The sequence below is a fragment of the Micromonospora sp. DT44 genome (assembly GCF_049841635.1).
GTDB lineage: Bacteria > Actinomycetota > Actinomycetes > Mycobacteriales > Micromonosporaceae > Micromonospora.
This window is the reverse complement of record NZ_JBNCKS010000046.1, coordinates 1-56,362: the sequence shown is the minus strand read 5'-3', so window position 1 is coordinate 56,362 and position 56,362 is coordinate 1. Positions and strand designations below refer to the sequence as shown.

Annotated in this window: 53 protein-coding genes (1 of these 53 cut by a window edge); 22 read left to right on the top strand and 31 right to left on the bottom strand. The window is 70.5% G+C overall.

The window, feature by feature from the left end; all coding sequences use genetic code 11:
- From ACLQ25_RS24465 to ACLQ25_RS24455, 3 genes are all read right to left on the bottom strand, one after another.
- Positions 1-489 carry the 5' end (the start) of a hypothetical protein gene (locus ACLQ25_RS24465; protein ID WP_425733128.1) on the bottom strand. It extends 630 nt beyond the left edge of the window, so 489 of the gene's 1,119 nt are visible here — the first part of the coding sequence; its start codon is at positions 487-489; the stop codon falls past the left edge of the window.
- A 123-nt stretch (positions 490-612) separates the two neighbouring features.
- Complete coding sequence (locus ACLQ25_RS24460; RefSeq protein WP_425733127.1) at positions 613-2,751, bottom strand: DEAD/DEAH box helicase; 2,139 nt, start codon at positions 2,749-2,751, stop codon at positions 613-615.
- A 56-nt stretch (positions 2,752-2,807) separates the two neighbouring features.
- Entirely contained in the window at positions 2,808-4,604 is a 1,797-nt protein-coding gene (locus tag ACLQ25_RS24455) for a BTAD domain-containing putative transcriptional regulator (RefSeq protein ID WP_425733126.1), read from the bottom strand.
- Positions 4,605-4,746: 142 nt separating this feature from the next.
- On the opposite strand from ACLQ25_RS24455, the gene ACLQ25_RS24450 reads away from it, so the two are divergent.
- On the top strand, positions 4,747-5,565 hold the full coding sequence (locus ACLQ25_RS24450) for a hypothetical protein (RefSeq protein WP_425733125.1): 819 nt from the start codon (positions 4,747-4,749) through the stop codon (positions 5,563-5,565).
- A 185-nt stretch (positions 5,566-5,750) separates the two neighbouring features.
- On the opposite strand, the gene ACLQ25_RS24445 is transcribed toward ACLQ25_RS24450, so the two are convergent.
- The 7 genes from ACLQ25_RS24445 to ACLQ25_RS24415 all read right to left on the bottom strand — a co-directional run bounded on the left by ACLQ25_RS24445 (position 5,751) and on the right by ACLQ25_RS24415 (position 11,861).
- Positions 5,751-6,497 (bottom strand): SDR family NAD(P)-dependent oxidoreductase, encoded by a 747-nt coding sequence (locus tag ACLQ25_RS24445; RefSeq protein WP_425733124.1) that lies wholly within the window; start codon positions 6,495-6,497, stop codon positions 5,751-5,753.
- 158 nt (positions 6,498-6,655) lie between these two features.
- Positions 6,656-7,759 (bottom strand): branched-chain amino acid ABC transporter permease, encoded by a 1,104-nt coding sequence (locus tag ACLQ25_RS24440; protein WP_425733123.1) that lies wholly within the window; start codon positions 7,757-7,759, stop codon positions 6,656-6,658.
- Positions 7,756-8,646, bottom strand: coding sequence for a branched-chain amino acid ABC transporter permease (locus tag ACLQ25_RS24435; protein WP_357134380.1), 891 nt, complete (start codon positions 8,644-8,646; stop codon positions 7,756-7,758). Before ACLQ25_RS24435 ends, ACLQ25_RS24440 begins: the two co-directional genes overlap by 4 nt.
- Entirely contained in the window at positions 8,646-9,428 is a 783-nt protein-coding gene (locus tag ACLQ25_RS24430; protein WP_425733122.1) for an ABC transporter ATP-binding protein, read from the bottom strand. The genes ACLQ25_RS24435 and ACLQ25_RS24430 overlap by 1 nt, the downstream gene beginning before the upstream one ends.
- A gap of 55 nt (positions 9,429-9,483) precedes the next feature.
- Positions 9,484-10,227: an ABC transporter ATP-binding protein gene (locus tag ACLQ25_RS24425; protein ID WP_357134383.1), complete on the bottom strand. Its 744-nt coding sequence runs from the start codon at positions 10,225-10,227 to the stop codon at positions 9,484-9,486.
- 3 nt (positions 10,228-10,230) lie between these two features.
- Positions 10,231-11,430 carry a substrate-binding domain-containing protein gene (locus ACLQ25_RS24420; protein ID WP_425733121.1) on the bottom strand — a complete coding sequence of 400 codons (1,200 nt, stop codon included), beginning with the start codon at positions 11,428-11,430 and terminating at the stop codon, positions 10,231-10,233.
- 209 nt (positions 11,431-11,639) lie between these two features.
- Entirely contained in the window at positions 11,640-11,861 is a 222-nt protein-coding gene (locus ACLQ25_RS24415) for a hypothetical protein (protein ID WP_425733120.1), read from the bottom strand.
- Between the two features lie 306 nt (positions 11,862-12,167).
- Between ACLQ25_RS24415 and ACLQ25_RS24410 the strand changes: the two genes are divergently transcribed.
- Complete coding sequence (locus ACLQ25_RS24410) at positions 12,168-12,398, top strand: GntR family transcriptional regulator (RefSeq protein ID WP_425733119.1); 231 nt, start codon at positions 12,168-12,170, stop codon at positions 12,396-12,398.
- 244 nt (positions 12,399-12,642) lie between these two features.
- The gene (gene tcmP, locus ACLQ25_RS24405) at positions 12,643-13,818 is read left to right on the top strand and encodes a three-Cys-motif partner protein TcmP (RefSeq protein WP_425733118.1); all 1,176 of its coding nucleotides are present in this window, start codon (positions 12,643-12,645) and stop codon (positions 13,816-13,818) included.
- 22 nt (positions 13,819-13,840) lie between these two features.
- Here tcmP and ACLQ25_RS24400 read toward each other — a convergent pair whose 3' ends face one another.
- Entirely contained in the window at positions 13,841-14,596 is a 756-nt protein-coding gene (locus tag ACLQ25_RS24400) for a DUF5131 family protein (protein ID WP_425733117.1), read from the bottom strand.
- A gap of 502 nt (positions 14,597-15,098) precedes the next feature.
- On the bottom strand, positions 15,099-16,211 hold the full coding sequence (locus tag ACLQ25_RS24395) for a glycerophosphodiester phosphodiesterase (protein WP_425733116.1): 1,113 nt from the start codon (positions 16,209-16,211) through the stop codon (positions 15,099-15,101).
- A gap of 141 nt (positions 16,212-16,352) precedes the next feature.
- Here ACLQ25_RS24395 and ACLQ25_RS24390 point away from each other — a divergent pair, with 141 nt between their 5' ends.
- Positions 16,353-17,687: a TrkH family potassium uptake protein gene (locus tag ACLQ25_RS24390; protein WP_425733115.1), complete on the top strand. Its 1,335-nt coding sequence runs from the start codon at positions 16,353-16,355 to the stop codon at positions 17,685-17,687.
- A 16-nt stretch (positions 17,688-17,703) separates the two neighbouring features.
- Entirely contained in the window at positions 17,704-18,372 is a 669-nt protein-coding gene (locus ACLQ25_RS24385) for a potassium channel family protein (RefSeq protein ID WP_425733114.1), read from the top strand.
- A gap of 39 nt (positions 18,373-18,411) precedes the next feature.
- Here the strand turns inward: ACLQ25_RS24385 and ACLQ25_RS24380 are convergent, their stop codons facing one another.
- From ACLQ25_RS24380 to ACLQ25_RS24350, 7 genes are all read right to left on the bottom strand, one after another.
- A complete protein-coding gene (locus tag ACLQ25_RS24380; protein ID WP_425733113.1) occupies positions 18,412-20,055 on the bottom strand; it encodes a protein kinase domain-containing protein in 1,644 nt (547 codons plus the stop codon).
- Between the two features lie 71 nt (positions 20,056-20,126).
- Positions 20,127-21,680, bottom strand: coding sequence for a fused MFS/spermidine synthase (locus ACLQ25_RS24375; RefSeq protein ID WP_425733112.1), 1,554 nt, complete (start codon positions 21,678-21,680; stop codon positions 20,127-20,129).
- A 36-nt stretch (positions 21,681-21,716) separates the two neighbouring features.
- The gene (locus ACLQ25_RS24370; RefSeq protein WP_425733130.1) at positions 21,717-22,688 is read right to left on the bottom strand and encodes a coiled-coil domain-containing protein; all 972 of its coding nucleotides are present in this window, start codon (positions 22,686-22,688) and stop codon (positions 21,717-21,719) included.
- A gap of 246 nt (positions 22,689-22,934) precedes the next feature.
- Positions 22,935-23,744 (bottom strand): inositol monophosphatase family protein, encoded by an 810-nt coding sequence (locus tag ACLQ25_RS24365; protein WP_425733111.1) that lies wholly within the window; start codon positions 23,742-23,744, stop codon positions 22,935-22,937.
- Entirely contained in the window at positions 23,737-24,189 is a 453-nt protein-coding gene (locus ACLQ25_RS24360; protein ID WP_088950306.1) for a response regulator, read from the bottom strand. The genes ACLQ25_RS24365 and ACLQ25_RS24360 overlap by 8 nt, the downstream gene beginning before the upstream one ends.
- Positions 24,186-25,910, bottom strand: a complete 1,725-nt coding sequence (locus tag ACLQ25_RS24355) for a sensor histidine kinase (protein ID WP_425733129.1) — start codon at positions 25,908-25,910, stop codon at positions 24,186-24,188. Before ACLQ25_RS24355 ends, ACLQ25_RS24360 begins: the two co-directional genes overlap by 4 nt.
- A gap of 5 nt (positions 25,911-25,915) precedes the next feature.
- Positions 25,916-27,115 carry a PP2C family protein-serine/threonine phosphatase gene (locus ACLQ25_RS24350; protein ID WP_425733110.1) on the bottom strand — a complete coding sequence of 400 codons (1,200 nt, stop codon included), beginning with the start codon at positions 27,113-27,115 and terminating at the stop codon, positions 25,916-25,918.
- Between the two features lie 206 nt (positions 27,116-27,321).
- Between ACLQ25_RS24350 and ACLQ25_RS24345 the strand changes: the two genes are divergently transcribed.
- Complete coding sequence (locus tag ACLQ25_RS24345; protein ID WP_425733109.1) at positions 27,322-29,742, top strand: M28 family peptidase; 2,421 nt, start codon at positions 27,322-27,324, stop codon at positions 29,740-29,742.
- Between the two features lie 69 nt (positions 29,743-29,811).
- Here ACLQ25_RS24345 and ACLQ25_RS24340 read toward each other — a convergent pair whose 3' ends face one another.
- Positions 29,812-30,303, bottom strand: coding sequence for a hypothetical protein (locus ACLQ25_RS24340; RefSeq protein ID WP_425733108.1), 492 nt, complete (start codon positions 30,301-30,303; stop codon positions 29,812-29,814).
- A gap of 284 nt (positions 30,304-30,587) precedes the next feature.
- On the opposite strand from ACLQ25_RS24340, the gene ACLQ25_RS24335 reads away from it, so the two are divergent.
- Entirely contained in the window at positions 30,588-32,738 is a 2,151-nt protein-coding gene (locus ACLQ25_RS24335; RefSeq protein ID WP_425733107.1) for a tetratricopeptide repeat protein, read from the top strand.
- Positions 32,739-32,742: 4 nt separating this feature from the next.
- Here ACLQ25_RS24335 and ACLQ25_RS24330 read toward each other — a convergent pair whose 3' ends face one another.
- Together ACLQ25_RS24330 and ACLQ25_RS24325 are read right to left on the bottom strand one after the other, a co-directional pair.
- Positions 32,743-33,684, bottom strand: a complete 942-nt coding sequence (locus tag ACLQ25_RS24330; protein ID WP_425733106.1) for a threonine/serine dehydratase — start codon at positions 33,682-33,684, stop codon at positions 32,743-32,745.
- A 16-nt stretch (positions 33,685-33,700) separates the two neighbouring features.
- On the bottom strand, positions 33,701-34,468 hold the full coding sequence (locus ACLQ25_RS24325) for a hypothetical protein (RefSeq protein ID WP_425733105.1): 768 nt from the start codon (positions 34,466-34,468) through the stop codon (positions 33,701-33,703).
- A 328-nt stretch (positions 34,469-34,796) separates the two neighbouring features.
- On the opposite strand from ACLQ25_RS24325, the gene ACLQ25_RS24320 reads away from it, so the two are divergent.
- Together ACLQ25_RS24320 and ACLQ25_RS24315 are read left to right on the top strand one after the other, a co-directional pair.
- Complete coding sequence (locus ACLQ25_RS24320; RefSeq protein ID WP_355053517.1) at positions 34,797-34,973, top strand: hypothetical protein; 177 nt, start codon at positions 34,797-34,799, stop codon at positions 34,971-34,973.
- A 74-nt stretch (positions 34,974-35,047) separates the two neighbouring features.
- Positions 35,048-35,863 (top strand): hypothetical protein, encoded by an 816-nt coding sequence (locus ACLQ25_RS24315; RefSeq protein WP_425733104.1) that lies wholly within the window; start codon positions 35,048-35,050, stop codon positions 35,861-35,863.
- 439 nt (positions 35,864-36,302) lie between these two features.
- On the opposite strand, the gene ACLQ25_RS24310 is transcribed toward ACLQ25_RS24315, so the two are convergent.
- Positions 36,303-36,458, bottom strand: a complete 156-nt coding sequence (locus ACLQ25_RS24310; protein WP_425733103.1) for a hypothetical protein — start codon at positions 36,456-36,458, stop codon at positions 36,303-36,305.
- A gap of 128 nt (positions 36,459-36,586) precedes the next feature.
- On the opposite strand from ACLQ25_RS24310, the gene ACLQ25_RS24305 reads away from it, so the two are divergent.
- Entirely contained in the window at positions 36,587-37,756 is a 1,170-nt protein-coding gene (locus tag ACLQ25_RS24305; RefSeq protein ID WP_425733102.1) for a helix-turn-helix domain-containing protein, read from the top strand.
- 52 nt (positions 37,757-37,808) lie between these two features.
- Here the strand turns inward: ACLQ25_RS24305 and ACLQ25_RS24300 are convergent, their stop codons facing one another.
- The gene (locus ACLQ25_RS24300) at positions 37,809-38,285 is read right to left on the bottom strand and encodes a DUF4279 domain-containing protein (protein ID WP_425733101.1); all 477 of its coding nucleotides are present in this window, start codon (positions 38,283-38,285) and stop codon (positions 37,809-37,811) included.
- Positions 38,286-38,345: 60 nt separating this feature from the next.
- Here ACLQ25_RS24300 and ACLQ25_RS24295 point away from each other — a divergent pair, with 60 nt between their 5' ends.
- Positions 38,346-38,924, top strand: coding sequence for an AAA family ATPase (locus ACLQ25_RS24295; RefSeq protein ID WP_425733100.1), 579 nt, complete (start codon positions 38,346-38,348; stop codon positions 38,922-38,924).
- Positions 38,925-39,107: 183 nt separating this feature from the next.
- Entirely contained in the window at positions 39,108-39,557 is a 450-nt protein-coding gene (locus ACLQ25_RS24290) for a GNAT family N-acetyltransferase (RefSeq protein ID WP_425733099.1), read from the top strand.
- A gap of 33 nt (positions 39,558-39,590) precedes the next feature.
- Here ACLQ25_RS24290 and ACLQ25_RS24285 read toward each other — a convergent pair whose 3' ends face one another.
- From ACLQ25_RS24285 to ACLQ25_RS24275, 3 genes are all read right to left on the bottom strand, one after another.
- Complete coding sequence (locus ACLQ25_RS24285; RefSeq protein ID WP_007465523.1) at positions 39,591-39,845, bottom strand: Smr/MutS family protein; 255 nt, start codon at positions 39,843-39,845, stop codon at positions 39,591-39,593.
- A gap of 125 nt (positions 39,846-39,970) precedes the next feature.
- Complete coding sequence (locus tag ACLQ25_RS24280; protein WP_425733098.1) at positions 39,971-40,339, bottom strand: tetratricopeptide repeat protein; 369 nt, start codon at positions 40,337-40,339, stop codon at positions 39,971-39,973.
- 89 nt (positions 40,340-40,428) lie between these two features.
- Positions 40,429-41,199 carry an ROK family protein gene (locus ACLQ25_RS24275; protein WP_357134451.1) on the bottom strand — a complete coding sequence of 257 codons (771 nt, stop codon included), beginning with the start codon at positions 41,197-41,199 and terminating at the stop codon, positions 40,429-40,431.
- A 62-nt stretch (positions 41,200-41,261) separates the two neighbouring features.
- On the opposite strand from ACLQ25_RS24275, the gene ACLQ25_RS24270 reads away from it, so the two are divergent.
- From ACLQ25_RS24270 to ACLQ25_RS24260, 3 genes are all read left to right on the top strand, one after another.
- Entirely contained in the window at positions 41,262-42,899 is a 1,638-nt protein-coding gene (locus tag ACLQ25_RS24270) for an ABC-F family ATP-binding cassette domain-containing protein (protein ID WP_425733097.1), read from the top strand.
- Positions 42,899-43,246: a hypothetical protein gene (locus tag ACLQ25_RS24265; protein WP_396799844.1), complete on the top strand. Its 348-nt coding sequence runs from the start codon at positions 42,899-42,901 to the stop codon at positions 43,244-43,246. The genes ACLQ25_RS24270 and ACLQ25_RS24265 overlap by 1 nt, the downstream gene beginning before the upstream one ends.
- Positions 43,247-43,496: 250 nt before the next feature.
- Positions 43,497-44,222: a methyltransferase domain-containing protein gene (locus tag ACLQ25_RS24260; protein ID WP_425733096.1), complete on the top strand. Its 726-nt coding sequence runs from the start codon at positions 43,497-43,499 to the stop codon at positions 44,220-44,222.
- On the opposite strand, the gene ACLQ25_RS24255 is transcribed toward ACLQ25_RS24260, so the two are convergent.
- Positions 44,219-45,223, bottom strand: coding sequence for a LacI family DNA-binding transcriptional regulator (locus ACLQ25_RS24255; protein ID WP_425733095.1), 1,005 nt, complete (start codon positions 45,221-45,223; stop codon positions 44,219-44,221). The two genes, ACLQ25_RS24260 and ACLQ25_RS24255, sit on opposite strands and share 4 nt — an antisense overlap.
- Before the next feature lie 147 nt (positions 45,224-45,370).
- Between ACLQ25_RS24255 and ACLQ25_RS24250 the strand changes: the two genes are divergently transcribed.
- The 5 genes from ACLQ25_RS24250 to ACLQ25_RS24230 are packed head-to-tail and all read left to right on the top strand — an operon-like array spanning position 45,371 to position 51,135.
- Positions 45,371-46,885, top strand: coding sequence for an alpha-N-arabinofuranosidase (locus ACLQ25_RS24250; RefSeq protein WP_425733094.1), 1,515 nt, complete (start codon positions 45,371-45,373; stop codon positions 46,883-46,885).
- 59 nt (positions 46,886-46,944) lie between these two features.
- Complete coding sequence (locus ACLQ25_RS24245; protein ID WP_425733093.1) at positions 46,945-48,273, top strand: ABC transporter substrate-binding protein; 1,329 nt, start codon at positions 46,945-46,947, stop codon at positions 48,271-48,273.
- A gap of 6 nt (positions 48,274-48,279) precedes the next feature.
- Complete coding sequence (locus ACLQ25_RS24240; RefSeq protein ID WP_425733092.1) at positions 48,280-49,245, top strand: carbohydrate ABC transporter permease; 966 nt, start codon at positions 48,280-48,282, stop codon at positions 49,243-49,245.
- Positions 49,246-49,255: 10 nt separating this feature from the next.
- Positions 49,256-50,107 (top strand): carbohydrate ABC transporter permease, encoded by an 852-nt coding sequence (locus tag ACLQ25_RS24235; protein WP_425733091.1) that lies wholly within the window; start codon positions 49,256-49,258, stop codon positions 50,105-50,107.
- On the top strand, positions 50,104-51,135 hold the full coding sequence (locus ACLQ25_RS24230; RefSeq protein WP_425733090.1) for a glycoside hydrolase family 43 protein: 1,032 nt from the start codon (positions 50,104-50,106) through the stop codon (positions 51,133-51,135). Before ACLQ25_RS24235 ends, ACLQ25_RS24230 begins: the two co-directional genes overlap by 4 nt.
- A gap of 76 nt (positions 51,136-51,211) precedes the next feature.
- Here ACLQ25_RS24230 and ACLQ25_RS24225 read toward each other — a convergent pair whose 3' ends face one another.
- The 3 genes from ACLQ25_RS24225 to ACLQ25_RS24215 all read right to left on the bottom strand — a co-directional run bounded on the left by ACLQ25_RS24225 (position 51,212) and on the right by ACLQ25_RS24215 (position 53,584).
- Positions 51,212-51,598: an APC family permease gene (locus tag ACLQ25_RS24225; RefSeq protein WP_425733089.1), complete on the bottom strand. Its 387-nt coding sequence runs from the start codon at positions 51,596-51,598 to the stop codon at positions 51,212-51,214.
- A gap of 55 nt (positions 51,599-51,653) precedes the next feature.
- Positions 51,654-52,544, bottom strand: a complete 891-nt coding sequence (locus tag ACLQ25_RS24220) for a hypothetical protein (RefSeq protein ID WP_425733088.1) — start codon at positions 52,542-52,544, stop codon at positions 51,654-51,656.
- A gap of 353 nt (positions 52,545-52,897) precedes the next feature.
- On the bottom strand, positions 52,898-53,584 hold the full coding sequence (locus ACLQ25_RS24215) for a hypothetical protein (RefSeq protein WP_425733087.1): 687 nt from the start codon (positions 53,582-53,584) through the stop codon (positions 52,898-52,900).
- A 357-nt stretch (positions 53,585-53,941) separates the two neighbouring features.
- Between ACLQ25_RS24215 and ACLQ25_RS24210 the strand changes: the two genes are divergently transcribed.
- Both ACLQ25_RS24210 and ACLQ25_RS24205 read left to right on the top strand, forming a co-directional pair.
- Complete coding sequence (locus ACLQ25_RS24210; protein ID WP_425733086.1) at positions 53,942-55,444, top strand: glycoside hydrolase family 10 protein; 1,503 nt, start codon at positions 53,942-53,944, stop codon at positions 55,442-55,444.
- A gap of 178 nt (positions 55,445-55,622) precedes the next feature.
- A complete protein-coding gene (locus ACLQ25_RS24205; protein ID WP_425733085.1) occupies positions 55,623-56,162 on the top strand; it encodes a phospholipase in 540 nt (179 codons plus the stop codon).
- The last annotated feature ends 200 nt before the right edge of the window (positions 56,163-56,362 follow it).

The following is a 56,362-nucleotide window of genomic DNA, read 5'->3' as shown; positions in this document are numbered from 1 at the left end:
GCCGGCCGGAAACTCGGTGCCCAGTGGCACGAGCGTGTATCCGCCCGAGCTGACCGACAGACCGCCCGGCTCGGCGGCAGCGCCCTGGTCAGCGCCCGTGACCGAGCCGTGGTCGTGGGCCGCGGTGCCCGCCGGGTGGGTGTGGTCGGGAGTCGCCGCCGCGCCGCCGGTGGTGCCGCCACCGAGGCCGGTGCCGCCGTTGACGTTGGTGCCGCCGTTCAGGCGACCGAGGCCGAAGCCGAGCAGGACGGCGAGCACCAGACCACCCACCACCAGCGCCAACCGGACCGTGCTCCGGTCGGGCGCACCGGCAACACCCGGAGCCGAGACGGCCGTGGCGGCCGGCGCGTCCGACAACGCCTGGCCAGCCCAGTCGGAGGCGCGAGGGCTCCCGTCCGACGGGGGCGCGCCCGCCTGGTCGGAGGCGACGGTGCTCCCGTCCGACGGGGGCGCGCCCGCCTGGTCAGGCACCGCCGGCGTCCAGCTCATCCCGCCACCGTACCGCCGTGCCCGGTCGGTTCCGGCCGACGCCGGGGCAGCGTGGCGGCCGTCGCAATCCGCCCGGCCCGGGAACTTTCCGCGCGCCGCCGTTGACCGGCGCTCACGGACGACTCAGCCAGCCACGGCGAGCGCGAGCGGGAGCACGTCGGGAGCGCCGGCCCGCCGGAGTTCCCGGGCGACCATCGCCATCGTCCAGCCCGAGTCGACCAGGTCGTCGACCAGCAGCACCGGCCCGTCCAGCACGGCCAGCGCGTCGGCAAGTTCGGGCGGTACGGAGAAGGCGTCGTGCAGCGCGCGTACCCGCTGGGCGCTGTTGCCGCGCGGCCCGCCGGGGCCGTCCGGGCCGGTCGCCGTGACCGCGCCGAGCAGCGGCAGCCGGCCCACGGCGGCGATCCGCTCGGCCAGAGAGCCGACCAACCGGGGCCGCCGGCGGGACGAGACGGCGACCACCGCCACCGGCCGGCGGGGCCACGGGTCGTCGCCGTGCGCCCAGGCCTTCAGCACCTCGACCACCGCGCCGGCCACGTCGTCGGGCACCGGCGCGTCGGGCGACTCCGGGCCGACCAGGTCCCGCAGCCGGCCGCCCCACCCCAGGTCGGAGAGGCGGCCGACCGCGCGGCCGGGCAGCGCCTGGTCCGCCGGGGCGATCCGGCCCTTGAGGGGTACGCCCACCGCGTCCAACCCGGTCGGCCAGAGCTTCTTGGGCGCGATCTGGACGCCGGGCCGGCCCAGGAACGTCTGCGCGGAGGCGAGCGCGGCCGTCGACACGTCCGCGGCGAACAGTGGGCCGGCACACCTGTCGCACCGGCCGCAGTCGGTCGCCCCGGTGTCGTCGAGGCGTTCCCGTAGGTATCGCATCCGGCAGTCGCCCGTCGACGCGTACTCCCGCATGGCCTGTTGCTCGACGGTGCGCGCCTGGGCGACGCGGCGCAACCGGGCCTCGTCGTAGACCCAGGGCTCGCCCGTGGCGAGCCAGCCACCGCGCACCCGGCGGACCGCGCCGTCCACGTCGAGCACCTTGAGCATCAGCTCCAGGCGGGCGCGGCGCAGGTCGACGAGGGGTTCGAGGGCCTGGGTGGAGAGCGGCCGGTCGGTGTGCAGGGCGGCCAGTACCGCACGGACCTGCTGCTCCGGTGGGAACGCCAGTGAGGCGAAGTAACGCCAGATGGCGGCGTCCTCCGCGCCGGGCAGCAGCAGCACCTCGGCGTGTTCGACGGCGCGGCCGGCACGGCCGACCTGCTGGTAGTACGCGATCGGCGACGGCGGCGCGCCGAGGTGGACGACGAAGCCCAGGTCGGGTTTGTCGAAGCCCATGCCAAGCGCGCTGGTGGCGACCAACGCCTTGATCTTGTTGTCGAGCAGGTCCTGTTCGGCGGCGCGCCGGTCGGCGTCGTCGGCCTGGCCGGTGTACGACGCCACCGGATAGCCCCGCGAGCGCAGGAACTCGGTGGCCTCCCCCGCCGCCGCGACGGTCAGCGTGTAGACGATGCCGGAGCCGGGCAGCTCGTCCAGGTGGTCGGCGAGCCACGCCAGCCGGTGCGCGGGGCTGGGCAGGTCGAGCACGCCGAGCCGCAGCGACTCACGGTCCAGCGTCCCGCGTAGGACGAGCGCGTCGCCCAGTTGCTCGGCGACGTCCTGGGTGACCCGCGCGTTGGCGGTGGCCGTGGTGGCCAGCACGGGCGTGCGCTCGGGTAGTTCGGCCAGGAAGGTACGCAGCCGCCGGTAGTCCGGCCGGAAGTCGTGCCCCCAGTCGGAGACGCAGTGCGCCTCGTCGACCACCAGCAGACCAGTCGTCGCGGCCAGCTTCGGCAGCACGCCGTCGCGGAAGTCGGGGTTGTTGAGGCGTTCCGGACTGATCAACAGGACGTCCACCGATCCGGCCTGGATCTCGGCGGTGATCTCGTCCCACTCGTCGAGGTTCGCCGAGTTGATCGTGCGCGCCCGGATGCCGGCGCGGGCCGCCGCCTCCACCTGGTTGCGCATGAGAGCCAGCAGCGGCGACACGATGACGGTGGGGCCGTGAACGCTGCTCCCGCCACTCTGCTCGCGGGCGCGGAGCAGCGCGGTGGCCACGAAGTAGACCGCCGACTTGCCCCAACCGGTGCGCTGCACGCACAGCACCCGGCGTCGGTCGACGACCAACGCCTCGATGGCCCGCCACTGGTCCTCGCGCAGCCGGGCGTGCTCACCGGCCAGCCGACGCAGCACCGCCTCGGCCCGCTCCCGTACCGCCACCCGCTCGTCGCCCATCCGGCATTTCTACCAGCGCCGTCCGTCAGAACCCCGGCCCGCGCGGGAGGTGCCGGTCACGATCCGTGCGTTCGCGCCTCATCGGGCCGGGATGCCGGGGGCAGGAAGAGCAACAGGTCGCGCAGCGGCTCGGTCGCGCTGGGAGGCAGCAGGCAGCGCGACGCGAACTCTTCCATCGAGGCGTACGGGCCGCGCAGCCAGCGGTCCACCAGGATCTGCCGGCCCTGCTCGGCCGTCAGACCGGGCAGGGTCGCGAGCACCTGCTCCGGGACCGCGTTGACGTCGACCAGACCGCCGTCGTCGAAGGTGCCGGGCAGGTCGGGACGACCGAGTCCCAACTCGGCACGGGCCGCCGGGTAGTGGTAGAGCAGGTAGCGGGCGTGCTCCCGGCGGATGCGCCGCTCCTCGTCGGCGCGACCACGAGCGCTGTCCGGTCGTCCGGTGATCGCCGCCCAGAGTCCACGACTGAGCAGCACCACGTGCACCGCCCCCGCGAGCCAGGTGATGAGGGCCAGGCCGAGGAAGGTCACCGCCTGCGGTCCGGGCACCTCGGCGTCCGGACTCTCGACGTCGAGCATTACCACCTCGACGACGAGCAGTGCCAGGTAACCGAGACCCGCGATCGCGAGACGCCAACTCCGCCGCCACCCCGCGTAGGCCAGGATCACCAGCCAGGTCAGGCAGCCGAACGAGAGCAGGACGAGCACCGTCCCGAGGATCGTGACCGTCCTGCTCGCCCAACGCGGCGTCTCCCGCCGAGCGGGCTTCGTGGGGGCCGCCGGAGGTGGCAGGGGCATGAGCGCGGGGGGAGGCGGCACAGACAGGGCGGACGGCGACGCCGGGCCCGGCGGGGAGGGGAGGAAACCGACGGGGGCGACCACCGACGTTGCCGGTCCGGGCAACGTGGCCGTCGGCTGCGGTGTCTCCGGTGCGGGCGCCGTGTTCACCGACCACTGCGCCTCCGGTGCGGCGACGCGCTGCGCCTCTGGTTCGACGGTGCGCTGCGCCTGTGGTTCGACGGGGCGCTGCGCCTCTGGTTGGACGGGGCGCTGCTCCTGTGGTTCGGCGGTGTGTGGGGTCGCCGCCAGGGTCGGGTCGGAGCGCAGGATGCGCCGGTGCAGTTCCTGCAACGCCTCGCCCGGCTCGATGCCGTACTCCTCGCGGAGCAGGTCGCCGAACTCCCGGTAGGCGGCGAGCGCCTCCGCCTGCCGTCCGCTGCGATAGAGCGCGAGCACGAGTTGGTGTCGCAGCCGTTCCCGGACGGGGAACTCGGCCACCAACTCCACCAGCTCACCGATCGTCTCGCGGTGCCGTCCAAGGTCCAGCGTCAACTCGGACCGGGTCTCCAACGCCACGGCCCGTAACTCCACCAGCCGCTGCCGGGCCGCCTCGAAGATCGACCCGGCGAAACCGGTGAACGGCTCGCCCTGCCACAGGTCCAGGGCGGCGGCCAGTTCGGCAAGCGCCTCGTCCGTACGCCCGCTGGTGTGTCGCTGGCGGGCGGCCTGTACGCCCCGTTCGAAGCGGACCGCGTCGACCGCCTCGGGGTCCACCCGCAGTGAATAGCCGGCGTCGGTCAGGCTGAGCACCTGTCCCGGCGTACGGGGGGACCGGTCCGGTTCCAGCACCCGGCGCAGCCCGGCCACGTACTTCTGCACCACGTTGGGACCGTTCGCGGGCGGGTCCTCCGGCCAGACCGCGTCGATGATCTGCCCGGTGGACACCGGGCGGCCGGCGGCGAGCAGCAGTACGGCGAGCACCGCCCGCTGCTTAGCCGGACCGATATCGATCTCCCGGTCGGCGTACCAGGCCCGCTGAGGCCCGAGAATCTCGAAACGCAGTTGGCCTGACATGCGCGTTCTCGCTCCTGACACCCCCGGGACCGCCGGACGGCAGTGCCCGGCAGCCGGACGGCAGCATATCGGCAGCCGAACCGCCGTGCCGGCCGGCAGCATCCTCGTCGGCAGAAGCCACGCAGCGAGAAAGAGACAAGCGATGACACAGGCAACGGGCACCGCCGGCACCATCCGACGGACGGTCGGTACGGTCGCCGCCGTGCTGGCCGCGACCACCCTGCTCGCGGGTTGCGGAGCGGAGGGCGAACCCACCGCGGCGCCACAGAGCAGCCCGTCCGCCAGCCCGAGCGTCAGTCCGAAGGACGCGCTCCTCGCCGCCGTCCCGGACGGCACCGAGGGGGCGTTCCGGTTCAGCGGCAAGGACGCGTCGAGCACGGTCGACGGCCGGATCGACCCGGCGGCCAACGGATTCGAAATCAACATGGTCATGCCGCCGGACGACGGCGTCGTGGTGAAGATGTCGTTCCTGGTGATCAAGGACCAGAACTGGGTGAAGGCGAAGTTCAGCGGACGTCCCGGCCTGCCGAAGTTTCCTGACAAGTGGATGAAGCTGGACCGCACGAAGCTGACCGACGCCGCGAGCATCCCGACGTACGACGGTGTGGACCAGGGCAACGCGGGTCCGCTGATCCAGGCGGCCACCGAGGTGCAGGAGAAGAGCCCCGGCCAGTACGTCGGTTTCATCGACGTGAGCGCCGGGGAGGCGGCGAAGGCGCTGGAGGACGGCGAGGCGGCGGCCCTCGGCGAGGCGGGCAAGAAGGTGCCGTTCACGGCAGTGGTCGGTGCGGACAAGCACCTGGCGTCGCTGACGCTCAAGATGCCGGCCGCCGGTAAGACCAAGGCGTACGACTATGTCGTCAAGTACGCCGACTACGGCAGCGCGCCGAAGATCACCGCGCCGACCGCCGCCACCGCCGTGAAGGCGCCGGCAATGGCGTACGACCTACTGAACGGCTGATCCACAAAAGGCGGCGGCCACACGGGGGGCCGCCGCCCTCCCCCTCCCCTTCTCCCCCACCCCTCCCCTCCCAGCCCTGTTGATCAAGAGGTTTGCGTCAGAATCCGGCCGGATTTTGACGCGAACCTCTTGATCAACGCGGTGGATGGTGGGGTGGGGTGGGGTGGGGTGGGGTGGGGTTGGGGTTAGCGGCCTAGGACTGAGCCGCCGTTGACGCCGAGGACCTGGCCGGTCACGTAGCCGGCGGCTGGGCTGGTCAGGTAGCGGACCGCCTCGGCGATGTCGTCCGGCAGTCCGGGACGCTTGACCAGCGTCTCCGCGACCCGCTTCGCATACCCCTCGGGGGTCATCCGGTCGCCGAAGAACTCGGTCTCGGCGACGTAGCCCGGGCTCACCACGTTGACCGTGATCTGCTCCGGACCGAGCTGCGCCGCCAGGGTGTACGCCCAGCCGTGCAGGGCCGCCTTCGCCGCCGCGTACGCGTCAGCGCCGCCCCGCTGCGCGGCGATCGAGCTGACCAGGATCACCCGCCCACCGGGTCGACGCAGCGCCGGCCGCAACGCCTCGGTCAACAGCACTGCGGTGAGTACGTTGGCGTCCAGGTTGGCCCGCCAGTGTGCGGCGGTTCCGGTCAGCGTGTCGGTATCACCGCCCAGGTAACCGCCCGCGTTGTTGACCACCGCGTCGACCGGCCGACCGTCGACCGCAGCCAGGACCCGGTCGAGCTGCTCCGGGTCGGTCAGGTCCGCGGCCACCGGGGTGCCGGCACCCGGCCGTCCACAGTCAATGCCGATGCGCTCGGCGGCCGCCGCCAACACGTCGGCCCGCCGCCCGACGACAACAACGTCGTACCCGTCCCGAGCGAGCGACCCCGCGATGGCCGCCCCGATCCCGGTCCCACCCCCGCTAACCACCGCAAGCCGCGATCCCATCAACCGACCTCCCCATCCCAGAACCCATCACCGAACCCCGCGCCGACCCCGTCGATCATGAAGTTATCGCCATCCGGCACGGCGTGTCGTGACAATAACTTCATGGTCGACGGGGACGGACGACGGCGAGACCGGGGACGGTGAGACCGGGGCGGGGCTTAGCGGGGGCGGCGGAGGGATTTGGTTAGGGCGGTTAGGCGGGGGGCCAGGCTCGTTAGGCCGCCGGGGAAGAAGTACACCGCCAGGATGAAGACCGTGCCGAGGACGAACAGGGGCTGGCTCAACGGGTGGCTGAGGACGGCCGGCAGGTTGTCGACCGCGTCGCTCGTGCCGAAGGCGGTGAGCCGGTGGTCCAGGTACATGTAGAGGACACCGCCGAGCACCGGACCCCACCGGGTGCCCGGCCCGCCGAGCACCACCATGACCAGCAGTGACAGGGTCAGCTCGGAGGACGTGATGTGCGGCGACGCACCGCCGACGATGAGGACGTAGACCACGCCGCCCGCCGACGCCAACCCGCCGGCCAGGGTGAACGCCACCAGCTTGTAGCGGTACGGGTCGAGCCCGAGCACGCCGATCCGTCGCTCGTCGTCGCGCAGCCCGGCGAGCACCCGACCGGTCGGTGAGCCGCTCACCCGGTGCACCACGAAGACCACAAGCGTCAGGTACGCCAGCGCCAACCAGTACAGGTTGACCGTGTTGGTCACCCCGACCAGTCCGGCCGGCAGCCCGGACACGTCCAGCGGTAGGCCCTCCTCGCCACCGGTGAGCCCGCCGAAGTCCCGGGCTACCAGGATCGCCCCGACCTGCGCGAACGCCAACGTGACCATGGCGAACGCGATGCCCACGGTCCGCAGGGCCACCGCGCCGAGCAGCGCGGCGAGGACCGTGCCGCCGGTGATGGTCAGCAGCGCCGCCTGCCACAGCGGCAGACCGGCCCGGGTGACGAGGATGTCGGTGCCGTACACGCCGGCCGCGAAGTAGAGCGCGTGCCCGAACGAGAGCATCCCGGTCCGGCCGAAGAGCAGGTCGTACCCCGCCGCCAGCCCGCCGAAGATCAGGCAGATGGCGAGGATCTGCAGAGTGCCGGGTGAGTTGACCGGCCCCTCGAAGATCCCCGGCAAAGAGATCGTCGAGTACGGCAGGATCGCCATCACCGCCAGCGCGACCAGCGGCAGGAACGGGCGGACCCGGTGCCACCGCCCCCGCTGTGGAGTCAGTTCGTCCGGCACCTGAGCGGGAGGCGCGTCGATCACCGTCATGCCGTTGCCACCTTTCCGGCGATGCCCTGCGGGCGCAGCAGCAGCACCACGGCCAGCAGCCCGACCACGCAGATGTCGCCCAGCCCGGACGTGCCGTAGTAGTTGACGAACTGCTGTACCAGCCCGACCACGACCGCCGCGTACGCGGAGCCGACCACCGAGCCCATCCCGCCGATCACCACCACGATGAACGCGAAGATCAGCAGTGAGCCGCCCTGACCGGGCGAGACGGTGCCGAAGTAGACGCCGCCCAGTGCTCCGGCCAGCGCGGCAGCCGCCCCACCGATCGCGAAGACCAGCGTGAACGCCTTGCGGACGTCGATGCCGAGCGCCGTCACCATCTCCCGGTTCTCCACCCCGGCCCGGATCACCAGGCCGTACCGGGTCCAGCGCAGGAACGCCAGGATCGCGCCGAGCACCAGCACCGCCGCGATGATCAGCAGCAGGCCGCCGTTCGGCACCTGCGCGCCGAGGATCCCGGTCACCTGCCGGGTCCAGTCGGGGCGCGGGAACGGCCGGGCGTCGGCACCCCAGGTGGCCTGGAGCAGCGCCACCCCGGCCAGCGACAGGCCGACGGTGACCAGCACCTGCTCGATGGTGCGGGAATAGAGCGGCCGGATCAGCACCAGCTCGACCAGGACCGCGACGAGCGTGCCGGCGGCCACCCCGAAGGCGACCGCGAGCACGAAGCCGAACCCGTCCGGGCCCGCGCCCGGCAGGTTGCCCGCCGCCCACCAGGTGCCGTACGCGCCGACGCCGAGGAACAGCCCGTGCGCGAAGTTGAGCACGTCGGCGAGGCCGAAGACCAGCGACAGGCCCGACGCGACCAGGAAGTACAGCGCCGCCAGGCCGAGGCCGGTCAACGCCAGCAGAATCACCGTGCTCATCAGAGCTGGTCCTTCCTCGCGACTGCGGGGCTCGCAAGCTCACTCCTCGCGCTCGGCGAGTCCACCTCCGCGGAGCCGACGCCCAGCAACGACTTCGTCAGCGCGGTCTCCAGCAGCAGGTCCTGGGCGTCGCCCGTCCAGGCGACCCGGCCAGCGGAGAGCACCACCGCGTCGCGGGCCAGTCGGCGCACGACGGCCAGGTTCTGCTCGACCAACAGCACCGGCACCGACTCCGCGACCCGCTCCAACACCTCGGCCACCTCGGTCACCACCTTCGGCGCCAACCCCTTGGTCGGCTCGTCGACCAGCAGCAGCCGGTTGTCGTTGAGCAGCACCCGCCCGATCGCGAGCATCTGCTGCTGCCCGCCGGAGAGCGAGCCCGCCCGTTGGCGTCCGCGCCGGTCCAGCTCCGGGAAGAGAGCAAAGACCTTGTCGTACGCCGGGGTGGTGCCGCGCCGTTCGGCGAGCCGCAGGTTCTCGGCGACGGTGAGGCCGGCGAACACGCACCGGTCCTCCGGTACGTAGCCGAGCCCACCGCGGACCAGCCGGTGGGTGGGCCGGGCCAGCAGGCTCTGCGCGCCCATCCGGATGGTGCCGCGCACCTCCCCGGCGGGCGGGGTGAGGCCGACGATCGCGCGCAGCGTGGTGGTCTTGCCGACACCGTTGCGTCCGAGCAGGACGGTCACGCCGGTCGGGGCGACCGTGAAGGACACCCCCTGAAGGATGTGCAGCCCGGAGATCCGGACCGACAGGTCCTCCACACTGAGGATCGGTTCGCTCACAGCGCTGCCTCCGTTCGCGACTGCGGGGCTCGCAAACCCGGCTCACTCCTCGCGCTCACAGCGACTCCCCCAGGTAGGCCTCTTGCACCGTTGGGTTGGCCATCACCGTCTCGGGGGTGTCGCAGGCCAGCAGCGCGCCGTGATGCATGACGGCGATCCGGTCGGCCAGCTCCAGGATGACGTCCATGTGGTGCTCGACCATCAGCACCGACCGGCCGCTGTCGCCGGTCAACGACTTGATGACCGTCACCAGCTCAGGCACGTCCTCGGCGCTGACCCCGGCCATCGGCTCGTCGAGCAGCATCACCCGTGGTTCACCGGCGAGCAGCAGGGCGATCTCCAACTTGCGCTTCTCGCCGTGGGCCAGGGTGCCGGCGAGCGCCGTACCCCGGTGGGCGAGGCCGACCCGGTCGAGCGCCGCGTCGGCGGCGGCGGCGACCTCCCGGTCGGCCGCCGCCCGCCGCCACAACGCCATCGAGCCCCCGCGGTGCGCCTGCACGGCGAGCCGGACGTTCTCCCGCACGCTGAGCGAGCCGAAGACCGAGGACGCCTGGAAGGTACGGCCCAGACCGAGGCGGGCCCGCCGGTGCGGCGGGAGCCCTCCGATGTCCTGCCCATCCAGGGTGATCCGGCCCTCCGTGGCCCGGCGCAGGCCGGTGATCAGGTTGAACAGTGAGGTCTTGCCGGCGCCGTTCGGCCCGATGACGCCCAGGAACTCCCCGGGCGCCAGGTCGAGGTAGACGCTGTCGACGATGGCGACCTCACCGATCCGCCAGGTCAGACCGCGGGTGGCGAGCATTTCTCAGCCCTTCATGGCCACGGCCGGTGGCGCGGTCTCGTCGCCGGTGAGGCTCTTCTGGGCGGTCGCCGTGAACTCGGTGCCGCTGCCGGTCAGCTTGGCCTGGAACATCGGCTGGAGCAGAGCGTGGTCGGCGGCGCGGATGGTCATCTTGCCCTTGACCCCGTCGAAGCTCCAGTCCTCCAGAGCCTTGACCATCTTGTCGACGTCGTCGCCACCCTCCTGCACGGCCCGCACCACCATCTGGGCGGCGGCGAAGCCGTCCGGGTGGAACAGGTCGATGGTGTTCACCTTGGCCTTGAGCGCCTTGCTGGCCTCGGTGTCGGACGCGCCGTCGAAGTAGTGCGACAGGAAGGAGATCTTCGCGCCGGCCGCCCCGAACGTGGGCCAGGAGGCGCGGATGTCCAGGCCGGTGACGACCGTGGTGGACGACAGCACGCCCTGCTGGTCGAGGGTCTGCCACATGGCCGGAGCGGTCGTGCCCGCCCAGGCGACGAAGAGCAGGTCCGGCTTGGCGGCCTTGATCTGGCTGGCGAACGGCGTGAACTCGGTGGCGCTGGCCGGCGCCCGCACACTGCTCACGGTGGCGCCCGCGCCACCGATGACGGTCTTGACGGCCGCCTCGTTGGCGTCGCCGAACGCGCCGTCCTGGGCGAAGACCACGACCTTCTTGCCGGTCGGGTCGCCGATGAAGGACTTGGCCGTCACCACGTCCTGGTAGGACTGCCGGCCGGACCGGAACGTGTACTTGTTCGCCCCGGTCACCGCGTCGGTCGCGGCCGGGCCGGAGATGAAGAGAACCTTGTTCTGCGCCGCGATCGGCGCGACCTGCAACGCCACCCCGGAGGCGGTCGAGCCGGCAATGATCTTCGTGCCCTTGCCGATCAGGTCCTTCGCGGCCGAGACCGCCTTGGCCGGGTCACCGGCGTCGTCGACCTCGGTCAACTCGATCTTCCGGTCACCGACCTTGCCGGTGCCCTTGGTGGCGAAGTCGAGCCCCGCCTTGAAACCCTCGATGTACTGCTTGCCGTAGCTGGCCAGGGCTCCCGACTGGGAGTACACCAGGCCGACCTTGACCGGGGCGGCGCTGTCGCCGCCGCCGGTGGCGGTGTCCTGCGGGCTACCGCAGGCCGTGGCGGCCAGCGCCGCGGCCATCATCATGGCGGCGGAGAGGAACGCCCGCCGCGTGTGCCGGACCGTCATCGCGACTCCAGGTGAGGACAGGATGCTTGGTTGTCGGCTCACGCTAGAAGTGACGTCACCCACGGGCTATGTGGCGGAAACACACAAGTAACCGGAAGAGGGTGGCCCGGGGTTACAGCGGGCCGCACTACCACCCCCGACCCGAGCTTCCCGATGGCCCGAAGCGCCACGGGTGGATCGACAGGTGTGTCGCCCCGAGCCATCCGCCGTCAGCCGCACGGCCCGGCGTGGTCCGCCGGGCGCGGGCACCGCCGCCGGCCGCCGAGCAGGTGGTCACAGAAGACTCGATGTCGTACGCACTGAGCGTCCTCCTCCGACACCGTCGTCTCCGCACGGTCCACGTCGGCGAGGAAACCCAGCGCCCGCGTGATCGCCCGCGCGAACCGCAACGCCCCCGGCAGGTCAGCCGCCACCACCGGTAGATGCACCACGAAGCGCTCCCTCGTCATGTTCACCCTCGATCAGTCGACCTGGAGGGCGGCCCGGTGCCCGGGTAGGGGACGCGCACCGGACCACCCGGCCCCACGCCCGCAGCTCTCGACAGCGGCGGTACGAACGCGGGACCAACCAAAGGCCCGCCTCCGAGGGGTTTGCCGAACCAACCGGAGCCGGACATCCAGCAACCTACACCAAATACTTGTGTAGGTCGACGATGCGCCGCGGCGACATTGCAGCTTGTTGCAGTTATTGGTGTAGGCCGGCATGATCGAGGAGCCGAACCAACCGGAGTCCTCACCATGCCCACAGCAGAAGCGCCCTACCGACGCATCGCCAACGAGATCGCCGCGAAGATCAAGAGCGGCGAGTTGAGGCCGGGCGACAAGCTGCCCTCCACTCGGGAACTCGCCGAGAGCTACGCCGTCCACATGAACACCGCGTCGCGGGCGCTCTCCCTGCTGCATGACCGCGAGCTGATCACCGGACAGCCCGGCCGCGGCACCTACGTGGCGGAACGACCCGGCCGGTAGGCACTCCGGCGACCCACCGACTGACCAACGAGGGCTGCCGCGCACCAAATCCCGCCAGCGCTGCTCCTGTGTCAGATCATGGACTGAGGACTGCGCGACGGCCAATCGCTGACGGTCCGTCGACGCTGCTCACTGGGCCATTGCCCCGATCGATCCTCGCCAAGTGACCCCTTCGCGGGCTGCGAACCTTGACGACGCAGCGCTACCTTCTCATGACCTGAAGTGAGCGAGGTGGGGAGGGCCGTTGTCCAACAACGACGAGTTTTTCCGGTCGAAGAAGGCAGCGGCCGTACTGAAGCACGGCATCCTGAAGCGCTATCCCGTGGTATTCGCCGCCAAGACAGGGCAGGGGAACCCCATCGTCTTCCTCGACGGCTACGCCGGAAGAGGCGAGTACGACGGCGGAGAGCCAGGATCTCCGCTGTTGTTGTCCCGGTGCGCCGAGTTCGTTCAAGGCTTCCGCGACGTGCTCGCGTTCTTCGTCGAGCAGGATCCGGATAGCTACGCCAACCTGGAGCAGGTGCTCCGCGACAAGGGTGGGGCGGTTCGACGTGAACTCCGCCAGGGCACCCTCGACCAGCACCTGCCCGAGGTGCTGGCCTTAGCCAAGGGCGCCTCGCTCTTCGCCTTTCTCGATCCCTTCGGGCCGGCTCTTGACTTCGACCTGATCCGGACGCGGCTGCTCGGGCGGCCAAACTGGCCGCCGACCGAAGTACTGCTGCACTTCAGCGTTTCCACCGTGGCTCGGATGGGACGGGCCGTCCATGTTGCCGAGAGCCGATCGGGCGGGTTGTCGGAGAGCGACCGGAGGACGGCCGCACGATTGGATCGGTTCCTGGGTGGCGGCTGGTGGCGCAGCTATTTCGCCGAAGTGTCGGATGCGGGCGATGACCAGCGGGCCACGGACGTAGCGCTCCGGGTCGCGGACAGGTACGCCCGAGACCTCACCCAAGGGTCCAACTACCAGGCGGTGCAGATGCCGGTGCGCCCACGCCCCGGTCTCGCTCCGAAGTACGTCCTCGCCCTGTTCACCACTCATGGCGAAGGTGCCTGGCACTTCGCCGACACCCTCGGCAAGGCTGGCGTCGAATGGGAGGAGGCGTGGGTCCGGGAACAGATCCGCCGGGGCGACCACGTAGCGGACACACTGTTCGGCGACGGCCCCGTCTTCGACGCCGAGCAGTACAAGGCCGAGAACGCCCCTCGCTGGTCAGGTGCGATCGAGCGGAACATCATCAGGTTGCTCGATCAGAACTCCACGATCAAGATCGTCGATCGGGTGCCGGAGATCTACGGTGATGTGCTTGGGCATGCCTGGGCACCACACGTACGACAGGCCGTGAAGTCGCTGCATCGACGGGGCCAGATCAGCAGCCCCGGCACGGGTGACTTCTGGAAGGACGTTCTCTGGCGGCCTTGAGCCAGGGCCCCAGCCGCAGCCCCTATGTCTGCACGAGTAGACGCGGGGCTGGCATCTCGTCCCAGGTCCGACCGTCGAGGTGGCGGCCACCAACCTTCGGCGTGCGCCCGCCCCACTGTTTGAAGAAGAAGTCGGTGCCAGCAGACGCGCACTGATCCCGGAGGTCACGCACCCACGCCGGATCCATCGGGCGGCAGCCCTGCCCCGATTCGCCCCCCACGATCAGCCAGTCAATTCCGTCGAGATTCAGGTCGCCCAGTGGCCCCAGCAGCGGCTCAGCCGAGATGAAACGTACCGCAGCCGGCACCTCGCGGAGCTGGGCGACCCGTTCCCGCTGAGCGTGATCCTCGACGCTCACGCCCATCCAGACGTTCGCCGGCCAGTCGATCTGATGGGCGACCTTCGCCAGCCTGGAGGCGCGCTTGGTGAGCACCTGGAAGGTGTGCCTGGGGGTCTCGCGCATGACAGCGAAGACCTGTTGAACATAGGCAAGTGGAACCCGGGCGTGGAACAGATCCGACATGGAGTTGACGAAGACGGTCCGTGGATCACGCCAGCGACGAGGAATATCAAGCGCATCAGGGTGCAGGGCGACGCCAAACCCGGGGCCGGAAGTGCGCGGGTCTCCGTCGGTCTGATATTTGGCCGAGCGCATAGCTTTCAAGCGCTTGGCGAGAGTCATCGCATAGCAGTTGTCGCAGCCTGACGAGATGCGGTCACAACCCGTGGTGGGATTCCAGGTTGCTTCCGTCCACTCGATGGCGCTTTTGTCCGCCATGCGCCGCTCCTTCCGCTCGACGCGACAATACTGTCGAACAACCGTACGCATGGGAAGGGTTGCGCGGCGTGTTGGCCCTTTAGGTTCTCCCATACCTAGTTGCCGAAGACCCCGAACGCCGACACCTCGTCCGACCACCGTTGCCGACTGAGCAAGCGAAGATCACCACAACTTCCCTGTTGTTGCTGCTCCAGGGCCTGCGGACGCAGCAACAACAGGGAAGTTGCTACCTCGATCCCGCCCCTTCAAGATCGTGCTCGATCGTTGATGTAGTGGCCTTGGGGGCGCGGCGATACCACTACATCCTGGATCGAGCGCGATCTTGCGGGCGCGGGCGCGGGTCGGGTCGGAGACGCCGCTGGCCCGTCGTCCGGGTGGCGGACGACGGGCCAGCGTGTGGGCCGGGCGTGATCGGCCCGGTGGTCGACCCGGAGCGGGTCAGCTCCGAGCCGAAGCTCGCAATGGGTCAGAGGCTCGCAATGGGTCAGAGGCTCGCGATGGGTCAGAGGCCTGCGCGGGCGGCGACCGCCGTGTCCGGGTGGTCGCTGAAGACGCCGTCCAGACCGAGGCTGAAGAACAGTTCGTACTCGGCCGTGATGTCGCCGCGCGCGTTCGGGTCGGTGCCGATGCGGAAGTCGACGGGGAGGAACTGGTTCTCCGCGCGGAACGTCCAGGAGTGGACGAGCAGCCGCTCGCGGTGCGCGTCACGGACCACGTTCGTCGGGGCGAGCAGGTTGCCGGCGGCGTCGCGGGGCACGATCAGGTTCTTGTTCGCGCCGATGCCGTCGGCGTACCCGGCGATCCACTTGAGGCCGGCGGCCGTGGCGAGGTCCTGGTAGGTGCGGTTGTCACCGGCGGCGGTGAAGTCGTACGGGCGGCCGGTGGCGTCGAGGAGCTGGATCAGCTTCACCTCGGTGAGTCGGCTCAGCCGGCGCAGGTTGGCCGTCTCGAACGACTGGATGAAGACCGGCGAGTTCTTCCGGTCCAGCTTGTTCTGCCGCAGCACCGCCAGCAGCGGCTCCTCCAGCGGCTTGCCGATGGACGTGAAGTAGCTCGGGTGCTTGGTCTCCGGGTAGATGCCGATGGTGCGGCCCCGTGCCCGCCCCTCGGTCCGGGCGAGGTCGATGACCTCCTGGAGGGTGGGCACCTCGAAGCGGCCGTCGAAGGCGGTGTTCGCCACGCGTACCTGCGGCAGTCGCTCCTTGGCCCGCAGCGTCTTCAGCTCGGCGAGGGTGAAGTCCTCGGTGAACCTGCCGGTCACGGCGACGCCGTCGATGGTCTTCGTCGCCTTGCGGGCCGCGAACTCCGGGTGGGCCGCGATGTCGGTGGTGCCGGAGATCTCGTTCTCGTGCCGGGCGACCAGCACGCCGTCGGAGGTGGGCACCAGGTCCGGCTCGATGTAGTCGGCGCCCATCCGGATCGCCAGCCGGTACGCCTCAAGGGTGTGCTCCGGCCGGTAACCGCTGGCCCCGCGGTGACCGATGACGATCGGCCGGTCGGTGGTCCGGGCGCGGTCCGCGTCGGACGAGGGACCGGCGGCCGCCATGGTGGGCACGGCCACGGCGGCGGCGAGCAGCGCGCCGGCCACACCGAGGGTCGAGAGGGTACGTCGCAACGCCGTCTCCTGTCATCGAGGGTGTCGCAGACAGCAGACCCGGTGCGATTGGCCGGCAGTTGGTCGATGTCTGACCGGCAGGTGAATCTCCGGAATGGGCGTTCCGACTCCGGCGGTCGTACGGAAAAGGAAGATTGTCTGGTGCGTCGGTTACTCCGCAACCCCGTGCGGCTCGTGCCGCTGGGGTTCCTGGTGCCGATCCTGCTCGGCACCGGGCTGCTGATGGCGCGCTGGTCGACCGTCCAGCACCAGCGACCGCCCCTGGTCACCGCGCTGTTCACCGCCACCTCGGCGGTGTCCGTCACCGGCATGGCGGTCACCGACACCCCGAACTACTGGTCCGGCTGGGGCCTGTTGGTGATCACCCTGCTCACGCAGCTCGGTGGTCTCGGCATCCTCACCGTCGCGGCGCTTGTCATCCTCGTGGTCTCCCGTCAGCTCGGCCTGCGCAACCGGCTGCTGGTGCAGGCCGAGACGGCGGAGTTCGGCGTTGGAGACGTGACCCGGCTGCTGAGCCGGATCGCGGTGACCGTCTTCGCCTGCGAGGCGGTGATGACGGCGCTGGTCGCCGGCCGCCTCTGGTGGGCGTACGACTACGCGCCCGGCCGGGCCCTCTGGTCGGGGGTGTTCCACTCCGTCCAGGCGTTCAACAACGGTGGGTTCGCGCTCTACTCGGACGGCCTGCTGGCCTTCGACCGTGACCCGTGGGTGTCGCTGCCGTTGGCGTTCGGCGCCATCGTCGGCGGTCTCGGGTTCCCCGCCCTGTTCGAGGCGGTGCGCGAGTGGCGCAGGCCGGCGGGATGGGCGGTCGCGACCAAGCTGACGATCTGGGGCAGCGTGGCGCTGCTGCTGCTCGGTTTCGTCGGCCTGCTCGCCGCCGAGTGGACCAACGAAAGCACCATCGGCCCGTACGACGCCGCCGGCAAGACGCTCGCGTCGTTCACGCAGATCGCGTTGAGCCGGACCGGCGGGTTCAGTGTCCTGAACATCGGCGATCTCCAGGAGGAGAGCTATCCGCTGCTGATCGTGTTGATGTTCATTGGCGGCGGGAGCGCCAGCACGGCCGGCGGCATCAAGGTGTCCACGTTCTTCCTGCTGGCGTTCACCATCTGGGCGGAGCTGCGCGGGGAGCCCGACGTGACGGTCGGGCACCGCCGGGTGGCCACCGCCAGCCAACGGCAGGCCGTCACTGTCGCTCTGCTGAGCGTCGCGCTGGTCGCGGCCGGGACGATGCTCCTGCTGCTGCTCACCGAGGGCGTGCGGTTCGTCGCGGTGCTGTTCGAGGTCACGTCCGCGTTCAGCACCACCGGGCTGACCATCGGCCTGGCCGGCGAACTGCCCAGCAGTGGTCAGGTGGTGCTGACGGTGTTGATGTTCATCGGTCGGGTCGGGCCGCTCACCCTCGGGTCGGCGATCGCCCTGAACACCCGGCGCAGGCTCTACCGCTATCCCCAGGAACAGCCGATTGTCGGCTAGCGACGAGGAGGTCGAGGTGTCGACGAGACGAGCGGACGGCGGTGGCGTCGTCGTGATCGGGCTGGGCCGGTTCGGCTGCCACCTGGCCGGGTCCCTCGCCCGGATGGACCGCGAGGTGTTGGCGGTCGATCGCAATCCGGACCAGGTGCAGCGCTTCTCGGCCCAGCTCGACCGGGTGGTGCAGGCGGACGCGACGGAGGAGGGGGCGTTGCGGCAGCTCGGCGTCGCGAGCTTCGGTCGGGCGGTGGTGGCCATCGGGGCATCGGTGGAGGCGAGCGTGCTCACCGTGCTGGCGCTCGTCGAGCTGGGTCTGCCGCAGATCTGGGCCCGCGCCACGTCGCAGAAGCACGCCAAGATCCTGTCGTCCGTGGGCGCGCACCACGTCATCTTCCCGGAGGCGGAGACCGGTGACCGGGTGGCGCACCTGATCGTCAGTCGGCTGCTCGACTACATCGAGTTCGACGACGACTTCGCCATCGCCACCGTCCGGGTTCCGCCGTCCCTGGTCGGTCGGACACTGCACGACCTGCGTCCGCACGAGCGCGACGGGGTCCGGGTGATCGGCGCGAAGGTGCCGGGCGAGCGTTTCCGGTACGCCTCGGACGACACGGCGCTCGTGGACGGCGGAGTGCTGGTCGTGGAGGGCGGGATAGACCAGGTGCAGCGGTTCGCGGGGCGGCGCTGACACCTCACTTCGGGTGGCGCCCGTGCCCCTCAGGCGCTTTCACCCTCTTCCCGGACCACCCGGCCCCTTGGCCTCGGACGGCTTCTTCGGCGCCTTCGGCTGCTCGGGTGCCTTCGGTGGCGCGGGTGCCTTCGGAGCGACCTTGGTGGTGGTCTTCGTCGTCTTCTTCGGTGCGGCCTTGGTCGGGGCGACCTTGACGGCCGGAGCGGTGGACGGTATCGACCCGGCCACCCCGGAGACGCGTACCCCGCAGGTCGCGTCGCCGAGCCGGAACTCCACCGGCAGCGGGTTCGCCCCGGTGTACGTACCGGCCAGCGTCAACTTCTCGGCCGCGCCGGGCGCCAGCGTCTTTCCCTGGGCCACGGGACGGATCTGCACCGCGCCGCCCTGCTGCTGCGCCGGGGCGGGCTCGGCCTTGGTCACCTTTTGCTGGCCGGGAAACGTGAAACTCATCGTCCAGTCGCTCAGCGCCCGGTCGCCGGTGTTGGTCAGGGTCAGCTCGGCGGTGAAGTCCTTGCCGGAGTCGGTGCGCAGCGCGTACGCGACCTCGCAGGGCGCCTTCTCCGGCAGACCCATCCGCGCCTCCGTGGTGGGCCGGTCCTGACCGCTGGCCGGGCTACGGGAGGTGAGCCCCCACATCGCCCCGGTGACCGCGATCAACCCGACGGCGGCCACCCCGGCCTCCACCCGCCGACGCCGGTTCGCCTGACGGACGCGGCCTCGCCGGGTCCGCGACAGTGGAAGGGCGTCCGTCTCCGCCGACCAGGGCAGGATCGTGGTGCCCGCGTTGGCCAGCGCGGCGGGGTCCAGCGGACCGCCCGCCGGTGAGACCGGTACCGCCGCCAGCATCCCGGCCGCCTCGGCGAGGGTCCGGGCCAGCTCGGCGGTGTCCGGCCGGTCGGCGGGACGCTTGGCGAGGCAGCGCCGGACCAGGTCGGTCACCTCGTCGGGCAGCCCGGGCACCGCGGGCATCGGCTCCGGGTCGCTGTACATGTGTGCCCGCAGCATCTGGGTGGTCGTGGTCGCCTCCCACGGCAACCGACCGGTGAGCATCCGGTAGAGCAGCAGCCCCACGGCGTACACGTCGGTGGCCGGGGACACCTGGCCGTTGTCCAGCCGCTCCGGCGCGAGGTACGCGGGCGTGCCCAGCAACGCGCCGTCCGGCCCCTTCTCGCTCTCCCCCACCAGCGCCGAGATCCCGAAGTCGACCACCTTCACCCCGGTTGGGGTGAGCATGACGTTGCCCGGGGTGACGTCGCGGTGCACGACCCCACGGCTGTGCGCGGTGGACAGCGCCGAGCTGACCTCCGCGCCGATCGTCACCGCCTCACGCCACGGCAGCCGCAGTTCGCGGCCGAGCCGGGCCGCCAGCGAACCGCCGTCGACCAGTTCCATCACGACGTACGGCACGGTCAGGCCAACCTGGTGGGACTCGCCGTAGTCGTACACGTTGGTGATGTTGGGATGGCAGAGCCGCGCGGCGGCCTGCGCCTCGACGCGGATACGGTGCCGGAAGGCCCGGTCGGTGGCCAGCCGTGACGCCAACACCTTCACCGCGACCTGGCGGCCCAGCACCTCGTCGTAACCGCGCCAGACCACCGACATGCCACCCGCGCCGAGCTGCTCGACGAGCCGATACCGCTCGTCGAGGAGTTGCGCGCCGTTACGGTCCCCACCGCCCATGGTGGCCGTTGTTGCCCAGCACGGGCCGGTCTACACCTGAAGGATCGGAATCGGTCAGGAATATCACCCGATCAGGCGGTCGCCAGCAGTTGGTCCACCGGCGCGTAGTCGTCGGTCAGCACCATCGCCGTACCGACGAAATCCGTGAGGTCCGCGCCGGAGAGCAGACTGACGCTCGCGTCGACCACGTCGAGGCGGGCGCGGACGGCGGCCAGCGGCAGCGGCGCGTCGGAGGCGACGATGAGGAAGTTGCTGCCCCGCTGTTCGGCGAGCGCCTCGGGCGGGGCGATCAGTGCGACGTTCGTGAACTCGGCGGCGACCGTCGCCAGTTCGGCGCGGACGAACCGCAGCGGCGGATAGTCGATGACGTTCTGCACGTACACCCCGCCGGGGCGGGTCACCCGCCGGATCTCGGCGGCCATCTCCCGGGTCGCCAGGTGCCAGGGCACCACCAGGTGGCCGAACGCGTCGCCGACGACCAGGTCGCGGCTGTCCGCCGGCTCGTCGGCGACCAGCATCCGGGCGTCGCCCACGACCGCCCGCAGACCTTGGCCCGGGTGTACGCCGAGTTCCCGCTCGCCCAGCTCCACCAGTCCACCGTCGATCTCGAACACCACGTTGTCGGTGCCCGGCCGGGTGGCGGTCAGGTACGTCGGCACGGTGAAGCCGCCGCCGCCCAGGTGCAGGGCGTCCAACCGCTGCCCGGCCGGCGCGGTCACGTCGGCGACCGCGCCGATCCACTTCGTGTACGCGTACTCCAGGTGCTTCGGGTCGGCCAGGTCGACGTACGAGTGCTGGGCCGAGTTGAGCAGCAGCGCCCGGCCGCTGGGCCGGTTCGGGTCGGTGGTGACACGGGCGCAGTGGTACGCCGTCTCGATGTCGCACGGGTTCGGCGCGATGGTGCTCAGTCCCGCCCCGAGCAGACCGAGGACGGCCAGCGCGGCCCGAGCTCGGGCCCGAACCGGCAGGTCGGTACGCGTCTGACGGCGCAGATACCAGCCGAGACCGATACCGACCAGGCCGAGGGAGATCGCCAACGCCAGCAGGATGACCGTGCTGGGCAGCGCGGCGACCAGCACGAAGCCGGTGAGCAGGGTGGCGGTGATGCCGCCCAGGGTGCCGATGCCGGACAGTCGGCCGACCACCTGGCCGGTCCGGCGCAGGTCGGCGAGCTGGAGCTTCACCACCAGCGGGGTGACCGCCGCCAGCAGCGCCGCCGGCACGAACACGGCGAGCGCCACGAGCAGCAGGATGGCGCTGGCCGCCCCACCACGGAGCACCTCGCCGGCGTAGCGCACCACGGGAAGGGTGATCGCGGTGGCGATCCCGGCCAGCACCAGGGCGGGCGCCAGCAGGCCGCGCGGGTCGCGCCGGTCGGCCAGCCAGCCGCCGGACCACGCGCCGTACGCGATCGCGGCGAGCGCGATGCCGATGACCGAACTGGTCACCTGGAGGGTCACTCCGACGTACGGGCCGACCAGGCGCAGCGCGACCGTCTCCAGCACCAGCACGGCGCCGCTGGCGAAGAAGACCAGGAAGGCGGCCAGGCCGTTGGGCAGCGCCCCGCCGGTGACCGGCACGGGCGGAGCGTCGGGAGCCGCTACGTCGGACACTGGGGAACTCATCGTCGCGATGGTACGCAGCGAAGCTGCCGCTCCGGGTCAGTACAGCGAGAGATGAACATGGTTCGTGTGCGACGCGGCGGGACTGCCGCTGCCACTGTAGGCACGCCATCCGGTGCCGGGATGCCAGATCTGCCGGTACCAGATCACGTAGAGCACACCCAGACGCTCGGCGTTGCGGACGTGCCAGGCGGCCAGGCTGTCCCCGTACGCCTTGTCGCCGCCGGTCGCGTTCTTGTCCTCGAAGCCGTTCGTGGCGGCCGAGAAGTCGCAGGCCCGACCCTTCGGATGCTCGCCGCCGCCACCGCTGCGCTTGCAGGAGACGTGCCGCTTGTAGCCGGCCGCCTGGGTCTCCTTGAGGGCGTGCAGGGTGCGCGGGGTGATGCACCCCGAGGTCGTCGGGTCCTTCACGGAGCAGGACTCCGACGGCCACGAGCCGTCGGAGTTCCGTGGCGCCGGCTTCGCCGAGGACGAGTTGCCGCCGCTGAAACCACTGCTGCCGCCCGAGCTGACCTCGGCCAGCGCCGCCTCGGCCTCCTTTTTCTTCTTGGCCATGACGGCGAGCTGCTTCTGCTGCTCACGGACCTCGGTGTCGATGGCGATCTTGGCCTGCTGGACCTGCTGCCGGGCCTCGGAGAGATCACGCAACCGCTTGCTGTCCCGCTGGGCCATCAGGTCCAGGTCGGCCGCCCGTTGCAGGAACGCCTGCGGAGTCGCCGTGTTGAGCAGCATCGCTGTCGGGGTGAGCCGACCCGCCCGGTACGACTGCGCGGCCACCTCGCCGACCTGGGCGGTCAACCCGACCAGGCGAACCTCGACGGCCTTCAGCTCACCGTTCAACGCCGTCTGCCGCCGCTTGGAGTTGTCCAGCTTGGCCTTGGCCTCGATGTGGCCCTTGGCGGTCAGTTCCAGCGCGTCCCGCAACTTCTTGGTGCCGCCCTCGTCCGGCTCCGCCGACGCGGGCACACCCGGAGCGAGCACCAGCGCCAGGGCGGCGAGCAGAGGAAGCAGTACGCGGCGAACGCGCGGCTGACTGAGCCTGGTCGTGGGCACGAAAGCGTCCTTCCGTCGACCGCCGGCCCCCGGTGAAACTCTGCGCGGCGGCGTCCCCGCCGGCGCCGGGCGGCGGCCTGCTGGCGGAGATCGCCGGTCACGATACCGGAACGCGCGCCGGTGACCAGTCCCGCGACCGCCCACCGACCCCGGTGTCGACGGAGCGTGCCGGCGTCGTCGCGCCCCGCACCCGAGGGTTCCGATTCAGGAGCTGAGCAGCGCCTCGTGGACTTGGGCCCAGACCTGTTCGTTGGCCGCGACGAGCAGCCCGCGACCCTCGTCGGACGGGTGGTAGTCCACGCCGTCGAACCGGCGGGACACGCCGCCCGCCGCGCGGACCAGCAGGCTGCCCGGGGCATGGTCCCACGGCAGGGTGCGCCAGAAGAGGGCGAACTGCTGCTCGCCGGTGAGGATGTCCAGGTACTCCCGGCCGGCGCAGTGCTGGCCGGGCAGCAGCTCGCCGAGCCGGCGACCACCGGCACGGACTCGGTCGCGGGCCTCCGGCGGCAGGAAATGCGTCATCGCCACGCCTCGAATGTCGCCCAGGGACGGCACGTTGTCGGCGGTGCCAACCGGCTGGCCGTTGAGCAGGGTGCCCTCGTCGGCGCGGCCGGCGGCAAGCGTCCCCTCCATCGGGTCGAGGATCCAGCCCGCCTTCGGCCGCCCGTCGGTCAACAGGGCGACCATCAGGGCGAACGGTCGGCGGCCGGCGGCGAAGTTGGCGGTGCCGTCGACCGGGTCGACCAGCCACACGTCCCCGGTGTCGCGCAGGTGGCCCAGCAGCTCCGGGTCGTCGGCGACGCCCTCCTCGCCCACGACCACCGAGCCCGGCCGGATCCGACGCAGCCCGGCGGAGATCAGCTCCTCGGCGCGACGGTCGGCGACGGTGACCACCTCGCCGGGCGCCTTCTCCGACACGTCGTCGTCGTCGAGCTTGCGGAACAGCGGCAGCACGACCTGGTCGGCGGCCTCCGAAAGGAGGTCGCCGACGTCGTCGAGCAGGGTGTCAGCCACGGGGCGGCAACTTGACCACGCTGACGAAGAACTCGTCGATCTGCCGGACCACCGAGATGAAGCGCTCGAAGTCGACCGGCTTGGTCACGTAGGCGTTGGCGTGCAGCTGGTAGCTGCGCAGGATGTCCTCGTCGGCCTGGGAAGTGGTGAGGACGACGACCGGGATCCGGCGCAGTTCCTCGTCCTTCTTGATCTCTTCCAGCACCTCCCGCCCGTCCCGGCGCGGCAGGTTGAGGTCGAGCAGGATCAGGTCGGGCGCCACGGCGTCCGCGTACTGACCCTCGCGCCGCAGGTAGGCCAGCGCCTCGGCGCCGTCGGAGACGACGGTCAGGCGGTTGCGCAGCTTGTGCTCCTCGAACGCCTCCTGGGTCATCAACACGTCACCCGGGTCGTCCTCGACGAGCAGGACCTCGATCGGGCTCTTGCCGTCCGCCGGCGCGGTCATCCCACCGTCTCCCTCATGTCACCCGTTCTACCGCCTTCCGGCGGCCCGTCGGCCCGGTCCGGCTGGTCCGCCCCGGCGGAGTGCTCCGACAGCGCGGGAGAAGCATCGTCCGCGGGCGTCACGTCGCCCGCCGAGCCCTCCTGCGGCTCCTCGACCGGTTCGCTGGCGGCAGCCGCCTCCACGTCCTCCGGACGCGCCGGGAGCGTGAACCGGATGGCGGTGCCCTCCGGCACGTCGGTGTCCACCCACACCCGCCCGCCGTGATATTCCACGATCTTCTTGACGATCGCCAACCCGATGCCGGTGCCCGGGTACGCGTCCTTCGAGTGCAGCCGCTGGAAGATCACGAAGATCTTGTCGGCGAACTCCGGCTCGATACCGATGCCGTTGTCCTGGCAGCTGATCTCCCACTCGGCACCGACCAGCCGAGCCGAGATGTTCACCTTCGGTGGCACGTCCGGACGACGGAACTTGATCGAGTTGCTGACCAGGTTGGCCAGCAGGTTCGTGAGCAGGGGCTCCTCGCCACGGATCACCGGCAACCCGGTCCAGGTCAGCTCCGCGTCCGCGTACTGCAGGGCGGCCTCGGTCTGACCGGCCACGTCGCCCATCACCTTGTTCAGGTCGACGTCCACGAAGCCGGTGGTGAGCCGGCCGATCCGGGAGAACGCGAGCAGGTCGTTGATCAGGCGCTGCATCCGCTGCGCGCCGTCCACCGCGAAGGCGATGTACTGGTCGGCCCGCTCGTCGAGCTGCCCGGCGTAGCGGCGCTGGAGCAACTGGCAGAAGCTCGCCACCTTGCGCAGCGGCTCCTGCAGGTCGTGGGACGCCACGTACGCGAACTGCTCCAGATCACGGTTGGACCGGGTCAGCTCCTCGGCCTGCTTCTGGAGCTGGCTGTTGACCCACTCGATGCGTTCGCGGGCCTCCCGCACCTCGGCCAGGTCGGAGGCGATCTTCTGACGCATCGCGTCCACGTCGTCGCCGAGCTGGATGAACTCCGGTGGGCCGACGGTGGCGACGCGGTGCTGGTAATCGCCCGCGGCGACCTCGCGGACCTGGTCGGCGAGGCCGGTCAGTGGCCGGACCACCATCCGGTCCAGCGAGAGCAGCAGGACCGCGCCGGCCACGACGACCACCAGGGCCGCGATGATCAGCAGGACAACGAGCACGTTGCTGCTGTTGCGGACGTCCGCGGCGGACTGCTCCCGGGCGTCCAGGATCTCCTTCTGCAGGTCGTCGACGGCCGACCGGACCTGGTCGAACCGCTGCCGGGCCTGCTCGGTGACGAGCGCCTGGCCGGCCCGGGTGCCCTCGCGCTCCGTCGTCGTGATCACCGGCTGGGCGACGGTCTCCCGCCACTGTGCCGAACGCTCCTCGACGGTCCGCAGCTCCTGACCGATCTGCGGGTAGTCGTGCAGCAGGGCCCGCATCGCGGCGACGGTGGCCTTCTCCTGCTCAAGGCCCGCGTCGTACGGAGCCAGGTCGGCCGGGTCGCCGCTGACCGCGTACCCGCGCACCGCCGTCTCCTGGTCGAGCACCGCGTTGAGCAGTTCCTGCGACTGCACCCGCAGCGGCCCGGTCTGGTTCAGGATCGCGTCGATCTGGGTGCGGTTGCGGGCGGCCATGGCCGCCTCCGCGACAGCCAGGCCGATCAGCAGCACACCCACGACGGTGAGCAGCGTGATGACCCGGCGGCGCAGACTCCAGCCGCCGACCATTGAGGTCACCGGCCACCACCGCGGCTGACCAGCAGCATCGCCACGTCGTCGGCGAGCGGACCACCGTTGATCTGCTCGGCCCGGCCCACCAGCCAGGCGGGCAGCTCGGGGAGCGACACCTCCCGGTTGGCGGGCTCGTCGAGCAGCCCACTCAGGCCCGGCACGTCGAGCCGTTCGTTGCCCGTGCCCACCCGTCCCTCGATCAGGCCGTCGGTGTACATCAGCAGGGACCAGTCATCGGTGTCGAACTCCAGGTCGAAGGCGATCGGCCGGCGGGGGCGCACGCCCAGCAGCAGGCCGCCGGGGGCGGGCACCGGGACGACCCGGCCGCCGGAGAGCAGCAGCGGCGGCGGGTGCCCGGCGAGTCGGACGGTGGCCCGGTTGGCATCCAGGTCGAGTCGGGTGGTGGCCACCGTCGCGAAGATCTCCTGAAGGCGGCGCTCACTCATCAGCACCTGCTCCAGGGCGGGCAGCACCTCGTCGTCCGGCACCCCGGCGAGCACGAGGGCCCGCCAGGCCACCCGCAGTTCCACACCGAGCGCGGCCTCGTCCACCCCGTGCCCGCAGACGTCCCCGACGATCAGGTCGAGCCGGTCCGGACGGGTCTGCACCACGTCGAAGAAGTCCCCGCCGATCAGGGCGGCGTGCCGACCCGGACGGTAGAAGGTGTGTACCGCCACCTGGTCGGTCGTCATCAGCGGCTGCGGCAGCAGGCCGCGTTCGAGGCGGGCCGACTCGGCCTGGCGCAGCTCGACCTCGCGCAGCCGGCGGGCGTTCTCGTCGGCGCGCTTACGCTCGACCGCGTAGCGCAGCGCCCGGGTCAGCAGCACCCCGTCGACCTGGCCCTTGACCAGGTAGTCCTGTGCGCCCTCGGCGACCGCCACGACGCCCAGGTGCTCGTCCGAGCGACCGGTCAGGACACAGACCGCGGCGCCGCTGGACATCTCCAGCACCTGACGCAGCCCGTCCAGCCCTTGGGCGTCCGGCAGGCCCAGGTCGAGCAGGACGCAGTCCACGTCGCCGATCCGCTGCCGTGCCTCCCGGAGGCTGGCGGCGACCAGCAGGTCGATCATCGAGTTGGTCTCGGCGAGCAGCTCACCGACCAGGAAGGCGTCGCCCTCGTCGTCCTCCACCAGCAGCACCCGCAGCCGCTCACCGGGCGGCAGGTTGCCGTGCCGCGCCAGCCCGCCGTGCGGGTACGGCACGACAGGGGAGCCGGCCAGGCCGCCTCCCCGGTGCGGCCGGGTCACCGCCGCGAGACGCGGGAGTTCGCTGGTGATGTCGGGCTCCTTCCGAGTGCCCTGCTGATCCTGTATTAGACAACGGTCGCACACAACACGATGGCCGCGGCACGGGGCGGGGATGGGCAGGATCACTGCCGGTCGGCCCCCACTACCTTCGAGGAGTTCGGATGGGCGCACCCCCCACCCCCGTCACCGCGGACGTACCGCTCAAGCCACCTCCGCGCGTACCCCCTGCCGACCGTGCGCTGACCCGACCGCGACGGCGCCTTGCGGCCGCCGCGGCGGCGCTGGTCGCGCTGGCGGCCGTCGGCGCCGGCAGCCTGCTCGACCTGCGGACCCCGGCGCCACGGCCGGCGGACGCGCCGACGGGCGAGTTCAGCGCCGCCCGGGCGTACGCGGACGTCCAGGTGATCGCGGCCCGGTCGCACGTCGCCGGGAGCCCCGCCAACGAGCAGGTTCGCGCGCACATCGAGCAGAAGCTGCGCGGCCTGGGCCTGGAGACGCAGGTGCAGGACACCGTCGCGCCGGAGGCCGGCCAGCTCAGTGGGGCGGCCGGCGGCGCGACCTTCGCCCGGGTCCGCAACGTGGTGGCCCGGCTACCCGGGACCGATCCGACGGGCCGGGTGTTCCTGGTCGCCCACTACGACTCGGTGCAGACCGGACCGGGCGGCAACGACGACGCGGCCGGCACCTCGGCCATCCTCGAGGTGGCCCGCGCGCTGTCCACCGGACCACGGCCCCGCAACGACGTCGTCTTCGTGCTGACGGACGCCGAGGAGGCGTGCCTCTGCGGCGCGGCGGCGTTCGCCGCGAGCAACCCGCTCGCCGCCGACGGCGGTGTGGTGCTCAACCTGGAGGCGCGCGGTTCCACCGGCCCGGTGATCATGTTCGAGACCTCGAAGAACAACGCGAAGCTGGTCGACGTCTTCGGTCGGGCCGCACCCCACCCGGTGGGCACCTCGTTCGCGGTGGAGATCTATCGGGCGCTGCCCAACGACACCGACTTCACCGCCTTCCTCGATGAGAAGTTCGTCGGGTTGAACTCGGCCTACATCGACGGGGGCGCGATCTACCACACGCCGCTGGACACGCCGGCCGCCATGGACCGGGGCAGCCTCCAGCAACACGGGGACAACGCGCTGGGCCTGGCCCGGGAGTTCGGCGCGGTCGACCTGACCGACCTGCGCTCCGGGCACGACGCCACCTACTTCCCGCTGCCGGGCGGGTTGGCCCGCTACCCGGGCTGGCTCGTCCTGCCGCTGGCCCTGCTCGCGGTGCTCGCGGTCGCGGCACTGGGTTGGCTGACCCGCCGCAGCGGACGGGCCAGCACGGGCCGGCTGGTCGCCGGTTTCGGCCTCGCCCTCGTGCCGATCGTGGCCGCGCCGGTCGCCGCCCAACTGCTCTGGTTGGCGATCACCACGATCCGGCCGGGGTACGCGGAACTGCTCGACCCGTACCGCCCGATCTGGTACCGGATGGCCGTGTTGGCGCTCGCCACCGCGATCCTGTTCACCTGGTACGCGCTGACCCGCCGCCGGATCGGCCCGGCCGCGCTGGCCGTGGGCGGTCTGGCCTGGCTGGCCCTGCTCGGGGTGCTGCTCGCCGTGGCGGTACCCGGCGGGGCGTACCTGACCACCCTGCCGGCCCTGGCCGGCGCCCTCGGCGGCCTGGTCGCGCTGCGTACCCGGCAGACCGGGCCGGGGCCGGTGGTGGCGGTGACCGCCGCCGCCGCGGTCGGCGTCGTGATCCTCCTGCCGACGGTGGTACTGCTCTTCCCCGCGCTGGGGATGGCGATGGGCGGGGTGGCCGCGCTTGTCGCGGTGCTGCTCGGCCTGACCGCGCTACCGGTGGTCGACCTGCTGCATCCGCAGGCCGGCGGGCAGCGCGGCCTGCTGGCGCTGCGGGCCCGGCGACGCGCCGCGCTGCCGGCCGGTGCCGCCGCCGTGGCGGCGGTGGTGCTCGCCGGGGTCGGGCTGGTCGTGGACCGCTTCGACGCCGCCCACCCCGCGCCCACCCATCTGATGTACGCCATGGACGCCGGCACCGGGCAGGCCCGCTGGCTGAGCCACGAGACCGACCCGCAGCCGTGGACGGACGGCTACGTCGACGGGGTGTCCAGCGTGGCCGACGACTTCCCCGGCCTCGGTGACGGTGAGCTGCGGGTCGGCCCGGCCCAGGCGGCCAGCCTGCCGGCGCCGAAGCTCGACGTGCTGGCCGACACCAGTGCCGGTGGCGAACGCACGCTGCGGCTGCGCCTCACTCCGCAGCGAGCGGTCCGCCTCGCCACCCTGCACGTCGACACGACGACCGCCACCGTGCTGCGCGCCGAGGTCGCCGGGCGCGTGGCGCCGGTGGAGCCGCGCGCGGGCAGGTGGGGGTTCGGTCTGGTCTTCCACGCCCCGCCGCCGGAGGGCGTCGAGGTCACGCTGACGCTGCGACCGATCGCCGCGCAGGTGGCGCTGCGGGCCATGGACGCCAGCGACGGGCTGGACGCGCTGCCCGGCTTCCGGCCCCGGCCGCCGGCCGTCGGTGTCGTGGGGTCGCACAGCTCCGAGATGCTGGCCGTCGCCCGCACATATCCGGTCTGAGAAAGACAAAGCGGTGGTCCGGCAGCGCATGTTTGCCGCCGGACCACCGCTTTGTGAATCGGGTTTCCGTCAGTTCACTGGTTCGGGTTGACCGGAGCCGATACGTCGCCACCGGTTTCCGTCGTGATCGGTGAAGGTCAACTCCACCAGAACGCTGTCGGTCGCCGCGTGCAGCCGACGCGCGGCGGCGACCGTGACGAACAGTTCCGCGCTTTTCCGGCCGTGAATGCGTCCGACCTGTTTCACTCCGGCGAGGTCGACGGGCGGGTCGTCCGGATCCTCGGACGGCACCAGTCGCGGCAGTACCGTCACATCGAGCACCGGCGCGTCACTCTCGTTGGTCACGGTCACCCGCAGCACCGCGTTGCCCCGGATCTCGGTGACCGCGGAGACCAGCCGGGCCTGGGTGGCCCGGACCCGCATCTCGTCGACGCGACGGGCGCGGATCTCCCGGCGCAGACCGAGGTACACGAAGAGCACACTCGCGATCGAGCCGAGCGCGCCGAACCAGTCCGGCACCGAACCCCAGTCGGCCACATCGTCGTACGGCAACCAGTTCATGCGTCCATCGTGGATGCACCGCGCGAACGTCGAGGACGGCGGATCGGTCCGAATGGTCGACGAATTGTAAATGGCGGTGTCGATTCCGGTCGGTCGGGTGACCTAAACGGAGAGTGTGCAACCCAGTACGGCGGTGGATACCCTTGCGGTTGACGTAGGGCGGGTGACGACCCCTCCGAATGTCCATCCAGTGGACATGATCTCTTCTGCCACCCGCCGCGCCGCAATTTCGCCACCGAAGGGGGACCGCATTGAATGCGGACGTTCCACCCGAGGATGCGGGCGTGCGCCGGCCGGCCTACGACCGACCGAGCCGCGTCTCCGTCGACCCGCCACTCGGGCGCCTGGACAGCCCACTGCACGGCCGCGACGACCTGATCGACGAGATCATGTATCCGGCTGACACCGACGGGGAAGAGCCGGCGGTGCACATCCTGTGCGGCATGGGCGGCTCCGGCAAGAGTCACGTGGCCCTGGAGATAGCGCGTCGGGCCCGAGCGGACGGTCGTACCGTCTGGTGGGTGCAGGCCGGCCGGCTGAACTCCGGGATGCGCGAGGTGGTCAGCCAGCTCGGCGCGTCGGAGAGCCAGGTCGACCAGGCCTGGTCCGGCATGATCAGCGCCACCGACCTGGTCTGGCGCTACCTCAACCAGGCCCGCCAGCCGTGGTTGCTGATCTTCGACAGCGCGGACGAGCCCGCCACGCTCGGCCCCACCGACGGCGTGCTCGCCGACGGCACCGGTTGGCTACGCAGGCCGGAAGCCGAGGACGGCATGGTTCTGGTGACCACCCGGGACGGCAACCGTGCCACCTGGGGCACCTGGTCGACCCTGCACCAGGTGCGTCCACTCGACGCCGATGCCGGGGCGCAGGTGCTCATCGACCGCGCCGGCGCGCAGGCCGGCGGCCTCGACGACGCCCGTGAACTCGCCCGTGAACTGGGCGGCCTGCCACTGGCCCTGCGGGCCGCCGGCAACTTCCTACGCTCGGTCAACGCCAGCCCGGTCTGGCGCGGCTCCTCCACCATCACCACCTTCGCCGACTACCGCAGCGCGGTGGAACGCCGTTTCCGCGCGCCGCTCGACGCCCCCGACGTCGACCTCGACGAATCACTCGGCCTGGAGATCGTCCGCGAGGTCGACGACATCTCCCTGGACCTGCTGGCCCGCCGCGGGCTCGCGCAGAGCCGGCCGCTGCTCAACGTGCTGGCCTGCCTGAGCATCTCCCCGGTGCCCTACGAGGTGGTCCTCAAGCCGGCCATCCTGGCCGGGTCACCCCTGTTCGAAGGGCTGACCGCCCGGCAACGGGTGAAGGTGCTGGAGGGCATCGGCGACCTCGCCCTGGTCGACTTCGACGTCCAGGAGGACGTCACCGACCCGGCCTTCGCGCACGTGCTGTCGCTGCACCCGCTGGTGCACGCGATGTTCCGCGACCGCGACGAGGTCCGCGAACAGATCGCCGAGTACCACGCCGTGGTCATGAAGCTGCTGCTCGCCGCCACCGAGGGCCAGAATCCGGACGACCCGGCCGTCTGGTCCAACTGGGACGTGCTGGTGCCGCACCTGGTCGAGGCCGTGCGCGAATACCTGGTGCCACAGAAACACAAGCACGACCCCGAGACGGTACGCCGGGCGCTGGAACTGACCCGGCTGACCGCTCGCTACCTCATCGCCGTCGGCCTGCCCGGATCGGCCTTCGACATCCTCGACCCGATCGTGCGCGGCTGCGCCGCGTACGACCACGACCTGGACCGGCCCGAGGTGCTGGCGCTGCGCCACGAGCTGGGCCGCACCTGGCTGGAGCGCAACCAGCCGGAGATGGCCGACCGGGTGCTGCGCGACGTGATCGCCGACCGCACCCGGGTGCTGGGCAGCGGCAACCCCGACACCCTCGCCAGCCGGCACAAGCTCGCCAAGGCGATCATGGCGCAGCGTCAGTGGCCGGAGGCCGAGTCGGAACTACGACAGATCGTCACCGCGGAGCAACAGGTACGCGGACCCGAGCACTGGGAGACCATGGTCGTGCGGCACAGCCTCGCGCTGGCCGTCCTCGCCCAGCACCGCGCCCCCGAGGCGGAGGAGATGCTGCACGCGGTCCTGGAGGTCCGGTACCGGCTGTGGCCGTCGAACCAGCCGGAGACGTGGCAGGCCCGGCACACGCTGGCCCGGTGCATGCAGGAGCAGGGCCGCCTCGCCGAGGCGGAGGCGGAGCTGCGGGCCACCCTGGCCACCGTGGATCCCCGGCACGCCGACCGCAGCGAGGTGCTCGCCATCCGGGCCACCCTCGCCGTGGTGCTCCTGCTGGACGGGAGGGTCGACGAGGCGATCGACGTGTACGAGCGCCTGCTGGCCGACCGGCGGCGGCTGCTCGGGGACTTCCACCTGGACACCCTCCAGGTGGAACACGCGCTGCGCCGCCTACGCAACGGCGGGTGACCGCTCAGTGGGGCGCCGAGGGGCCCAGGTCGCTCGGGTCGGTGTTGCCACCGCAGACGATCACCGCGACCCGCTCTCCCGCCCCGGGCACGTACGCCCCACCGACCAGCGCGGCCAACGCGGCGGCGCCACCCAACTCGGCGGCGACCCGCAGCTCCGACCAGAGCAGGCGACGCGCGTGGGCCAGGTCGTCGTCGCGTACCAGGACCGAGACCACACCGGTACGACGGGCCGTGTCGAAGGCGATCTCGCCGATCCGGCGGGCGCCCAGCGAGTCCGTGGCGATACCGCCCACCTCGATGTCGACGGGCCGGCCCGCCTTCAGGGCGGCATTCAGGGTGGGGATCTGCTCCGGCTCGACGGCGACGACACGTACCGACCCGTCGAACCAGGTGGCGATGCCCGACACCAGCCCACCGCCACCGACCGCGACCAGCACGGTGTCGACCCCGCCGAGCTGGCGTTCCAACTCCCGGCCCACGGTGCCCTGCCCGGCCACCACCTCCGGCTGGTCGTAGGCGTGCACCACGAGCGCTCCGGTCTCGGCGGCCCGCTCGGTGCTGGCCGCCAACGCCTCGGCGTAGTGCTGGCCCACCTGCCGTACCTGCGCGCCCAGGCCGGCCAGCCGCTGCACCTTGACCGGCGAGGCGGTGACCGGCACGAAGACCTCCGCCGGTACGCCCAGCGAACGGGCCGCGTACGCGACGGCGAGGCCGTGGTTGCCCCCCGAGGCGGCGATCACCCCGGCCGACGGCAGCGGCCCCTGGAGCATCCGGTTGAACGCTCCCCGCGGCTTGAACGAACCGGTGTGCTGGTGCAGCTCCAGCTTGAGGCTGAGCAAACCGGGGATGCCCAGGTCGGCGCCGTCGACCGTGATGACCGGCGTCTCCCGGACCCGCCCCTCGACTCGCGCCGCAGCCGCCTCGACGTCGCTTCTGTCCACCATGGGGAAACGCCCTTCACTACGACCAGAGAGTCAGTCGACCGTCGTCGGTGAGCCCGACGAAACATCCTATGGAGATTCGCCGGCCATCCGTCGCCGGACGCACCGTGTGATAGTGGCGCGGGTCGAAGAGGAATCCCTCTCCCAACGTCGGCCGCAACGTCAACGACTGCGTACCGTCGGCCACCGACTCCCGGTAGCCGTACCCGCCGGGGATCCGCAGGTCCTCGTCGTCCGGCTGCCACCGGCGACGCCACAGCACCGTCTCCCCGCCCCCGGGCGGCACCTGGACGTAGATGTTGAACGCCAACTGGGCCACCACCTCGCTGTCGAGCAGCCGGCCGGCGTACTCCCGGACCGCGTCGTCAAAGTGCACCTGAAGGCCGGCGTTGATCTCACGAACGATGCCGACATGCATCTGCCGGTCCTGCCGCCGCCCCGGCGACACGTCCGGCCAGGCGGCCCGGAACGCGGCCAGGCACAGCTCGCGGGGTGAGTCCGGCAGGCCCAACGTGGACCAGCCCTTCTCCGCGGCGTGGGCCGCCTCCCAGTAGTCCTCGCGCAGGTCCCCACCGTCGCGGTGGTCGTTGATGGCCGGGCCGAACTTGGCGACGACGGGAAACACACGACTCTCGTCGTAGCGGTCCATCTCCGCGTTGGCGAGCGCGGCGGTGATGGCGTGGCAGCAGGCGGCCGGCAGGAGCCCCGGCACCCGGATGGCGGCAATCCGCCCGGCGACCAGACCGGCGACGTCCGCGCGGGTGATCTTTTCGGACTCGACGGCCACGAACAACGGATCGGTTCTGCTCGTTTGTCGCACGGCGGTCCTCTCGTATCGAAGATCCCTCACCGGACAGGTCGCGCCCCCCGATCCCGCGCACCGTGCAATGTAGCGAGCACCGGCAAATCCGCACGTCACCATTGATCGCGACGTATCCAGTGGACACCTTTGGCAGTTCCCGGGCGAGGTGGTGGACGCGCCGCTACCATCGGCCCAGCCGGGGGTACGACACCCAGAGCCGTACGGCGGATCGATTCCACCGATCGGAGAATGGTGGCGGCTCGCCGGCACGGTGGATGATGCGACTAGTTCGAATGGGACGAGGAGTTCGATTATGGCTGGCGCCGGCCCGACCGATCTTGACGCGTACGTCGACCGCCTCGAGATGGCGCGTCGAATAGCCCGGGAAATGATCGAGTCCGACCACCTCGCGCTGGAGCTGGCCGTTCGGCAGCGCCCGCAGTGCTGGTCCCGACGACCGGTCGCGCACACCTCCCGCACCGACGCCTGACCCACGGGGCCGACCCCGCGTCGGTCACCCGACCGGGACCACGAAACGTGGCACGGTCGGGCAGGATGCCATTCATGCGCCGGCTCGCAACCGTTCTCTGCCTGCTGACTGCCATCGTGCCCGGAGTGGCTGCCTGCGCGGCGCCGCAGACACGGCCCGAAGACGCCGTACCGAGCGCGTCCGCCGCGGCGGGCACCTACCAGGCCGAGGTGAGCGGCGTGACGCCCGGTCCGGGTGTCCGGGCGGTGACCGTGCAGGTCAAGGCGCTCGCTGGTGGTGATGGTTGCTCCCGCAACCTGCGGGTCGACAACCAGACCGAGGAGAACGGCGTCATCTTTGCCGACATCGTGGAGGAATCGGCCGGGTCCGCCATCGTTGACGCCTGCCCGACCTCCGAGCCCGCCGAAGTGACCCTGACGTCGGCGGAGCCGATCGGCGACCGCCCGCTGACGCTCAACCAGAAGACGTGGGCGCTGAGGAGCGGCGCGTACAGCCGGTGTGACGAGACCCTTGGCTGCAAGCCGCCGGAGGACCGCTGCGACCCGACCTGGACGCGTGCGGCCGTACGGGGATTGGATGTGTCCCGCCACTCGCAGGGCCACGTCGAAGCCTGTGACGGCAACTGGCTGATCATGACGGTGCCGGACGACCCGACGTCGTGCGGCGTCGAGCCGCGCCCCGGGTGCGCGGTGGACACCGCCGTACGGCGCTACTTCCTGCGTAACGAGCCGGCCGGATGGTCGACCGCCGCCCGGACCACGTCGGGCGGGTGCGGTGCGATCATCAAGGCGGCTCCGACCTTTCCCCGCAAGCTCTGCGCCAAGCTGAAGCCGACGGTCCGCTTCGTCACCGCGGGTCCCCCGCTCCCGACCGGTCAGCCCGGCGGCTGATGCGAGTAGTCCGGATGGGACGGGCCCTGGTGGGCACTCTGAGCGCGGTGCTACCGCTGGCCGTGCCCGGCCACACCGCCAGCCTGTGACAGTGCGCCCAGTCGGAGTAGGACGTGCCCCCGTCGCCTGGGTGGATGCTGCCCGTCAGCGCGCCCAGGCCACGAACCGCTCGACAACTCGGCCGGCGCCACCTCGGGCAACTCGACGACGACGACGAAGAGCAGCCCACTGACGTAGATGGAAAGGCCAATGCGGTCCCGCCCGTACGCCTCGGCCAGGCGCACCCGCGCGGGATGGCACGGCCAGGGCGTGTCTGCCGCACATGTCTGGCAGTGCCACTGCGGCCGGCGCGGCAGGTGCTCCCCGTCCATCCGGCGATCAAGCGCTGACACCGACCGTTCAGCCCGATTGGCCCGTACAGTCTGCCGTTCTCCAGCCGTCACCGAGCCGCCCGCCCACCGTCGCGGTTGCCGTCCCGCACCGTGAATCCGTACGCGCCGAACCGCTGTGGGTAACAGGTCGCTGCTCCGGTCACGTCCAGTTGGACCTGACTCCGCCTACTCCACCAGCGCTTGAACCGCTTCCAAGCTGCCACCACGCCTCCCACCGTCACTGCGCGTACGCGTCCGATACACCGTGCGGCGGTACGCTCACATCGGTCGACGGGTTGCGCGTTGCCAATGCGCACCGGCAGCCTGGCAACTCCGGCGGGAGGCGCAAGACATGCCAACATTCGGCGCCCGAATGCGGACAGCGCGGGAAGCGCGCGGGCTCAGCCTGGCCGCTCTCGCCGAGCTGCTGCCCGCCGACAAGGGTCACCTCTCACGGCTTGAGAACGGCCGTCGACGACCGGGTGAGGATCTGGCCCGCCGGATCGACGACGTCCTGGCCGCTCGTGGGGAGCTGATCGCCTGCGCCGCCCTGGATATCGCCGCCGCCCGCGACACCCGGCCGTCGGAGACCATCGAGCTGCTACACCGAATGCACGCCAGTGACACCGCCCCCGCCACCATCGAGACGTTGCAGGCGACCGTGACCGAGCTGTGCTGCCAGTACGGGTGGCGTGACGCCGGGGAACTCCGCGCCGAAGGTCAGGGTTGGCTGCGCGAGGTCGCCCGACTGCTACAGCGACCCACCGGGCTGCGGCAGCACCGCGAACTCCTGGTGTGCGCGGGCTGGCTCGCCCTGCTGATTGGCTGTGTGGAGTACGACCTCGGCATGCGCGCCAGCGCCGAGGCCACCCGCACTGCCGCCCGCCAACTCGGTGACGAAGCCGGCCACGCTGGCATCACCGGCTGGGCGTGGGAGATGACAGCGTGGTTCGCACTCACCCAGTCCCGGCACGAGGCAGCGTTGACCGCCGCCCGGGCTGGGCAGGAAGCCGCCGGTCGGCAGCGGGTGGGGGTGCAACTGATCGGGCAGGAAGCCAAGGCGCTGGCACGCCTCGGTAACCTCCAAGGGGCGCGGACGGCGCTCGATCGAGGTCGGCGGTTACTCGACGACCTCGGTACGCCGGACCGGCCCGACAACCACTTCGAGGTCGATCCTGGCAAATGGCTGTTCTACGCGATGGACGCCTACCGCCTCGCCGAACACGACGCTCTCGCCGAGCACTACGCCAACGAGGTTCTGCGTCTCGGCACCGGATCGGACGGAATCGAGCGGTCACCCATGCGGATGGCCGAAGCCAGACTCACTCTCGCCGCCACAGCCCTGCGCGCTGGCGAGCTGGACCGGGCCGTCGAGGAGGGGGTGACGGCGTTCGCCGCTACTCGACGGTCCCTGCCCTCGCTGCTGCTCGTCGCCGGCGAAGTTGACGTCGAACTTCACCGTCGCTACCCCCACGAGCAGGCCACCGCCGACTTCCGCGACGCGCTGAACGCCATTCGGTAGCCACATCCGCAGGCGCTGACGTCATCTCCGCCCGATCGCCGGCCCGGGTTCGTCATCCGTACAGGTACTCGCCAACGTCCAGTTCCGCCCGCGTGAGCCGGAGGAATTCCAGCACCCGGGCATTCAGGTGCCAGCCCAGCAACTGGTGTTGCCCCGCGAGTTTCTGCATGCCGTCGACGGGACTGGTCAGGTCTTCCTCCTCGCCGTCCGGGTGCTCGAACACCCGGACGACTTGCAGGACACTCGCACCGGGCACGTCATTGACGCGGTCCAGCTCGGCGGCAAGTTCCCCGATCCGCTCGGCGTGGTCGAACAGGCGATCCACGATCTCCGCAATCTGTTCGTCCACGGTAAGTCCGGGCTTGCGACACACGATCTTCCACCGATGAGCGGTGGGCCGAACCGGATCGGCCTGGCGACTGCCACGAACGAGCACCTCGTCGGGCTCGATGCCCAACCGGCCGGTGATCTCGGCCGCTGACATCCGAACCGAGGACAGCGCCAAGTACGCGTACTGGGAGACGAGCATGCGGGCACTCTAGAGTCGCGGTAGGTACTAAGCCGATCTGATCGAACTACCCTCATTGCCATGCCGCACCTGGACGCCGCCGATCCCCTGCCGTGCCGTCCTCGCCGCGTGCTGGTCGCCGGCACCTCGGGCGCCGGAAAGACGACCCTCGCCTCCCGCATCGCCACCGCGTTGCAAGCGCCGCACATAGAGATCGACGGCCTGTTCCACGGACCGTCGTGGACCAGACGGCCGTCCTTCGAAGACGACGTACACCGATTCAGCGCAGGCCCCTCCTGGGTGACCGAGTGGCAGTACAGGGCGGTACGCACCCACCTCGCCGACCTCGCCGACCTGGTGGTGTGGCTGGATCTGCCGAAGATCACCGTGATGCGCCAGGTCATCCGGCGGACCGTCGTACGCCGCCTTCGACGCCAACAGCTCTGGAACGGCAACGTGGAACCGCCGCTTCGAACCCTGCTCACCGACCCCGAGCACATCGTCCGCTGGGCGTGGAACACGCATCCTCAGACGGCTTCACGTATCGAGGCCCTGGCGGCCCGGCGTCCGGACCTTCCCGTGGTCCACCTCCGCAGTCACGCCGCCGCCCATCGCTGGTTGCTCGGCCCGCTGAGGGAGGCCCAGCCCTGCGAGTCGTGACCGTGGCTACGTTGACGGTTCGACAACCCCCGGAGCGTACAAAAGCGTTGGTCGGAGGCCATGACGCTGCTACTTGTGGTCGTTGTCGGCTCTCGTTCGACGGCCTGGGAACGGCATGATCTTGCAGGCCGACCGCGAACAACCCGGTCGCCGGGCGCACATCCGCCCGCTATGGTCCGCGGCATGCGGCTGGAGAAGATCACCCCGGAGAACTACGAGGCGGCTCTCGAAGTGTCGGTGCGCCCCGATCAGGAGGATCTGGTCGCGCCGGTGGTCAAGTCGCTGGCCGAGGCGTACGTCTTCCCCGACCACGCCTGGCCGAGGCTGATCTTTGACGGCGACCGGCTGGTCGGCTTTCTCATGGCCTTCCTCGCCATACCGTGGGGCGACAATCCCGATGACCTGCGCTCGGGCCTCTGGCGGCTGAACATCGCAACCCACGCACAGGGAAACGGTTACGGCCGGTTCGCCGCAGAGGCCGTATGCACGGAGATCCGCGCCAGAGGCGGCACCCGGGCATATGTCACCTGGGCGTCCCGGTCAGGAGGGCCCGAGGAGTTCTACCTGAAACTGGGCTTCCGGCCGACAGGCGAGCAGAGTGGCGGTCAGATAGTCGGCGTCCTGGACCTCTGAAGACGCGTCGTGGTCGTCCAGCCTGTCTCGTCACTATTTCCAGCGGAAGTGGACGAAGAGGCGGCCGAAGTTCTTCGAGTCCTTCTCGACCCGGTGGTAGAGCTGCTTGACGTCCTTCTGGTCGAGGAACCGCAGCACCCGCTTCTTGAGCTGCCCCGACCCCTTGCCCGGAATGATCTCGACGAGGGTGGCCTTCTTCGCGACCGCCTCGTCCATGATCCCGCGCAGCGCGCGGTCGATGTCCTGGCCCTTGTTGAAGATCTCGTGCAGGTCCAGCTTGAGCTTCATGCCGCAGCCCCCGGCCGGTCAGGTCCCATGTCCGCCATCCTAGGCACGCCGCCTCGGCACACCCCGCGCGACGACGAAGGGGCGGTCCCGTGGGACCGCCCCTTCGTACACCGCCTGCTTCGCGCTCAGCGGGTGCCGCCCACGCGGGTCTCCACCCGATCGAGGGCGATCCGGTAGTCGTCGTTGGCCGCGTACATCGCCGCGGCGATCCGCAGGTGCCGCAGCGCGTCGGTGTGCCGGTTCAGCCGCTCCAGCGTCCGACCCAGCACGTGGTGCGCGTAGTGGTCGCTCGGGTCCCGGTCGACAAGTTCCCGCAACTGCTCCTCGGCCCGGTTGAGCTGGGCCGACTGGAAGTACGCACGGGCCAGCAACTGCCGGACGGCCGCGTTGCCGGGCTCGGCGTCCACGATCGGCTCCAGCAGTCGGGCCGCACCGCTCGGGTCACCGGTCTCGAAGAACATGGTCGCCCGTCGGTAGTTCGCCAGGAGATCCATCTGCCCACCTCCTCGGGTCGCGCCGTCACCTGTTCCGACGCTGGCACAACACTCGGCGTTTGGCGACTGTTCCCCGGGCCGAAATAGGGTCAGGTTCGGGCGTCCCGACGCCCGGCGGACAGCTCCCAGGCCCGTACGCCGCCGACGATGCCGGCGGTGTTCGGCACCACCACCACGTCGTCGCCCATCCGGGCCAGTTGCTCCGGTCGGATCAGCCGCGAGTTGCCCCCGCCCAGGTAGAGCCGGTCCCACCGGAACACCGGGCGCAGCCCGTCCACCACCTGCCGGATGCGGCGGGACCAGAAGGCGTCCCCGAGTCGCCGCCGCTCCGGCTCGCCCACGTACGTGTCGTAGGTGGTGCCCCAGCGCACCGGCGCGTGCGACAGCTCCAGGTGCGGCGCGAGGACGCCACCGTCGAAGAGGGCGCTGCCCAACCCCGTTCCCAACGTCAACACCAGTTCACAACCGGTGCCGGCCACCACACCGGCCCCGTGCACCTCGGCGTCGTTGAGCACCAGCGCCGGCACCCCGAACGCGTCGGCCAATGCGCCCCGCGCGTCCCAACCGGACCACTCGGCCAGCAACTCCGGGTCGACCCGGGACCGGGGTCCGCTGCGGGTGACGTAGTGCGGGGTGGCCACCACGACGCCGTGCCGGATCATCCCGGGGACGCCGACAGTCAGCCGGTCGGCCGTGGGCAGTCGCCCACCGAGATCCAGCAGGGTCCGCACGAACAGATCGGGAGGCAGCGGGTACGGGGTCGGCACCCGCAGCGGTCGGGCGCGCATCGTGCCGGCCTCGTCGAGGACCGACGCCTTGATGCCGCCGCCGCCGCAGTCGATCGCCAGTGTGGTCACCACGTCATGGAGTCTGCCCGCTGGGATCGTCTGGTATGCGGGCAGCCGGATAGGCTGCCGTCCTGATGAGCGCCACGATGATCGTCAAGGACCTGGCCGCCGGGCACGGCGACCGCCCCCTCTTCGCCGGGTTGGACCTGGTGGTCGCCCCGGGCGACGTGGTCGGCCTGGTCGGGCCGAACGGGGCCGGGAAGTCGACGCTGCTGCGTACCCTCGCCGGGTTGCTGCCGGTCGAGGCCGGCAGCGTACGACTCAGCCCGCCCACCGCGAGCGTCGGACATCTGCCGCAGGAGCCGGAGCGGCGGCCGGGCGAGACGGTACGGGAGTTCCTGGCCCGCCGGACCGGGGTGACCGGCGGGCAGGCGGCGCTGGACACCGCGACCGAGGCGTTGACGGCCGGGTCGGCGGGCGCCGACGACGCGTACGGCGACGCGCTGGAGCGCTGGCTGGCCCTCGGCGGCGCGGACCTCGACGAACGCGCCGAGCAGGTGAGCGCCGATCTGGGGCTCACGGTCGACCTGGACCACCTGATGACCGGGCTCTCCGGCGGTCAGGCGGCCCGGGCGGGGTTGGCGTCGCTGCTGCTCAGCCGGTACGACGTGTTCCTGCTCGACGAGCCGACCAACGACCTGGACCTGGCCGGGTTGGAGCGGCTGGAGGAGTTCGTCACCGGGCTGCGGGCCGGCACGGTGCTGGTCAGCCACGATCGGGAGTTCCTGACCCGCACGGTGACCCGGGTGCTGGAGCTGGACCTGCCGCAGCAGCAGGTCAACCACTTCGGCGGCGGCTACGCGGCCTATCTGGAGGAGCGCGAGGTGGCGCGGCGGCACGCCCGCGCCGACTTCGAGGAGTACGCCGACACGAAGGCCGGCCTGGAGGCGCGCGCCCGTACCCAGCGGGGCTGGATGGAGAAGGGTGTGAAGAACGCCCGCCGCAAGGCCACCGACAACGACAAGATCGGCCGCAAGTTGCGAGCGGAGTCGAGCGAGAAGCAGGCCGCCAAGGCCAAGCAGACCGACCGGCTGATCGAACGACTCGAGGTGGTCGAGGAGCCCCGCAAGGAGTGGGAGCTGCGGATGGAGATCGCCGCCGCGCCCCGCGCCGGCGCCGTCGTGGCCACGCTGCGAGGAGCCGTGGTACGCCGTGGTGGCTTCACCCTCGGCCCGGTCAACCTCCAGATCGACTGGGCGGACCGGGTCGCGGTTACCGGGGCGAACGGCTCCGGCAAGTCCACCCTGCTGGCCGCGCTGCTCGGCCGGCTGCCGCTGGACGAGGGCACCGCCTCGCTCGGGCCCGGCGTGGTGATCGGCGAGGTGGACCAGGCCCGCGGGCTGTTCCTCGGCGACATGCCGCTGATCGACGCGTTCGAGGCGGCCGTACCTCACCTGTCGCCGGCGGACGCGCGGACCCTGCTGGCCAAGTTCGGCCTGCGGGCGGCGCACGTGCCCCGACCGGCGGCCACCCTCTCCCCCGGTGAGCGGACCCGGGCCGCGCTGGCCCTGCTCCAGGGCCGTGGGGTCAACCTGCTGGTGCTGGACGAGCCGACCAACCACCTGGACCTGCCCGCCATCGAGCAGCTGGAATCGGCGCTGGCCAGCTACCCCGGAACGCTGCTGCTGGTCACCCACGACCGGCGGATGCTGGCCGCCGTCGAGACCAACCGGCGGCTGCGGGTCGACGCCGGGCGGATCGCCGAGGATTGATGCCGGTCCGCGGGCCGGCGCGGGGTGAGAATGACGCCATGCTCAAGTGGGAGTACGCCCTGCTGGTCCGCCGCCGCCAGGCGGCGACCAACGACCTCGGCTGGGAGGTCGTCTTCGTCTGGTACGGCCCGGACGGGTCGATGGTCGACGTGACGCCGTACGGCGACACGTCGCTGGCCCACCTCAACCGGGCCGGCGACCAGGGCTGGGAGCTGGTCGCGATGAGCGAGGACCCGTCGCTGCCCGGCAACCACGAACTGCACCGCTACCACCTCAAGCGGCCGAAGCCCGCCGCTCCCCCGCCCCGTCAGCGGATGCGGGGAGGTCGCCGGACGCTGTCGGGCTGACCTTCGACGGCGCTGGGCCGGAGGGCGGGCCTTGGACCGGAGGCCGGGCCTTGGACCGGAGGGCGGGCCTTGGGCCGGAGGGCAGCACTCCGACGAGTGTGATGACTGTGGGGCATCAAGATGCCGCACAGTCATCACGCTTTACAGGGAGGTGCGTCGGACGCCCCGACAAGCCCTCTGGCGGTCGCGCGACGGCGAAACGGGAATACCGGGCGCGTAGGCGGGTAACGCGCGGCGGGAGGTGGCCCGAATGGTCGCTTTGGCACAGACTCCGCCCTCGGCCGACCGGCTGCGGTTGATCGACGAATTCCTCGCGCAGGCGTGGGCGGACCAGGTCCGGAACGACGACCGGCTCCGGGGCCTGGCCGTCGAGGTGCGGTTCGACCGCGGGGTCGCCCACCTCAGCGGAGAGGTGACCGAGCCGGCCGACCTACGGCTGGTACGGGACCTGGTGGGACGGTTGGCCGGCGTCTACGGCGTCTGGTGCAGGGTCGGCGTCGGCGGACGCGCGCCGGTCGTGGTGGATCTCGGCTGCGGCCCGACCAAGCAGTGGTCGAGCAACCTCGGGCTGGACATCTATCCCGCGCCTGGGGTGGACGCGGTGGCGGACCTCTCCGGCTCGCTGCCGCTGGCCGACAACTCGGTGGACGTCCTGTTCGCGGTGCACATCCTGGAGCACCTGATCGACTTCCTGCCCCTGGTGGACGAGTGTCACCGGGTGCTGCGCCCGGGTGGCGTCCTGCACGTGATGAGCCCGTGGTGGGGGCACGTCAACGCGGTGGCCGACCCCACCCACGTCCGGCTGATGGACGTGCAGACCTTCAAGGGGATCTGCCAGCTCCGGCCGCCGGGCACGCCGCGTTGGTACCCGCTGCACGCCGGCTGCGACGGCGCCTCGATCTTCGCCGACCTGACGCCCCTCCCCGCCGACGCCGAGCCCGCTCCGAACGTCCACCTGGCCCGCTTCTTCGACTAGGACCTGGTGGATTCGCGCAGTTCCAGCTGGTACGGAGCCTTGAGCGCGCGGGCGGGGGCGGCGCGGTCGCCGTCGAGGCGATTGGCGAGGAGTTCGACGGCCAGCCGGGCGATCTGCTCCTTGTCGGGAGCGACGGTGCTCAGCGTGGGGACCGAGAACCGCCCGTCCTCGATGTCGTCGAAGCCGACCACCGCCACGTCCTCGGGCACGCGCAGGCCCGCCTCGTGCAGAGCGCGCAGGGCGCCCAGGGCGAGAGTGTCGTTGAAGCAGAACACGGCGTCGGGGCGTACTCCCGTGGTGAGCAGGCCGCGCATCGCGGCCGCGCCGTCGGCGCGGTGCCAGGCCGTCGCGGACGCCACGAGGGCTTCGTCGTAGGCCAGGCCGGCAGCGCGCAGCGCCTCGGTGTAGCCGGCCAGGCGCAGGCGGGCGCTGGCGCCCTCGTCGGTGCGCTGCGCGCCGATCGCCGCGATCCGGCGGCGGCCGAGCCGGATCAGGTGGTCGGTGATCTCCCGGGCGGCGGTGACGTTGTCGATCACCACGCGATCGGCGGGGCCGTGGTCGACGCGTTCGCCGAGCAGCACCATCGGGGTGCCGTCGAGGCTGGCCAGATCCTCCGCCGTGAGCGCCAGCGGGCTGAAGATGAGCCCGTCGATCAGGTGGTCGGTGATGCCGGAGGCGACGACCCGCTCCTGCTCACGCCGGCCGCCAGTCTGGTCGATGAGCACGGTCCAGCCGTACTCGGCGGCGGCGGTGACGACGTGCCGGGCGAGTTCGGCGAAGTACGGGATGTCCAGTTCCGGCACCGCCAGGGCGATCACCCCAGTCCGCCCCTTGCGCAGGTGCCGGGCGGAGAGGTTGGGCCGGTAGTTCAGCTCGGCGATGGCCTCCTCGACACGGGCCCGGGTGTCCGGACGTACGTGCACGTAGCCGTTAACCACGTTGGAGACGGTCTTCACCGAGACGCCGGCCCGCTCGGCCACGTCCTTGAGCCTGTTTCGCACCCCGCAACCTCCCCGATGTAACCCAGCGCACCATACCTCGTCACCAGCTCTTTACAACGTTGCCTACAACGTTGTACAAACGGGGGACGCCGGGTGGGCGGTGACTGCGGTCACCCGGTTCCGGCACCCCAGGAAAGGTGGCATCCCTTGCGGACCACGCAGTTGACGATCGATCCGGCCTTCGCGATCGGCCCGGCCGACCGACGCCTCTTTGGCTCGTTCGTCGAGCACATGGGGCGCTGCGTCTACGGCGGCATCTACGAGCCCGGACACCCGAACGCCGACGCCCGGGGCCTGCGGCGGGACGTGCTGGACCTGACCCGCGAAATGGGCGTGTCGGTGGTCCGCTACCCCGGCGGCAACTTCGTCTCCGGCTACCGCTGGGAGGACGGCGTCGGTCCGGTCGGCGACCGACCCCGGCGGCTCGACCTGGCGTGGAAGACGATCGAGACCAACGCGTTCGGCCTGCACGAGTTCATGACCTGGGCCGACGAGGCGGGCGTCGAGCCGATGATGGCCGTCAACCTCGGCACCCGCGGGGTGCAGGAAGCACTCGACCTCCTCGAGTACGCCAACCACCCGGGCGGCACCGCGCTCTCGGACCTGCGGCGCAAGAACGGCGCGGAGGACCCCTTCGGCGTACGGCTCTGGTGCCTCGGCAACGAGATGGACGGGCCCTGGCAGGTCGGCCACAAGACCGCCGACGAGTACGGCCGGGTCGCCGCCGAGGCCGCCCGCGCCATGAAGATGATCGACCCGTCGGTCAGCCTGGTCGCCTGCGGCAGCTCCAACCGGCGGATGCCCACGTTCGCCGCGTGGGAGGCGACCGTGCTGGAGCACACCTACGAGCACGTCGACTACATCTCGGCGCACACCTACTACGACCCGTCCGACGGCGACCAGGCGAGCATCCTGGCCTCGGCCGTCGACATGGACAACTTCATCACCGAGGTCGTGGCGACCGCCGACCACGTGGCGGCCCGGCAGCGGCACCGCCGCAAGCTGAAGATCTCGTTCGACGAGTGGAACGTCTGGTACGAGTCCCGGCTCCAGGCCGACCTGGACCGGCGTGGCTGGGTCGAGGCGCCCGCGCTGATCGAGGACGACTTCACGGCGGTGGACGCCGTGGTGGTCGGCGACCTGCTGATCACCCTGCTCCGGCACGCCGACCGGGTGGGGGTGGCCGCCCAGGCCCAACTCGCCAACGTGATCGCGCCGATCCGTACCCGCAACGGCGGCCCGGCCTGGCGGCAGAGCATCTTCCACCCGTTCGCGCTGACCGCCCGGCACGCACGGGGCACCGTGCTGCGCACCGAGCCGGTGTCGCCGCGCTACGACACGAAGAAGTACGGGGACGTGCCCGTGCTCGACACGGTCGCCGTGCACGACGAGGAGACCGGCGAGCTGACCGTCTTCGCGACGAACCGGGACACGACGGACCTCGCACTGGAGATCGACCTGCGCGGCCTGCCGGGACTGTCCGGCTATTCCTTCCAGAGCATCGCTGCCGGGTCCGACCCGTCGGCGACGAACACCGAGGCCGAGCCCGACCGGGTGACGCCACGGGACATGCCCACCCCCACCCCCGACGGCGGCCGGTGCACCGTGCGCCTGCCCGCCGTCTCCTGGAGCGTGCTGCGCTTCGGCCCGGCCCACGCCTGAGGCGTACCGGGTTCGAGCAGGCACAATTCATACCGTCCCCCTCCAAGGAGAGATAAAGCATGATCCAGAACGACATGAGCCGGCGACGCCTGCTCGGCCTCGGTCTCGGAATCGGCGCGGCGGCCTCGCTGACCCTCGCCGGCTGCGGTGGAGGCGACAACGCCTCCGGCCCGGCCACCGGCAACGGCGGCAAGGAGTACACCGGGCCCAAGGTCGACCTGAAGCTGTGGAACGGGTTCACCGGCGGCGACGGCGACATCTTCAAGGCCCTGGTCAACCAGTTCAACACCGAGCACAAGAACATCGCGGTGTCGGTGGCCACGTACCAGTGGGAGGACTACTACAACAAGCTCCCCGGCGCGGCCTCCAGCGGCAACGGCCCGGACATCGCGGTCATGCACATGGACCAGCTCGCCACCTTCGCCGCCCGTGGCGTGATCACCGAGCTGGACGACGTGGCCAAGAACCTGGAGCTCTCCGAGGGAGACTTCGCCCCGACCGTGTGGAAGGGCGGGATCTACAACAACAAGCGGTACGGCATCCCGCTGGACATGCACCCGCTGGGCTTCTACTACAACAAGGCCGTCATGCAGAAGGCCGGCCTCGACCCGAACAAGCCGCCGACGACGAAGGACGAGTACACCGCAGCCCTGGTCGAGCTGAAGAAGGCCGGTGTGCAGGGCTTCTGGGTCAGCCCGTTCCAGTTCACCGGCGGCATGACCTTCTACTCCGTGCTCAACCAGTGGGGGGCCACGCTCTTCGACGCCGAGGTGAGCAAGGCGACGTTCAACTCCGACCCGGCGGTCGAGGCGTGCACCTGGCTGGTCGACATGATCAAGCAGGGTTACTCGCCGGCCAACGTCGGCCAGGACGCCGACTACCTGGCGTTCAAGAGCGGCAAGAACGCCTTCACCTGGAACGGCATCTGGCAGATCAACGACCTCAAGAAGAGCCCCGAGGTGCAGTGGGGCGTCGCGCCGCTCCCGCAGATCGGCAGCAAGCCGGCGGCCTGGGCCAACTCGCACAACTTCACCATCGTGAAGCAGCGGGCCAACGACGCCAACAAGGTCTCCGGGTCGAAGGTCTTCATCAACTGGCTGAGCCAGCACTCGCTGGACTGGGCCAAGGGCGGGCAGATCCCGGCCCGCAAGGAGGTCCGCGAGGGCGCCGAGTTCAAGGCGCTGCCGGAGATCTCGTCGCTCGCCCCCGAGCTGGAGTACGCGGCCTTCCCGCCGGCCGCCCCGGGCCTGGGCGAGGTCATGACGACCTTCTACAACTCCTTCAACGAGGCCGCGCTGGGCAAGAAGTCGCCCAAGCAGGCTCTCGACGACGGCGTGGCGAAGGCCAACAAGCAGCTTGAGGACAACCGCAAGAAGTACGGGAGCTGATCACCCGTGGCGGACGTGATCGAGGTCGGGGCGGCGCGCGGTGACGCGCCGCCCCCGGCGGCCAAAGCAGCCCGCCGGGCCGCCTCCGTGCGCCGGACCGGACGGGCGACGCCATACCTGTTCCTGGCCCCGTACCTGGTCCTGTTCGGGGTCTTCGGCCTGCTGCCGATCGTCCTGGGCCTCTGGCTGAGCGTGCACCAGTGGGACTTCCAGCTCCCGAACCGGCCGTTCGTCGGGCTGGACAACTACCAGCAGCTCTTCTCCAGCGACTCCGCCGTCTACGGCGACTGGTGGCAGAGCGTACGGGCCACCGCGATCTTCACGGTGCTGTCGGTTCCGCTGCTGGTGGTCGTACCCCTGGGGTTGGCTCTGCTGTTGAACCGCTCCTTCCCCGGCCGGACCTTCTTCCGGGCGATCTACTTCGCCCCGTACGTCCTGGGCGTGGCGGTGATCGGCCTGCTCTGGCGATTCCTGCTCGACGCCAACCTGGGCCTGGTCAACCGGCTCCTGGGGGTGATCGGGTTGCCGTCGGACACCCCCTGGGTGACGAACATGCCCTGGGCCTGGATCTCCCTGGTCGGGGTCACGGTCTGGTGGACCTCCGGCTTCAACGCGGTGATCTACCTGGCCGGCCTCCAGGACATCTCGCCGGAGCTGTACGAGGCGGCCCGGGTGGACGGGGCGACCGCCTGGCAGCGGTTCCGCAACGTCACCCTGCCCGGACTGCGTCCCGTCCTGCTCTTCGTGATCACGACGACCGTGCTGGCCTCGGCGAACATGTTCGGCCAGTCCTTCCTGATCACCCAGGGGACGCCCGGCACGGAGACCCGCACGGTGGTGTGGTTCATCGTCGAGGAGGGCCTGCGCAACAACAACGCCGGCCGGGCCGCCGCGATGAGCATCGTGTTCGCCCTGATGCTGGCGGTCGTGAGCATCGCCAACTTCCGCCTCTTCCGCTACCGGGAAGACTGAGGGGACCGCTATGACGACGCCCACGCGGACGACCCGCGGTGCCGCCACCGGCCGGGTCGCGCTCTACGCCACCCTGGTCGCGCTGGCCCTGATCTTCCTGGTTCCGCTGGCCTGGATGGTCATCACCTCGTTGAAGACCTACACCGCCGCCCAGCAGATTCCGCCGAGCTGGCTGCCGAACCCGCTCTCCGGCTACGGCTACGAGCAGATCCTCACCAACTCGGCGAATCCGGTGCTGCGCTGGTTCCTCAACAGCATGGTGGCCGCCACGCTGCACGCTCTGCTGGTGCTGGTGACCGCCTCGATGGGCGCGTACGCCCTGGCCCGGCTGAAGTTCGCCGGGCGTGGGGTGAGCTTCGCGCTGATCGTCGGGACGCTGTTCATCCCGCCGACCTCGTTGATCATCCCGAACTTCCTGATCGTCGACCAGCTCAGCTGGATCGACACGCTCGCCGTGATCGTGGTGCCCGGCGCGGCCAGCGCGTTCGGGGTCTTCTTCCTACGGCAGTTCTTCCTCTCGCTGCCGAACGAGTTGGAGGAGGCCGCCACCCTCGACGGCGCCAACCAGTGGCAGATCTTCTACAAGGTGGTGCTGCCGCTGTCGAAGCCGGCGCTGGCCACCCTTGCCGTGCTGTCGTTCCTGACCAACTGGAACGACTTCCTGTGGCCCATCTTCGTGCTGTTCAGCCCGGAGAAGCTGACCCTGCCGCCGGGCCTTGGGCTGCTCCAGGGTTCGTACGTCACGGACTATCCGGTGATCATGGCGGGCGCGGTGCTGGCGAGCCTGCCGGTGCTGATCCTGTTCGTGCTCGCGCAACGGCACATCATCCAGGGTGTCTCCCGCAGCGGCCTGAAGGGATGACCCGGGCAACCGCCCGGCGATCCGGCGCGGCGGCGATCACCCTCGCCGCCGCGCTGCTCGTCACGGGCTGCGCCGCCGACAGCGAACCCACCTCCACGAGCAGCGGGAGCGACTCCACGATGTTCACCAACCCGGTCGTACGCACCGACGCCCCGGACCCGCAGGTGATCCGGGTGGGCGACACCTGGTACCTGTTCCACACCAACTCGGGCGGTCGCAACGTCCCGGTGCTCACCTCGCCCGACCTGATCGACTGGGCCGAGGCCGGGGACGCGCTGCCGACACTGCCGGACTGGGCGGACCCCGGCAAAACGTGGGCGCCGGAGGTCATCCAGCTGGCACCGGAGAAGTTCCTGCTCTACTACACCGTCGCGGGTCGGGAGTCCGGCCGGCAGTGCGTCGGGCGGGCGGTGGCCAGCGCGCCGCAGGGCCCGTACTCCGACGACGCGTCCGGCCCGCTGATCTGCCAGGCAGAGCTGGGCGGGGCGATCGACGCGAGCCCGTTCCGGGACACCGACGGCAGCCTCTGGCTGCTGTGGAAGAACGACGGCAACGCGATCGGGGTGGACACCTGGCTGTGGTCGCAGCGCCTCGCCGAGGACGGTCTGACCCTCGTCGGTGAGCCGACCAAGCTGCTCAAGCAGACCGAGCCGTGGGAGGGCACCCTGATCGAGGGGCCGTTCTTCCACCGCCAGGACGGCCGGCTGTACCTGTTCTTCGCCGCCAACGCCTACGACCGCGCCGAGTACGCCGAGGGCTACGCGGTCTGCGAGACCCCCACCGGCCCGTGTGTGAAGGCCGCCGAGAACCCGACCCTGAAGAGCAGCGACGCCGCCTCGGGCCCGGGTCACGCCTCGATGGTGGTCAAGGACGGCCGTACCTGGCTCGTCTACCACGCCTGGCCGCCCGGCCAGGAGGGCAGCACCGACCCGGGCCGGCAGGTGTGGCTCGACGAGGTGACCTGGGTCGAGGGCAAGCCGGTCGTCAAGGGTCCGACCGGTACGCCGCAGCCCCGCCCCCTGACCTGATCGTGCCCAGGGGCACTCGACCCCTGGGCACGACCGGTCCGGCGCTCGGCTCGCGCTGCTCGGGCGCGACCGCCGGTCAGGCGCTCGGCTCGCGCTGCTCCGGCGCGACGGCCGGTTCGTGGCGGGCGAGGCGGTTGCGGCGGTAGCCGTAGCCGAAGTAGATCACCGCTCCGAGCAGCATCCAGGCCGGGAACCGCAGCCAGGTCTCCACCGACAGGTTGAGCATCAGGTAGAGGCAGGCGACCGCCGAGACGATCGGCAGCACCGGCGAGAACGGCACCCGGAACGGCCGGTCCAGGTCCGGACGCTTGCGGCGCAGGATCGGTACGGCGAGCGAGACCAGCACGAACGCGCAGAGCGCGCCGATGCTGACCAGGTCGGCCAGGGCGGAGAGCGGCAGGAAGCCGGCCAGCAGCGGCCTGACAAGGCGGCAGTACCGCAGCGACCTTGGCCTCAACTTCATGATCGTTTAGATGCCGAGCCCAGCAACGCGGGCTGGCACGTATCGCTCCTTGGCATCACCGTCGCCCTCGGCCGCGTGGCTGTTGGGCTTGGATCCGGGCGGACCGGCGCCGCTCGTCGGCTTGGGGCGCTTCGGGCGCGTGCTGTTCTGGATATTGCGGGCTCTGCCCTCTGGCAGCATTGGCCACGGCTGCGTTTTCTAATGGCGCCTGTTGAGCAACAGCTTGGTAGTAAGCCGGATCAACAGCTTGGTAGTAAGCCGGAGCAACAGCTTGGTAGTAAGCCGGAGCAACAGCTTGGTGGTAAGCCGGCGGATTTCCGACTTGATATGCTGGCGGAATGGGCGCATTCGCCGCGGAGCGCTGGTGCGCCTCTTGGGCTTCGGCAGAAATGTATAGGAGATTTGGGTTTGAGTAGTCGGGGCGTGTCCGCTTCAAAACATCATCCCACGGATACGGTGGGCTGCCGTTCGGGTATAGGACACCAAATTCTACTCTAGCGTGCCGTCCAGAGCTGAAATCAAATTGACGGTCGAGTTGTGCGCTGCGCCCACTGTTATCATACAAGAAAATTCGTTCGGAATCATTGATCACAAACTGCGTCATCGTTGCACTGAAGGCGCGTCGTTCATGCAGTGTAAGAGAGGTGGCAGCTGCGCCGGTGGTTGTCAATTCGTTGACATACTGCCCGATCGGGAAGGGATCGCTGGTACTGGGTAACTGGATTCCGTCAGCAATACGTTCACGCGCGTCTTGTGAATAGAGTATCGCCGAATCCTGCCGGTATTCAGCGATGACTGACATCTCTTGGCGCGGCACAAATCGGGCCGACCATACTCGCTCCCTATCGTCAAAATACGTTGCGTAGTGTTCTTCGATGAGGTCTGCGGGCCACCGCCTTCCTTGTTCGTCCTGCCACGGGAAAAGCATTTCGTTAGTTCGAGCCATTTGGCTATCCTTTCAAAGTATCTACGAATCTGCCGAGCTAATTTTTGTCAACCTGGGTCCAGCGGCTGCTCCTCATCCTCAGGACGAGTCCATCCCCTCCAGCATCCATAACGGCCAGCGTGGGCTCCCGGTTCACATGTACGGTCCCGTGTAGTCGGCAAGGCTTTCGGAGCCGTCCTCGACGTGCGGGGAGCAACTTCGGGGTGCCCGCACAGCTCGACGAGTGATGACCGGTGTTACCTGCGTAGACGTGGATGGTTGCTCAGGCAAGGAAGTCGCCGAGCCCCGGTTCGCGGTTCGCGGTCGCGGTTCACACACTTTCGATCAGGCGTGCGGGCGGTATGGCATGGCCGTCACCGTAGCCTCAGCGGTTCGATGTTGTCGGCGCGCAGGGCGGCGTGGATGCTGCGGTCGGGTTCGCTGCTGTTGCGCCAGCGCCAGTTGGGCAGGTCGTCGGCTCCGGCCCAGCGGAACAGCGGGTGGTGCCGACGCAGTAGTTGTCCGGGTTCGGGGTGCTGGAGGTAGTGCGCGGCGTGTAGGAGGAACATCATCGGCGTCGGATCGCCGGTGGCGGCGCGTGGTGTGTTCAGTAGTTGGGGATGTCGGGCGAACACGGTGGCCAGAGCGATGGTTTCCGGGTAGCGGATGACCTGCTCGACGACGCGGGGCAGCAGTTCACTGCGCCCGCCCCATCGAGTGGTGATGGCATCGGATTCCCCGCGGCGTCGTGGCCAGTTGCGCCACCCGCTCGTGATTTGCCCGGCAGCCTCCATCGCGGCGTCGATGGTGGCGCGGCGTCGACGCCGCAGGGCGCGACGACGCCGGACAGCGGTGAGGATCTCGGGTGTCGCGTCGAGGGACTGTTCGGTGGGTGGTCCGAAAGGTCCGAGGGGACGTCCGCGGCGGGGTTGCTCGTCGCGGAATCCGACCAGAGTGCGGCGGTGCTGGACGCAGATGGGTAGCTCGCCGTGGTCGAGGCGGACGAGCGCGGGTATCCGGGCTCCGCGACGGGCCGCGCAGAGAGTGCAGGGGCGCATCACGGTCGAGATTCTGGGGCTGATGGGGTCCCAGTATCGCGCTGGCTGCGAGTCGTCGTCGTGGTAATGGTGACGGGTCGCGAGCACGGCGTAAAGCTGCGGTTCCGGGTAGCCAGCGAGGACGGCGAGGCGTTGGCTCGGTTCACGTCGCCGAGCCGCTGCACGAGGTCATCGCCGATCGCAATCGCTTCGGCATCACCGCCGTCACCGCCGCCGAAGCCCTGGCCGCCATCGATGACCCGAAAGACCGCGCAACCCTCCGCCGGCTCCTGACCCTCGACGCCTGTCTAGTGCTGTCTACCGACGGCCACACCTGGCACGCGCTGGCCTATTGGCGCGGCTACACCGGCCGCGCCGACCATGTGGATCTCGTCGGTGGTCAACATCGACTGGCCCAGCAAGGCCTCCCAGACCAGCCCGGACCGGATCGCCGCCCAGCAGGCCGAGTACCGCGGTCTGCTGGACCTCGCCGAACGACTGCACCACAACGCCGTGGTCGTACAGGTCCGGCCCACCGCCGACGCGCTCTGGCCCTCGCCATATGAGCCGTGGTCGGAGTACCTGACCGGGGTGCGCGGCCAGGACCCCGGCTGGGACCCGCTGGCCTTTTTCGTCGAGGAGTCGCACAAGCGCAACCTCGAATTCCACGCCTGGTTCAACCCGTACCGCGTCTCGATGCCGGCGCCCGGCGGCGCCGGCGCCGACGTCGGCCAGCTCGCACCCGGCCACCCGGCCCGGCAGCACCCGGACTGGACCTTCGCCTACCCGCCGGCCGGCGTCGCCGGCAGCCGGCTCTACTACACCCCCGGCATCCCCGAGGTCCGCGAGTTCGTCCAGACCGCGATGATGGACGCGGTCCAGCGGTACGACATCGACGGCGTCCACTTCGACGACTACTTCTACCCCTACCCCAGCGGCGCCTACCAGGTGCCCGACGATGCCACCTTCGCGGCGTACAACCGGGGATTCACCGATCGGGCCGACTGGCGGCGGGACAACATCAACCTGCTGATCCAGGAGATGAACGGCAAGATCAAGGCGGCGAAGCCGTGGGTCAAGTTCGGGGTCAGCCCGTTCGGCATCTGGCGCAACGCCAGCGTCGACCCGCTCGGCTCGGACACCACCGGCAGCCAGTCGTACGACATCATCTCCGCCGACACCCGAAAGTGGATCAAGCAGGAGTGGATCGACTACGTCGTGCCGCAGCTCTACTGGTACATCGGCCAGTACCCGGCGGCCGACTACGCGCGACTCGTGCCGTGGTGGGCCGAGACGGTACGCGGGACCCGGGTGCAGCTCTACATCGGCCAGGCCGACTACAAGAGCGGCGACCCCGCGTACGGGCCGTACTGGCAGAACCCGCGTGAGCTGTCCAACCACCTGACGCTCAACCGTTCGTACCCCGAGGTGCAGGGCAACGTGCACTTCTCCGCCGTCCAGGTACGGGCCAACCGGCTCGACGCCACCAGCATCTACGCGGCCGAGCACTACTCGCGCCCGGCCCTCGTACCGGCCATGCCGCACCTGCCGGCGAAGCCGCTGCTCCCGCCGGTGGTCACCCGGGTCGCGCGGGACACCGACGGGGTACGGCTGACCTGGCGTCAGCCGGCCGACGGCAAGGGTCCCCTGGGCACGGCCACCTCGTACGCGATCTACCGGTTCGACGGGACCACGCTGCCCGGGCAGTGCGCCACCGCCGACGCCACCGGACTGGTCGACACCGTCCGGGCCACCCCGGGCGGCGTCCAGTCCTGGGTGGACACGTCGGCCGGACCCGGCCGCCGATACACGTACCGGTTGACCGCGCTGGACCGGACAGCCAACGAGAGCCTGGCCAGCCCACCGGCGTTCAGCCTGCGCTGACCGCCCGCTCGAATGCCCCGGACGCCAGGCGCGTCCGGGGCATTTCGTCTGTTTGGACCCATGTCACCAATAGTTGGCGAGACGCATACCGCCTCGTCGATTGATCGATCGACACTGATCGACATCCGGTGACCCGCCGGTAACTTCCGTCCCACCGCCCACCCCGCGGAGGTAAACCGTGCCCCGACGTCTCGCCACCCTGTTCGCCTCGGGCGCGCTCGCGCTGCTCGCCACCCTCGCCATCGCCTCCCCCGCCGCCGCCGTCACCCCCGCCGAGAAGCTGTCCGTGCTGTCGAGCTGGACCCAGACCAGCGCGTCCAGCTACAACTCCTGGAACAGCGCCCGCCTCAACCGGGCCCCCTGGGCCGAGTACAACTTCGTCTGGTCCACCGACTACTGCTCGTCCAGCCCGGACAACCCGCTCGGCTTCACCTTCAACCTGGGCTGCTACCGGCACGACTTCGGCTACCGCAACTACAAGGCGGTCGGCCAGTTCTCCGCCAACAAGGACCGCCTCGACAGCGCCTTCTACGCCGACCTGAAGCGGGTCTGCGCCACGTACAACACGGTCGTCCGCCCGGCCTGCTACAGCCTGGCCTGGACCTACTACCAGGCGGTCCACATCTTCGGCTCGGTAGCCGCAGTCCAACAGGCCGACATCGACCGAGCCGCCCAGATGAAGGCCCAAGCCGAATCCCAAGCCCACACCCGCCCCTAACTGCCCACCCCCCACCCCACCCCACCCCACCCCAACCCCCATTCCGGTGATGATCAAGAGGTTTGCGTCAGCGGAGGCACGATTTCTGACGCGAACCTCTTGATCAACAAGGTTCAAGGGGGTGGGTTAGTCCTTGTCGCCTCTGGCGAGGTGGCCCGTTCCGGGCTGAAAATCGTGTTGGTCGCTCGCTGACGTCGTTG

What these genes read in the sequence shown, in the direction of transcription:
- ACLQ25_RS24460 (WP_425733127.1), bottom strand. Translation starts at nt 2,751, where the DNA reads ATGGGCGACGAGCGGGTGGCGGTACGGGAGCGGGCCGAGGCGGTGCTG.
- ACLQ25_RS24455 (WP_425733126.1), bottom strand. Translation starts at nt 4,604, where the DNA reads ATGTCAGGCCAACTGCGTTTCGAGATTCTCGGGCCTCAGCGGGCCTGG.
- ACLQ25_RS24450 (WP_425733125.1), top strand. Translation starts at nt 4,747, where the DNA reads ATGACACAGGCAACGGGCACCGCCGGCACCATCCGACGGACGGTCGGT.
- ACLQ25_RS24445 (WP_425733124.1), bottom strand. Translation starts at nt 6,497, where the DNA reads ATGGGATCGCGGCTTGCGGTGGTTAGCGGGGGTGGGACCGGGATCGGG.
- ACLQ25_RS24440 (WP_425733123.1), bottom strand. Translation starts at nt 7,759, where the DNA reads ATGACGGTGATCGACGCGCCTCCCGCTCAGGTGCCGGACGAACTGACT.
- ACLQ25_RS24435 (WP_357134380.1), bottom strand. Translation starts at nt 8,646, where the DNA reads ATGAGCACGGTGATTCTGCTGGCGTTGACCGGCCTCGGCCTGGCGGCG.
- ACLQ25_RS24425 (WP_357134383.1), bottom strand. Translation starts at nt 10,227, where the DNA reads ATGCTCGCCACCCGCGGTCTGACCTGGCGGATCGGTGAGGTCGCCATC.
- ACLQ25_RS24420 (WP_425733121.1), bottom strand. Translation starts at nt 11,430, where the DNA reads ATGACGGTCCGGCACACGCGGCGGGCGTTCCTCTCCGCCGCCATGATG.
- ACLQ25_RS24410 (WP_425733119.1), top strand. Translation starts at nt 12,168, where the DNA reads ATGCCCACAGCAGAAGCGCCCTACCGACGCATCGCCAACGAGATCGCC.
- ACLQ25_RS24400 (WP_425733117.1), bottom strand. Translation starts at nt 14,596, where the DNA reads ATGGCGGACAAAAGCGCCATCGAGTGGACGGAAGCAACCTGGAATCCC.
- ACLQ25_RS24380 (WP_425733113.1), bottom strand. Translation starts at nt 20,055, where the DNA reads ATGGGCGGTGGGGACCGTAACGGCGCGCAACTCCTCGACGAGCGGTAT.
- ACLQ25_RS24375 (WP_425733112.1), bottom strand. Translation starts at nt 21,680, where the DNA reads ATGAGTTCCCCAGTGTCCGACGTAGCGGCTCCCGACGCTCCGCCCGTG.
- ACLQ25_RS24360 (WP_088950306.1), bottom strand. Translation starts at nt 24,189, where the DNA reads ATGACCGCGCCGGCGGACGGCAAGAGCCCGATCGAGGTCCTGCTCGTC.
- ACLQ25_RS24355 (WP_425733129.1), bottom strand. Translation starts at nt 25,910, where the DNA reads ATGGTCGGCGGCTGGAGTCTGCGCCGCCGGGTCATCACGCTGCTCACC.
- ACLQ25_RS24345 (WP_425733109.1), top strand. Translation starts at nt 27,322, where the DNA reads ATGGGCGCACCCCCCACCCCCGTCACCGCGGACGTACCGCTCAAGCCA.
- ACLQ25_RS24340 (WP_425733108.1), bottom strand. Translation starts at nt 30,303, where the DNA reads ATGAACTGGTTGCCGTACGACGATGTGGCCGACTGGGGTTCGGTGCCG.
- ACLQ25_RS24330 (WP_425733106.1), bottom strand. Translation starts at nt 33,684, where the DNA reads ATGGTGGACAGAAGCGACGTCGAGGCGGCTGCGGCGCGAGTCGAGGGG.
- ACLQ25_RS24320 (WP_355053517.1), top strand. Translation starts at nt 34,797, where the DNA reads ATGGCTGGCGCCGGCCCGACCGATCTTGACGCGTACGTCGACCGCCTC.
- ACLQ25_RS24315 (WP_425733104.1), top strand. Translation starts at nt 35,048, where the DNA reads ATGCGCCGGCTCGCAACCGTTCTCTGCCTGCTGACTGCCATCGTGCCC.
- ACLQ25_RS24305 (WP_425733102.1), top strand. Translation starts at nt 36,587, where the DNA reads ATGCCAACATTCGGCGCCCGAATGCGGACAGCGCGGGAAGCGCGCGGG.
- ACLQ25_RS24300 (WP_425733101.1), bottom strand. Translation starts at nt 38,285, where the DNA reads ATGCTCGTCTCCCAGTACGCGTACTTGGCGCTGTCCTCGGTTCGGATG.
- ACLQ25_RS24295 (WP_425733100.1), top strand. Translation starts at nt 38,346, where the DNA reads ATGCCGCACCTGGACGCCGCCGATCCCCTGCCGTGCCGTCCTCGCCGC.
- ACLQ25_RS24290 (WP_425733099.1), top strand. Translation starts at nt 39,108, where the DNA reads ATGCGGCTGGAGAAGATCACCCCGGAGAACTACGAGGCGGCTCTCGAA.
- ACLQ25_RS24285 (WP_007465523.1), bottom strand. Translation starts at nt 39,845, where the DNA reads ATGAAGCTCAAGCTGGACCTGCACGAGATCTTCAACAAGGGCCAGGAC.
- ACLQ25_RS24280 (WP_425733098.1), bottom strand. Translation starts at nt 40,339, where the DNA reads ATGGATCTCCTGGCGAACTACCGACGGGCGACCATGTTCTTCGAGACC.
- ACLQ25_RS24270 (WP_425733097.1), top strand. Translation starts at nt 41,262, where the DNA reads ATGAGCGCCACGATGATCGTCAAGGACCTGGCCGCCGGGCACGGCGAC.
- ACLQ25_RS24265 (WP_396799844.1), top strand. Translation starts at nt 42,899, where the DNA reads ATGCCGGTCCGCGGGCCGGCGCGGGGTGAGAATGACGCCATGCTCAAG.
- ACLQ25_RS24260 (WP_425733096.1), top strand. Translation starts at nt 43,497, where the DNA reads ATGGTCGCTTTGGCACAGACTCCGCCCTCGGCCGACCGGCTGCGGTTG.
- ACLQ25_RS24245 (WP_425733093.1), top strand. Translation starts at nt 46,945, where the DNA reads ATGATCCAGAACGACATGAGCCGGCGACGCCTGCTCGGCCTCGGTCTC.
- ACLQ25_RS24235 (WP_425733091.1), top strand. Translation starts at nt 49,256, where the DNA reads ATGACGACGCCCACGCGGACGACCCGCGGTGCCGCCACCGGCCGGGTC.
- ACLQ25_RS24230 (WP_425733090.1), top strand. Translation starts at nt 50,104, where the DNA reads ATGACCCGGGCAACCGCCCGGCGATCCGGCGCGGCGGCGATCACCCTC.
- ACLQ25_RS24225 (WP_425733089.1), bottom strand. Translation starts at nt 51,598, where the DNA reads ATGAAGTTGAGGCCAAGGTCGCTGCGGTACTGCCGCCTTGTCAGGCCG.
- ACLQ25_RS24220 (WP_425733088.1), bottom strand. Translation starts at nt 52,544, where the DNA reads ATGGCTCGAACTAACGAAATGCTTTTCCCGTGGCAGGACGAACAAGGA.
- ACLQ25_RS24210 (WP_425733086.1), top strand. Translation starts at nt 53,942, where the DNA reads ATGTGGATCTCGTCGGTGGTCAACATCGACTGGCCCAGCAAGGCCTCC.